At 53.7% G+C, this 57,671-nt stretch carries 49 protein-coding genes and 2 pseudogenes (2 of these 51 cut by a window edge); 34 read left to right on the forward strand and 17 right to left on the reverse strand.

The features are described 5' to 3' along the window. From AC0IXH_RS02870 to AC0IXH_RS02895, 6 genes are all read left to right on the forward strand, one after another. Positions 1-35, forward strand: partial view of an ABC transporter permease gene (locus AC0IXH_RS02870; RefSeq protein WP_041692054.1) — the 3' end only. Its footprint begins 997 nt before the window's first position; only the last 35 of its 1,032 coding nucleotides appear in the window; its start codon lies beyond the left edge, outside the window; its stop codon occupies positions 33-35. Positions 36-370: 335 nt separating this feature from the next. Further along, positions 371-1,288, forward strand: coding sequence for a nitrogen assimilation transcriptional regulator NAC (gene nac, locus AC0IXH_RS02875; RefSeq protein WP_053142226.1), 918 nt, complete (start codon positions 371-373; stop codon positions 1,286-1,288). A gap of 139 nt (positions 1,289-1,427) precedes the next feature. Next, positions 1,428-2,384 carry an HTH-type transcriptional regulator Cbl gene (cbl, locus tag AC0IXH_RS02880; RefSeq protein WP_013202833.1) on the forward strand — a complete coding sequence of 319 codons (957 nt, stop codon included), beginning with the start codon at positions 1,428-1,430 and terminating at the stop codon, positions 2,382-2,384. A gap of 109 nt (positions 2,385-2,493) precedes the next feature. Further along, positions 2,494-3,336 (forward strand): GNAT family N-acetyltransferase, encoded by an 843-nt coding sequence (locus AC0IXH_RS02885; protein WP_471719916.1) that lies wholly within the window; start codon positions 2,494-2,496, stop codon positions 3,334-3,336. Further along, on the forward strand, positions 3,336-4,262 hold the full coding sequence (locus AC0IXH_RS02890; RefSeq protein ID WP_471719917.1) for a 2-hydroxyacid dehydrogenase: 927 nt from the start codon (positions 3,336-3,338) through the stop codon (positions 4,260-4,262). The genes AC0IXH_RS02885 and AC0IXH_RS02890 overlap by 1 nt, the downstream gene beginning before the upstream one ends. Before the next feature lie 201 nt (positions 4,263-4,463). Continuing rightward, the gene (locus AC0IXH_RS02895; RefSeq protein WP_134824505.1) at positions 4,464-5,309 is read left to right on the forward strand and encodes an oxidoreductase; all 846 of its coding nucleotides are present in this window, start codon (positions 4,464-4,466) and stop codon (positions 5,307-5,309) included. Positions 5,310-5,372: 63 nt separating this feature from the next. On the opposite strand, the gene AC0IXH_RS02900 is transcribed toward AC0IXH_RS02895, so the two are convergent. After that, a complete protein-coding gene (locus AC0IXH_RS02900; protein WP_471719918.1) occupies positions 5,373-6,554 on the reverse strand; it encodes an aminotransferase class I/II-fold pyridoxal phosphate-dependent enzyme in 1,182 nt (393 codons plus the stop codon). 240 nt (positions 6,555-6,794) lie between these two features. On the opposite strand from AC0IXH_RS02900, the gene AC0IXH_RS02905 reads away from it, so the two are divergent. From AC0IXH_RS02905 to AC0IXH_RS02955, 11 genes are all read left to right on the forward strand, one after another. Then, complete coding sequence (locus tag AC0IXH_RS02905; protein ID WP_471719919.1) at positions 6,795-7,610, forward strand: MetQ/NlpA family ABC transporter substrate-binding protein; 816 nt, start codon at positions 6,795-6,797, stop codon at positions 7,608-7,610. Next, a complete protein-coding gene (locus AC0IXH_RS02910; RefSeq protein WP_013202827.1) occupies positions 7,607-8,632 on the forward strand; it encodes a methionine ABC transporter ATP-binding protein in 1,026 nt (341 codons plus the stop codon). The genes AC0IXH_RS02905 and AC0IXH_RS02910 overlap by 4 nt, the downstream gene beginning before the upstream one ends. Beyond that, the gene (locus AC0IXH_RS02915; protein WP_013202826.1) at positions 8,625-9,293 is read left to right on the forward strand and encodes a methionine ABC transporter permease; all 669 of its coding nucleotides are present in this window, start codon (positions 8,625-8,627) and stop codon (positions 9,291-9,293) included. Before AC0IXH_RS02910 ends, AC0IXH_RS02915 begins: the two co-directional genes overlap by 8 nt. A 7-nt stretch (positions 9,294-9,300) precedes the next feature. Beyond that, positions 9,301-11,616, forward strand: coding sequence for a molybdopterin-dependent oxidoreductase (locus tag AC0IXH_RS02920; protein WP_471719920.1), 2,316 nt, complete (start codon positions 9,301-9,303; stop codon positions 11,614-11,616). Positions 11,617-11,751: 135 nt separating this feature from the next. Continuing rightward, positions 11,752-12,774, forward strand: coding sequence for an isopenicillin N synthase family dioxygenase (locus tag AC0IXH_RS02925; RefSeq protein WP_471719921.1), 1,023 nt, complete (start codon positions 11,752-11,754; stop codon positions 12,772-12,774). Between the two features lie 16 nt (positions 12,775-12,790). Then, positions 12,791-13,594, forward strand: coding sequence for a MetQ/NlpA family ABC transporter substrate-binding protein (locus tag AC0IXH_RS02930; RefSeq protein WP_471721112.1), 804 nt, complete (start codon positions 12,791-12,793; stop codon positions 13,592-13,594). After that, positions 13,587-14,375: a methionine ABC transporter ATP-binding protein gene (locus AC0IXH_RS02935; protein WP_053142250.1), complete on the forward strand. Its 789-nt coding sequence runs from the start codon at positions 13,587-13,589 to the stop codon at positions 14,373-14,375. The genes AC0IXH_RS02930 and AC0IXH_RS02935 overlap by 8 nt, the downstream gene beginning before the upstream one ends. After that, positions 14,363-15,031, forward strand: a complete 669-nt coding sequence (locus AC0IXH_RS02940; protein WP_471719922.1) for a methionine ABC transporter permease — start codon at positions 14,363-14,365, stop codon at positions 15,029-15,031. Before AC0IXH_RS02935 ends, AC0IXH_RS02940 begins: the two co-directional genes overlap by 13 nt. Positions 15,032-15,049: 18 nt before the next feature. Further along, positions 15,050-16,120 carry an iron-containing alcohol dehydrogenase family protein gene (locus AC0IXH_RS02945; RefSeq protein WP_471719923.1) on the forward strand — a complete coding sequence of 357 codons (1,071 nt, stop codon included), beginning with the start codon at positions 15,050-15,052 and terminating at the stop codon, positions 16,118-16,120. A gap of 204 nt (positions 16,121-16,324) precedes the next feature. Next, positions 16,325-16,591, forward strand: a complete 267-nt coding sequence (locus AC0IXH_RS02950; RefSeq protein WP_105759985.1) for a type II toxin-antitoxin system TacA family antitoxin — start codon at positions 16,325-16,327, stop codon at positions 16,589-16,591. Further along, positions 16,579-17,070, forward strand: coding sequence for a GNAT family N-acetyltransferase (locus AC0IXH_RS02955; protein ID WP_471719924.1), 492 nt, complete (start codon positions 16,579-16,581; stop codon positions 17,068-17,070). Before AC0IXH_RS02950 ends, AC0IXH_RS02955 begins: the two co-directional genes overlap by 13 nt. Positions 17,071-17,338: 268 nt before the next feature. Here AC0IXH_RS02955 and AC0IXH_RS02960 read toward each other — a convergent pair whose 3' ends face one another. From AC0IXH_RS02960 to AC0IXH_RS02970, 3 genes are all read right to left on the reverse strand, one after another. Further along, positions 17,339-17,956: a helix-turn-helix transcriptional regulator gene (locus AC0IXH_RS02960; protein ID WP_471719925.1), complete on the reverse strand. Its 618-nt coding sequence runs from the start codon at positions 17,954-17,956 to the stop codon at positions 17,339-17,341. A 105-nt stretch (positions 17,957-18,061) separates the two neighbouring features. After that, entirely contained in the window at positions 18,062-21,529 is a 3,468-nt protein-coding gene (locus AC0IXH_RS02965) for an ATP-binding protein (protein ID WP_471719926.1), read from the reverse strand. Next, positions 21,529-22,152, reverse strand: coding sequence for a response regulator (locus AC0IXH_RS02970; protein ID WP_471719927.1), 624 nt, complete (start codon positions 22,150-22,152; stop codon positions 21,529-21,531). The genes AC0IXH_RS02965 and AC0IXH_RS02970 overlap by 1 nt, the downstream gene beginning before the upstream one ends. A gap of 206 nt (positions 22,153-22,358) precedes the next feature. On the opposite strand from AC0IXH_RS02970, the gene AC0IXH_RS02975 reads away from it, so the two are divergent. Further along, complete coding sequence (locus AC0IXH_RS02975; protein WP_471719928.1) at positions 22,359-22,547, forward strand: hypothetical protein; 189 nt, start codon at positions 22,359-22,361, stop codon at positions 22,545-22,547. A 29-nt stretch (positions 22,548-22,576) separates the two neighbouring features. After that, entirely contained in the window at positions 22,577-29,587 is a 7,011-nt protein-coding gene (locus AC0IXH_RS02980; protein ID WP_471719929.1) for an autotransporter outer membrane beta-barrel domain-containing protein, read from the forward strand. 417 nt (positions 29,588-30,004) lie between these two features. On the opposite strand, the pseudogene AC0IXH_RS02985 reads toward AC0IXH_RS02980, so the two are convergent. Further along, positions 30,005-30,382 (reverse strand): annotated as a pseudogene (locus tag AC0IXH_RS02985) (ISNCY family transposase); the annotation flags it as partial. Positions 30,383-30,510: 128 nt separating this feature from the next. On the opposite strand from AC0IXH_RS02985, the gene AC0IXH_RS02990 reads away from it, so the two are divergent. Further along, positions 30,511-31,149 carry an NAD(P)H-dependent oxidoreductase gene (locus tag AC0IXH_RS02990; RefSeq protein ID WP_471719930.1) on the forward strand — a complete coding sequence of 213 codons (639 nt, stop codon included), beginning with the start codon at positions 30,511-30,513 and terminating at the stop codon, positions 31,147-31,149. Between the two features lie 141 nt (positions 31,150-31,290). Here AC0IXH_RS02990 and AC0IXH_RS02995 read toward each other — a convergent pair whose 3' ends face one another. Both AC0IXH_RS02995 and AC0IXH_RS03000 read right to left on the reverse strand, forming a co-directional pair. After that, positions 31,291-31,782 carry a DMT family transporter gene (locus AC0IXH_RS02995; protein WP_105759978.1) on the reverse strand — a complete coding sequence of 164 codons (492 nt, stop codon included), beginning with the start codon at positions 31,780-31,782 and terminating at the stop codon, positions 31,291-31,293. A gap of 9 nt (positions 31,783-31,791) precedes the next feature. After that, positions 31,792-32,226: a DMT family transporter gene (locus AC0IXH_RS03000; RefSeq protein ID WP_013202801.1), complete on the reverse strand. Its 435-nt coding sequence runs from the start codon at positions 32,224-32,226 to the stop codon at positions 31,792-31,794. Between the two features lie 97 nt (positions 32,227-32,323). Between AC0IXH_RS03000 and AC0IXH_RS03005 the strand changes: the two genes are divergently transcribed. Beyond that, on the forward strand, positions 32,324-33,259 hold the full coding sequence (locus tag AC0IXH_RS03005) for a LysR family transcriptional regulator (protein ID WP_471719931.1): 936 nt from the start codon (positions 32,324-32,326) through the stop codon (positions 33,257-33,259). 68 nt (positions 33,260-33,327) lie between these two features. Here AC0IXH_RS03005 and AC0IXH_RS03010 read toward each other — a convergent pair whose 3' ends face one another. Continuing rightward, on the reverse strand, positions 33,328-34,542 hold the full coding sequence (locus AC0IXH_RS03010; protein ID WP_471719932.1) for an MFS transporter: 1,215 nt from the start codon (positions 34,540-34,542) through the stop codon (positions 33,328-33,330). Between the two features lie 111 nt (positions 34,543-34,653). Between AC0IXH_RS03010 and AC0IXH_RS03015 the strand changes: the two genes are divergently transcribed. Both AC0IXH_RS03015 and AC0IXH_RS03020 read left to right on the forward strand, forming a co-directional pair. After that, positions 34,654-35,562, forward strand: a complete 909-nt coding sequence (locus AC0IXH_RS03015; protein ID WP_013202798.1) for a LysR family transcriptional regulator — start codon at positions 34,654-34,656, stop codon at positions 35,560-35,562. Positions 35,563-35,711: 149 nt separating this feature from the next. Beyond that, a complete protein-coding gene (locus AC0IXH_RS03020; protein ID WP_105759976.1) occupies positions 35,712-36,803 on the forward strand; it encodes a mechanosensitive ion channel family protein in 1,092 nt (363 codons plus the stop codon). A gap of 76 nt (positions 36,804-36,879) precedes the next feature. On the opposite strand, the gene AC0IXH_RS03025 is transcribed toward AC0IXH_RS03020, so the two are convergent. Further along, positions 36,880-37,890: an AI-2E family transporter gene (locus AC0IXH_RS03025; protein ID WP_471719933.1), complete on the reverse strand. Its 1,011-nt coding sequence runs from the start codon at positions 37,888-37,890 to the stop codon at positions 36,880-36,882. 150 nt (positions 37,891-38,040) lie between these two features. Between AC0IXH_RS03025 and pagP the strand changes: the two genes are divergently transcribed. Continuing rightward, positions 38,041-38,598 (forward strand): lipid IV(A) palmitoyltransferase PagP, encoded by a 558-nt coding sequence (gene pagP, locus AC0IXH_RS03030; protein ID WP_471719934.1) that lies wholly within the window; start codon positions 38,041-38,043, stop codon positions 38,596-38,598. A gap of 2 nt (positions 38,599-38,600) precedes the next feature. On the opposite strand, the gene AC0IXH_RS03035 is transcribed toward pagP, so the two are convergent. From AC0IXH_RS03035 to AC0IXH_RS03045, 3 genes are read right to left on the reverse strand one after another with little or no spacing between them, the layout of a single operon-like run. After that, entirely contained in the window at positions 38,601-39,566 is a 966-nt protein-coding gene (locus AC0IXH_RS03035) for an acyltransferase (RefSeq protein ID WP_471719935.1), read from the reverse strand. Further along, positions 39,563-42,625, reverse strand: a complete 3,063-nt coding sequence (locus AC0IXH_RS03040) for an efflux RND transporter permease subunit (RefSeq protein WP_471719936.1) — start codon at positions 42,623-42,625, stop codon at positions 39,563-39,565. The genes AC0IXH_RS03035 and AC0IXH_RS03040 overlap by 4 nt, the downstream gene beginning before the upstream one ends. Beyond that, positions 42,625-43,620 carry an efflux RND transporter periplasmic adaptor subunit gene (locus AC0IXH_RS03045; RefSeq protein WP_471721113.1) on the reverse strand — a complete coding sequence of 332 codons (996 nt, stop codon included), beginning with the start codon at positions 43,618-43,620 and terminating at the stop codon, positions 42,625-42,627. The genes AC0IXH_RS03040 and AC0IXH_RS03045 overlap by 1 nt, the downstream gene beginning before the upstream one ends. Before the next feature lie 831 nt (positions 43,621-44,451). Here AC0IXH_RS03045 and AC0IXH_RS03050 point away from each other — a divergent pair. From AC0IXH_RS03050 to AC0IXH_RS03065, 4 genes are all read left to right on the forward strand, one after another. Continuing rightward, entirely contained in the window at positions 44,452-47,139 is a 2,688-nt protein-coding gene (locus tag AC0IXH_RS03050) for a cation-transporting P-type ATPase (RefSeq protein ID WP_471719937.1), read from the forward strand. An 88-nt stretch (positions 47,140-47,227) separates the two neighbouring features. Next, on the forward strand, positions 47,228-47,563 hold the full coding sequence (locus AC0IXH_RS03055) for a nuclear transport factor 2 family protein (protein WP_134824457.1): 336 nt from the start codon (positions 47,228-47,230) through the stop codon (positions 47,561-47,563). A 154-nt stretch (positions 47,564-47,717) separates the two neighbouring features. Further along, positions 47,718-47,951, forward strand: coding sequence for a hypothetical protein (locus AC0IXH_RS03060; protein ID WP_053142283.1), 234 nt, complete (start codon positions 47,718-47,720; stop codon positions 47,949-47,951). A 259-nt stretch (positions 47,952-48,210) separates the two neighbouring features. Continuing rightward, on the forward strand, positions 48,211-48,414 hold the full coding sequence (locus AC0IXH_RS03065) for a hypothetical protein (protein ID WP_134824454.1): 204 nt from the start codon (positions 48,211-48,213) through the stop codon (positions 48,412-48,414). Positions 48,415-48,617: 203 nt separating this feature from the next. Here AC0IXH_RS03065 and AC0IXH_RS03070 read toward each other — a convergent pair whose 3' ends face one another. From AC0IXH_RS03070 to AC0IXH_RS03085, 4 genes are all read right to left on the reverse strand, one after another. Continuing rightward, positions 48,618-48,866, reverse strand: coding sequence for a biofilm/acid-resistance regulator YmgB/AriR (locus AC0IXH_RS03070; RefSeq protein ID WP_265910870.1), 249 nt, complete (start codon positions 48,864-48,866; stop codon positions 48,618-48,620). 69 nt (positions 48,867-48,935) lie between these two features. Next, the gene (locus AC0IXH_RS03075; protein WP_053142285.1) at positions 48,936-49,232 is read right to left on the reverse strand and encodes a hypothetical protein; all 297 of its coding nucleotides are present in this window, start codon (positions 49,230-49,232) and stop codon (positions 48,936-48,938) included. A gap of 180 nt (positions 49,233-49,412) precedes the next feature. Beyond that, the gene (gene ycgZ, locus AC0IXH_RS03080) at positions 49,413-49,658 is read right to left on the reverse strand and encodes a regulatory protein YcgZ (RefSeq protein ID WP_346566698.1); all 246 of its coding nucleotides are present in this window, start codon (positions 49,656-49,658) and stop codon (positions 49,413-49,415) included. Between the two features lie 276 nt (positions 49,659-49,934). Continuing rightward, positions 49,935-50,249, reverse strand: a complete 315-nt coding sequence (locus AC0IXH_RS03085; protein WP_105759972.1) for a hypothetical protein — start codon at positions 50,247-50,249, stop codon at positions 49,935-49,937. Between the two features lie 488 nt (positions 50,250-50,737). On the opposite strand from AC0IXH_RS03085, the gene AC0IXH_RS03090 reads away from it, so the two are divergent. Further along, on the forward strand, positions 50,738-50,944 hold the full coding sequence (locus tag AC0IXH_RS03090; protein ID WP_141653762.1) for a hypothetical protein: 207 nt from the start codon (positions 50,738-50,740) through the stop codon (positions 50,942-50,944). Between the two features lie 256 nt (positions 50,945-51,200). Then, positions 51,201-51,800 carry a hypothetical protein gene (locus tag AC0IXH_RS03095; RefSeq protein WP_346594217.1) on the forward strand — a complete coding sequence of 200 codons (600 nt, stop codon included), beginning with the start codon at positions 51,201-51,203 and terminating at the stop codon, positions 51,798-51,800. A gap of 134 nt (positions 51,801-51,934) precedes the next feature. On the opposite strand, the gene AC0IXH_RS03100 is transcribed toward AC0IXH_RS03095, so the two are convergent. Next, entirely contained in the window at positions 51,935-52,411 is a 477-nt protein-coding gene (locus AC0IXH_RS03100; RefSeq protein WP_134824934.1) for a YciE/YciF ferroxidase family protein, read from the reverse strand. A gap of 436 nt (positions 52,412-52,847) precedes the next feature. Between AC0IXH_RS03100 and AC0IXH_RS03105 the strand changes: the two are divergent. From AC0IXH_RS03105 to AC0IXH_RS03120, 4 genes and pseudogenes are all read left to right on the forward strand, one after another. Next, positions 52,848-52,940: pseudogene (locus AC0IXH_RS03105) on the forward strand (ESPR domain-containing protein); the annotation flags it as partial. Between the two features lie 63 nt (positions 52,941-53,003). Beyond that, complete coding sequence (locus AC0IXH_RS03110; protein ID WP_471721114.1) at positions 53,004-55,907, forward strand: autotransporter outer membrane beta-barrel domain-containing protein; 2,904 nt, start codon at positions 53,004-53,006, stop codon at positions 55,905-55,907. A 184-nt stretch (positions 55,908-56,091) separates the two neighbouring features. Beyond that, positions 56,092-56,739, forward strand: coding sequence for a response regulator transcription factor (locus tag AC0IXH_RS03115; RefSeq protein ID WP_346566701.1), 648 nt, complete (start codon positions 56,092-56,094; stop codon positions 56,737-56,739). 35 nt (positions 56,740-56,774) lie between these two features. After that, a protein-coding gene (locus AC0IXH_RS03120) for a transporter substrate-binding domain-containing protein (RefSeq protein WP_471719938.1) crosses the window boundary here: on the forward strand, positions 56,775-57,671 show its 5' end (the start). 2,685 nt of this gene lie beyond the right edge of the window; the window shows 897 of its 3,582 coding nt (coding positions 1-897); it begins with the start codon at positions 56,775-56,777; its stop codon lies beyond the right edge, outside the window.

Here is a 57,671-nt window from a genome sequence, read left to right on the forward strand (position 1 = left end):
CCATCGATATGTACCGCAACCGCAAGAAACGTTAAGTCCTTCTGCAACACACGCTCAGGGCCAGAACATTACTGTTCTGGCCCTTTCGACGACGTGGTAACGGTTACATGCACGCCTGGACAGCAATTTTTGCACCAATGCAGTGCGCCAATCCTGTCTGTCTCCCCCACCAAGGTATAAATAATTATGATTAACCCTAAAGGGGTAATCAGATTCTCTTATTTTACCGCCTGTTAGCCATAAGCTGGCCCTGAACTCTCCCCTTAAGAAAATTCTGGCACGGTGATTGCAATTATCTCAGTGCACCAGAGTGAAAACTTATTTCTTACGCCAGTGAAAATGGCATTCGGGGATCCGTGACGGAGGCAACATGAACTTACGACGACTCAAATATTTCGTAAAAATCGTCGACATCGGCAGCCTGACTCAGGCCGCAGAAGTCCTGCATATTGCACAGCCTGCCCTCAGCCAGCAGGTCGCGACGCTTGAGAATGAACTGGACCAGCAATTGTTGATCCGCACCAAGCGTGGCGTGACGCCAACCGAAGCGGGCAAGATCCTGTATTCCCATGCCCGGACCATTTTGCGCCAGTGTGAGCAGGCGCAGACCGCGGTGATCAATGCCGGTCAGTCACTGAATGGTCAGGTCTCTATCGGACTTGCACCGGGCACCGCAGCGTCATCGCTGACCATGCCGTTACTGCAAACCGTGCGTGAGCAATTCCCGGATGTGCTGGTCTATCTGCATGAGAACAGCGGCTCGTCATTAAACGAAAAAGTGATGAATGGGCAGCTTGACATGGCGGTGCTCTACGATCGTGCGCCTACGGCTGGCATCACCAGCATGCCGCTGATGAAAGAAGAATTGTATCTGGTTGGCGCAACGGACTGTCCAGGACAGACCATTGACCTGGCCGACGTGGCGCTGATGAACCTGTTCCTGCCGCGTGATTACAGCGCCGTGCGTAAACGCGTTGATGAAGCCTTCTCACTGCGTCGCCTCAGCGCCCGCATTATCGGTGAAATCGAATCTATCGCCACGCTGACCGCCGCCGTTTCCAGCGGAATGGGTGTCACCGTGCTGCCAGAATCTGCTGCCCGTGCGCTGGTCAGTTCGACCAATGCGTGGATGGCGCGAATTAACAGCCCAACGCTGAATCTGCCGCTGTCGCTGAACGTCTCTGCCCGCGTGCCGCTGTCGCCATCGGCGCAGGCGGTGAAAAATATTCTGTTATCGCTGCTGAACAAGCCGGTGGTCGAAGACCGCGAACTGATGTTAGTGAGCTAATCCCCTCTGTCGGGCGCGCGGTTGCGCGCCTCACTTCTTAGCACTAAAAAGCATATAAAACCTTTTTTTATTATTTGTTGATATCGATTAGCCTCCTTAACATGTCGTTATCCAACAGAAAACAGAAAGGGGCGCGCGCGTGAATTTTCAACAGCTTAAAATCATCAGGGAAGCCGCACGCTGCGACTTTAATCTTACCGAAGTTGCCAATACGTTATTCACTTCGCAATCGGGCGTCAGTCGCCATATCCGGGATCTGGAAGATGAACTGGGCGTGGAGCTGTTTATCCGTCGTGGCAAACGTCTGCTCGGCATGACCGAACCCGGTAAAGCGCTGTTGACCATTGCTGAACGCATCCTCGATGAAGCGGGCAAGGTGCGCCGCCTGGCGGACGTCTTCACCAATGAATCCAGCGGCGTGCTGACCATCGCCACCACCCACACTCAGGCACGCTATTCTCTGCCGAAGGTGATCAAAGCCTTCCGTGCGCTCTATCCTAATGTCCGCGTTGAACTGAACCAGGGATCTCCGCAGGAGATCGTTACCATGCTGGCTGCAGGCGAAGCCGATGTCGGGATCGCCAGCGAGCAGGTAGTGAATAACCCGGCGCTGGCCGCTTTCCCGTGGTTTAACTGGCATCATGCGCTGCTGGTGCCGAAAGGGCATGAGCTGGAGCAGCAGCAGCCGGTCTCGCTGGAAGCGCTGAGCCGCTATCCGTTAATCACCTACCGCCAGGGCATCACCGGACGTTCGCGCGTTGACCGCGCCTTCCATTCTGCCAGCCTGAAGCCGGACATCGTGTTAAGCGCGCAGGATTCCGACGTGGTGAAAACCTACGTCGAATTAGGCTTAGGCGTCGGCGTGCTGGCCGACCAGGCCTGCCAGCTTGATGAGCATTCGTCGCTGACCCGACTGGAAGCCAAGCATCTGTTCGAGTCCAATACCGTCTGGCTGGGGCTGAAGCGCGGCCAGCTGCAGCGTAACTTTGTCTGGCAATTCCTTGAGTTGTGCAACGCCAATCTGTCGCTGGAAGAGATTAAGCGCCAGGCGCTGGCAGTCACCACCGAGGAGCCGGTTCTCGACTTCCAGATCTGACCGTTCAGGCTCGCCTGAAGCAAAAATAGTTGAAAAAGAAGCGCAAATACGCCCATTCTCATCACCCGAGATGGGCGTTTTTTTTGCCTTCAGCCGTAGAGGAAAAAGCATGAGTTACCCGATTTGCGCACTGCAGGACCGGCATCTTCGACAGGCCTTTGCTCTGACCCAACACCTCAAGTGGCCGCACCGGCTGGCCGACTGGCAACAGGCGCTGCAGCTGGGCGAGGGGATCGCCGTGGAACAGGACGGTGAACTGCTGGGCACGACAATTTTCTGGCGCTGGGGTGAGGATTACGCCTCGATTGGACTGGTGATTGTCGCCGACCAGGCGCAGGGCAAAGGGATTGGCAAGCAGCTGATGCAAACCGCGCTGCACAAGCTGGAAGGGCGCAACGCGCGCCTGCACGCCACGGAAATGGGGCTACCGCTGTACGAGAAGCTGGGGTTTGTCGCCTGTGGGCACATTGAACAGCATCAGTGCCGTGAACTGGCCGAAGTGATCCCGCTGTTACCTGAACAGGGGCAGCTGCTGCGGCCTGCCTGCCGTGATGATATGACGCTGATGACGGCATTAGATCGTCAGGCGCACGGCCAATACCGCCCGCAGCTTATCGAAAACCTGTTCGACAGCGCAGAGCGAATTTTACTGCTGGAAGAGCAGGGCACGGTGCAAGGTTTTGCCTGCCTGCGGCGTTTTGGTCACGGCTATAGCGTTGGCCCGGTTATCTGCCGCGATCTTCCGCGTGCAAAGGTGCTGATTAGCGCGCTGCTGGCGGGATTGCAGGGGCAGTTTGTTCGCCTGGATACCAGCAGCGAAACCGGCCTCGGCGACTGGCTGAATACGCTGGGTTTGCTGGAAGTTGACCGTCCGGTGGCGATGATCCACGGCAAGCCCTGGCAGCCGCAAGGAATGCTGGCGTTTGGCTTAATGTCGCAGGCGATGGCCTGATGAATATCCTCTATAAATCCGCCTCTGAACGCGGCGATCTGTGGGCGGATTTGCTGGCGCAACTGGCCCCGGACGCCAGCTTCCGCCAGTGGCCAGACATCGGCGATCCTGCAAGCATCGACTATCTGGTGGCCTGGCAGCCGCCGGAGGAGATCTTGCAGCAGTTCCCGAATCTGAAGGTGCTGTTCTCGGTGGGTGCCGGGGCCGACCAGTTTGATTATTCCCGCCTGCCGCCGGAACTGCCGGTGGTGCGGATGATCGAACCGGGCCTGACCCAGGGGATGGTGGAATACGTCACCTTCGCCGTGCTCGGTTTGCACCGCAATATGCCGCGCTATCTGCATCAGCAGCGTCAGCAGCTGTGGCTCGGCCATGGCAGCAAACCCGCGGCAGACTGTCGGGTGGGGGTGATGGGCGTGGGTGAACTGGGCGAGGCGGCCTTAGCGCCGCTGGTGCAACTGGGCTTCGACTGCGCCGGCTGGAGCCGCTCGGCCAAAGCCATCCCCGGCGTCAGCAGCTTTGTCGGTGACGCCGAGCTTGGCGCGTTTCTGGCACGCAGCGATATCCTGATTTGCCTGCTGCCGCTGACGCCCGCCACCGAAGGCATCCTGAATGCTTCGCTGTTCAGCCAGCTGCCGCCGGGCGCGTCGCTGGTGCAGGTGGGGCGCGGCAAGCACCTTCATCATCAACACCTGCTGGACGCGCTGGAAAGTGGTCAGCTGCAGGCGGCGGTGATTGACGTCTCTTCGCCAGAACCGCTGCTGCAAGATCATCCGTTCTGGACCCATCCGGCCATCTGGCTGACGCCGCATATCGCCAGCCAGACCCAGCCCGAAAGTGCGGTGCGTGCGCTGCTGGAGAATATTCGCCGCTTTGAACGAGGCGAAACGATGATCGGCCTGGTCGACCGATCGCGGGGTTATTAAGCACAACAAAGACCGCCACGGAATCTTCGCTAAATCCTTCATCAGCCCGGCTGCCGCGGCTCCGCGCCGGTCGGGACATACTTTCGCACAAAGCAACCAGGCAGCGAGGCGTTTCAGCAACTACGCTTTGGGTCATGCTTTTCCCCACTGCGTTCGTGGTGGGGTTCTCATTTTCAACACTGCAGAACTGAGGATAACAACATGGCTACTGACAAGAATCCCGTCTGGTTTATTACCGGCTGCTCAACAGGTTTTGGGCGCGAACTGGTAAAAGAGCTGTTGAAACAGAATTACCGCGTAGTGGTCACCGCGCGGGATAAATCAAAAATTGAGGATTTGGTGACCGGCGTGGAAGATCGCGCGCTGGCACTGGCGCTGGACGTGACCGACAGCAGCACCATTAAAAAAGGGGTTGAGGCGGCGCTGGCGAAATTCGGCACCATCGATGTGCTGGTCAATAACGCCGGCTATGGCTATCAGACCTCGGTGGAAGAGGGTGAAGAGCAGGAAATTCGCGCCCAGTTTGATGCCAACGTCTTTGGCCTGTTTGCCATGACCCGCGAAGTGCTGCCGACCATGCGTAAAGCGGGCAGCGGACACATTATCAATATCACCTCGGTGGCGGGCATTATTGGCTTCCCAGGCTCGGGCTATTACTCTGCCAGCAAACATGCGGTAGAAGGCTGGTCAGATTCCCTGCTGGCGGAAGTCGGGCCGTTAGGCATTCACGTCACCTGTGTCGAGCCGGGACCGTTCCGCACCGACTGGGCCGGACGTTCACTGCATCAGACGCCAAGCAAAATTAATGATTACGAGGAAACCGCCGCCGCCAGGATGAAAGGCACCTCCGAAAACAGCGGCAAGCAGGCGGGCGATCCGGTGCGCGCCGCGCAGGCCATGATTGCCATCACCCACACCGACGATGCGCCACGGCATCTGGTGATGGGTGCCTGGGGTCACGATGCGGTGACAGCGAAACTCAAAGCGCGTCTTTCCCAGGTTGAAGCCTGGAAAGATACCTCGGTCGGCACTGATTTTCCGAAATGATTAACGCGCGGCGGGTTCGCTAGCAGCTTGCCGCACTGCTGAGGAGTCAACTCCTCAGCACCTTCATCCCGCAAACAATTCCAACGCCGCAATGCGATCCAGCGCGGCCATCAGCAGCTCAGTCTGCACCGTCAGGCTGATGCGAATATACTGACCGGCGTGCTCACCAAATCCATCACCCGGTGCAACCAGCACATGGGCCTCGTGCAGCAGCTTGCCGACAAAATCCTCGCCGCTAAAGCCGTCCGGCACCGGCAGCCACAGGAAGAAGGTGCCTTGCTGTTTCCTTACCGGCCAGTTCATCTCTGCCAGCTTGATAAAAACCTGCTCGCGTCGCTGATGATAGATATCGGCCAGCGCATCAATGCGTTCGCTCGGCAGTTCCAGCGCGGTGACCGCGGCATCCTGAACGGCGCCATAAACCGTGCTGTAACTGTGGGTGTGCAGCTTCTTAAAGGCGCTGATAATCGAGGCATTGCCCACCGCAAAGCCAAAGCGCCAGCCGGCCATCAGGAAGCTTTTCGACATGGTATACACCTCGACGCCCCACTGTTTAGCGCCGGGCTGCGACAGCAGGCTGATCGGCCGATCCTGGCGGTGGCTGCCAATCGAGGCGTAGGCAAAGTCATGCAGTAGCGGCAGGTGATAGTTTTCGGCAAATTCCAGCGCGGCCTGGAACAGGGCCGGCGTCGCCATCGCGCCGGTAGGATTGTGCGGATAGTTAAGCACCAGCAGGCCGCCGCGACGGGCGATATCCTCGGGAACCCGGCTGAAGTCCGGCAGGAAACCGGTGCTTGCATCCAGTGGAATGCCGTAAAAATCGGCCTGCGACTGCCTGGCCGCCGAGCGGTAAAGGGGATAGCAGGGATCGGTGGAAATCAGCACCTGGCCGGGATTGAGCAACGCGCGCGGTATGCCGCTGACCGCAATATGCGATCCCTGAAAAACGGCGATCTCGCGGTCAGGATCGAGTTCCACGCCGTATTCGCGCAGATAAAATGCGGCGATGGCCGTGCGGATCTGCGGTTTTCCCCAGAATGAGGAATATTCGTGATTGCCGGGGTTTTCCGCCGCGCTCTGCAGGCTGGCGATGATTTCCGGCGGCGTCGGCTGACGCGGGCTGCCGGATGACAGGTCGATCAGCGGCAGCTGCGTGCCGTCGACGTTTGCCGCCAGCTTTTCCAGCACGCCAAATAAATTTTCTTCTAAGTCTTCCACTAATTGCGATGCGGCAAAGTCAGGCATATTCCCCCCGGAAATAAAACGGTTAAGCGGGAAATAATGGCATATCGCCTGAACAGTGAATACGGAAAACCCACGCGGACGTTAGCAGAAATAACGCTATCCATTGCCGGAAAGCGTTAATTCAAATGATGACTATCTTTAGCAGAATTAAGCCCAACGGCAACGGCTTTTTACCTTCAGGATCAAACTTTAGCTGTGATTTAATGATTTTCTTTCATTATCCGCATTAAGGATTTACTGATGAGCAAGTTTGTATTGCAAGGGATCGTCTTTAGCCTGTTATCTTCCGCCGCCGTTCTGGCCACCGCCCATGCTGACGACAATAAACTGATCCGGGTGGGCTTTAATCCGGGCCCGTATAAAGAGCAGTTTGAGAAAGGCGTCGCGCCCTTGTTAATTAAAAAGGGCTATAAGGTCGAATATAAAGATTTCAGTGACGGCATTCAGGTTAACGATGCGGTCAGCCGTGGCAATATCGAAGCCAATATTATGCAGCACCCGGTCTATCTGAAGTCGGTCAACGATCGCTTAGGCATTGATAACGTCGGCATTGTGCAGGTGCCAACCCCACCAATGGGACTGTATTCCGGCAAAATCACCTCGCTGACTAAGCCGGCTGAAGGCGCAACGGTGTCGGTGCCGAATCAGGCGTCCAATGAGTATCGCGCGGCGCTATTATTGCAAAGCATCGGCTGGCTGAAAATCAGCCCGAAAAGCGATCCCGCTACTTTTTCGCAGAAAAACGTCACCGAAAATCCGTACAAAATTGTGCTGAAAGAGATGGATAACGCCCAGCAGGTCCGGGCACTGCCTGATGTCGATTACGGCGTGATCCAGGGCAACTTTGCGGTGTCCAGCGGCATAAAGCTCAGTTCGGCGCTGAAGCTGGAAGATCCCACCAGCAACTTTATCAACATCGTCACCGTGGCGGGCAAAAACAAAGACGCGCCGTTCGCCAAAGATATTATTGCCGGCTATCACTCTGCCGAATTCAAACAGTACATCCAGAGCCACGCTGAGTATCAGGGCTACCTGCTGCCAGACTATTTCAAATGAGTCAGCCAACCATCGCGTTTCGCAACGTCAGCAAAACGTTTTCACGTAACAACGTGGCGTTTCTGGCCCTCGACCGTATCGATCTCACCATCGAAAAGGGCGATATCTTTGGCGTGATTGGCACCAGCGGCGCGGGTAAAAGCACGCTGCTGCGGCTGATCAATCATCTGGAAACGCCAAGCCAGGGCGAGGTGCGGGTCAATGGCGAATCCCTGCAGGGAGTCAGCAAGCCACGACTCAATGAGGTGAAGAAAGACATCGGCATGATCTTTCAGCACTTCAACCTGCTGAATGCCAAAACCGTGTTTCATAACGTGGCGATCCCGCTGATTTTGCAGGGGCGGGATAAGGCGTTTATCCGCACGCGGGTGGAAGAACTGCTGGCGTTTGTCAGTCTGAGCGACAAGGCCAACAGCTTTCCCAACGAACTCTCCGGCGGTCAGAAGCAACGGGTCGGCATTGCCCGCGCGCTGGCAACCAATCCCTCGGTGTTGCTGTGTGACGAGGCGACCTCCGCGCTGGATCCGCAAACCACGGTGCAAATTCTGCTGCTGTTAAAAGAGATCAATCAGCGTTATGGCATCACCATCGTGCTGATTACCCACGAAATGTCGGTGGTGCAGAAGATCTGCAACCGGGTGGCGGTGATGGCACAGGGGCGCATTGTCGAGCAGGGCGATGTGCTGAGCCTGTTCGGTAATCCGCAGCACGCGGTCAGCGCCAGCTTTGTGCAGTCGGTGATCCACGATCGCCTGCCGGAACAAACGCTGGCGTTGCTGGCGGAACAGGAAACCGCGCGCTCGTTACGGCTGGAATTTATCGGCGTCACCGCGCAGCAGCCGATCATTAACCGCTTGATCCGCGACTTTCCGGTGGAGGTCAATATTCTGTTTGCCAATATGTCGGAAGTGCAGAGCACCATTCTCGGTTTTATGATCGTGCAGCTCAAAGGCGACGCGGCACACACCGAGGCGGCTATTCATTTTCTTCGCCAGTCAGGAGTGAAAATCACCGATGTTTGATCTCTTTGATACCGCCATTACCGGCGATCAGTTTCTGCTGGCGCTGCATGATACGGCGGTGATGATTGCCGTTTCTCTGGGGTTTGGCTCGCTGCTCGGCATCCCGTTGGGGATCGTGCTGGTGATCTGCCGTCCGGGCGGCATTCTGCCCAACCGCTTTGTGCATCAGGTGCTGAACCCGATTGTTAACGTCATCCGCTCGCTGCCCTTTATCATTTTGCTGATCACCATCCTGCCGTTTACCCGCCTGCTGGTGCATACCACCATCGGGACGCCGGGCGCGATTGTGCCGCTGGTGATCTTTATCGCGCCGTACATTTCCCGACTGGTCGAGAGCGCGCTGCTGGAAGTGGATGAAGGTATCCTCGAGTCCGCCAACGCGATGGGGGCCACCACCTTCCAGACCATCTGGTACTTTATGCTGCCGGAAGTCGCGTCCTCGCTGGTGCTGGCGCTGACCACCGCCACCATCGGCCTGCTGGGGGCAACCGCAATGGCGGGCACGGTGGGCGGCGGCGGCATCGGCGATTTAGCCATTACCTACGGCTATCAACGCTTTGACGTCTTTGCCACCCTGTCTACCGCGCTGGTGCTGATTGTTATCGTCCAGTTATTACAGACCTTTGGCACGCGTCTGGCGCGCCGACTTCGCCGCGAGTAACCGCCTGATGAACAATAAAGATTTGGCTGTGATGCACTGGGGCACCTATCGGGTGACCACGCAGCAGGGCGTGCTTACAAAGGTTGCGCCGGTGGCCTGGGATCGTCAGCCGTCAAAGATAGGCGAATCGCTGCCTGGCGCGGTGCAGGGAAATACCCGCGTTCAACGCCCGGCGGTGCGGCTGGGCTATCTTCAGGGCAAGGCGGCATCACGTAGCGCGCGCGGCAAAGAGCCGTTTGTCGAAGTCAGCTGGGACGTGGCGTTAACGCTGGTGGCGGATGAACTGGCGCGGGTGAAGCAGCAGCACGGCAATCAGGCGATTTACGGCGGCTCCTATGGCTGGTCCAGCGCCGGGCGCTTTCACCATGCGCAAAGCCAGCTGCACCGTTTTCTGAACCAGTTTGGCGGCTATACCGCCAGTACCAACACCTACAGCATCGCCGCCGGTGAGCGCACGTTACCGCATATTCTCGGCGATCTGGATGAGCTGCAACGCCGCCACACGCACTGGCCGGTCCTGGCGGAACACACCGAGCTGTTTGTGGCGATTGGCGGCCTGCCGCTGCGTAACGCCCAGGTGAACGGCGGCGGAGCCAACGACCATGCGCTGGCGTTCTGGCTGGATAAAATGCGCGACAACGGCACCGAATTTATCAACGTCAGCCCGGTAAAAAACGATCTCTCTGCGGTGCCCGATGCCCGGTGGCTGGCGATCCAGCCCGGCACGGATACCGCCTTGCTGCTGGCGGTGTGTCAGGTACTGATTGCTGAACAGTTGGTCGATCGCGCGTTCGTGGCACGCTACACCACCGGCTTTGCCCCGTATTCAGCCTATTTGTTGGGTGAAAGCGACGGCGTGGTGAAAAGCCCGGAATGGGCGGCTGAGATTACCGGGCTGGCGGCCGACGATATTCGTCAGCTGGCGCGGCGGATGGCCAGCCGCAAAACGATGATCAATATTGCCTGGTCCGTGCAGCGCGCGCGGCAGGGCGAACAGGCGTTCTGGGCAGTGGTCGCCACCACCGCCTTACTGGGGCAGATCGGCACCGCCGGCGGCGGACTGGGCTTCGGCTATGCCTCGACCAATCTGGCCGGTGCCGATCGGCGGATGTTCTCCGGGCCGCGCCTGCCGGTCGGAAAGAACCCGGTCAGCCGTCGCATCCCGGTGGCGCGCATTGCCGACATGCTGTTGCAGCCGGGTGAACCCTTCGAGTTTGACGGCCAGTCGCTGAGCTATCCCGACATCCGGCTGATCTACTGGGCCGGCGGCAACACCTTCCACCATCATCAGGACCTCAACAAGCTGGTCAGCGCCTGGCAGCGCCCGGATACCATTATCGTGCATGAGCAGTTCTGGACCGCGCAGGCGAAATTCGCCGATATCGTGTTACCCGCCAGCACCTCGCTGGAGCGGGAAGATATCGGCAGCGCCAGCAATGACGGCTTTATGATCGCTATGCAGCAGCATATTGCGCCGTTTGCCGAAGCGAAGTCTGACTACGCGATTTTCGCCGCGCTTGCGGAACGGCTCGGTTTTGCCCCCGCGTTCACCGAAGGTCGCAACGAGCGCGAATGGCTGCAGGCCATTTACGAGGGATCGCGGCCGCGTGCGGAAGAGCAGGGGATCACGCTGCCTTCATTCAGCGCGTTCTGGGAAACCGGCAAGCTGGAATACGCCCGACCGGCGCAGCCGCAGATCATGTTGAAGGATTTTCGGGACGATCCCGACGCGGCACCGCTTTCGACGCCGTCCGGCAAGATTGAACTGTTTTCCGCCACGGTCGCCGGCTTCGATTATCAGGAAGCGCCGGGCCATGCTTACTGGCATCAGCCGGAGTACGAGGCTCAGCAGGCGGTGAAGCAGCACTGGCCGCTGCATTTGCTCTCCAGCCAGCCGCGCACGCGTCTGCACAGCCAGTACGATCACGGCAAAGTCAGCCAGCAGACCAAAATCGCCGGGCGCGAACCGCTCTGGATGCATCCGGACGATGCGCAGCCGCGCGGCATCGGCGAAAACAGCATCGTCAAAGTGTTCAATTCACGCGGGGCCCTGCTGGCGGGCGTCCATCTGACGCGGGATATTCTGCCGGGCGTGGTGCAGATGTCGACGGGCGCCTGGTACGATCCGCTGGATACGCATCAGGCCGCGCCCATGGACAAGCACGGCAATCCCAACGTGCTGACCGAGGATCGCGGCAGTTCACGGTTGGGCCAGGGCTGCAGTGCGCAAACCTGCTTTGTCGATATTCAGCTATTTGACCAGCCGCTGCCGGAAATTACCGCCTATAACCCACCGCAATTTGTGCAATATCCCGGCGATTAATCCGCTGTTATTTCAGCCGTTTCACTGTTGGTCATGAAATGCTGCCGATTGCATATTGATTGCAGGATTACTTCGTAGTTAAGTCCCGGCGGAAATGGCATTGTTGTTCTATGACATGCCAACGGGATAAGACTTATGAGCCAGACAGAAACGCTCGCGCTGCCGGTAATTGATTTCGCCCAGTTAACCGGCGATGAGCAGCTAAGAAAACAGACCATTGAGAAACTCGGCCAGGCCGCGCGCGACGTCGGCTTCTTTTATCTGATTAATCACGGCGTTGAAAAAACCGTATTAGATAACGTGCAGAACGTGGCCCGTTCTTTTTTTTCGCTTTCACAAGAAGAAAAGCTGAAAGTTAAAATGGAGAACTCGCCGCATTTTCGCGGATATAACCTGGCCGGCGTGGAAATAACCCGCAGCCAGCCGGATTACCGCGAACAATTCGATATTGGTGCCGATCGTGACGCGGTAGTAAACACCCCGGAAGTACCCACCTGGCAGCGGATGCAGGGACCGAATCAGTGGCCTGAGGCGCTGCCCGAATTAAAAACCGTGCTGACCGGCTGGCAGCAGGATATGACCCAGGTGGCGCTTGAGCTGCTGCGCGGCTTTGCCGAAGCGCTGCAACTGCCGCGCAACGCCTTCGATAACCTGTATGGCGAGTATCCGAACGAACATATCAAGCTGATCCGCTATCCTGGCCGCAGTGAGTCCGAGTCTTCGCAGGGCGTCGGCGCGCATAAAGATTCCGGTTTCCTGACGCTGCTGTTGCAGGACGATCAGCCGGGTTTGCAGGTTGAGGTCACGCCCGATAACTGGATCGCCGCCTCGCCACTGCCGGGCTCGTTTGTGGTCAATATTGGTGAACTGCTGGAACTCGCCAGCAATGGCTACCTGCGCGCCACCATCCATCGCGTGGTGTCACCGAAGGCCGAAAAGGAACGCCTGTCGGTGGCGTTTTTCCTCGGTGCCCAGCTCGATGCGGTGGTGCCGGTCTATCAGCTGCCGGACTCGCTTGCCCGTCTGGCGCTGGGTCCGGCCAGCGATCCGCTCAATCCCTTATTACGCGAAGTGGGCTGGAATTACCTGAAAGGCCGCCTGCGCTCCCATCCCGAAGTGGCCCGACGCTTCTATCCCGAACATACCAACAGTCAATAACAACAAGAGAATGATGATGATTAAAAAGACCGTATTTACCCTGGCAGGGCTGTCATTACTGGTTGCACAGAGCTTATATGCGGCGCCGTTACGCGTGGCAGCGGATCCGGTGCCGCATGCCGAGATCCTGGAGTATGTGAAGAAAATCGATCCGAAGCTGGATCTGAATATTGTCGAACTGAACGGTGGGGTGAATGCGAACGAACTGCTGTCGGCGGGGGATGTGGATGCCAACTACTTCCAGCATCTGCCGTATCTGAAGGATCAGGAAAAAGCGCTGGGGAAAACCTTCAGCGTGGTGGCCAGCGTGCATATTGAGCCGCTGGGGATTTATTCCCGCAAGGTGAAAAGCCTGCAGGCGCTGCCGCAGGGCGCAACCATAGCGGTGCCAAATAACACCACCAACCTGAGCCGTGCGCTGTGGTTGCTGCAGCAGAAAGGGGTGATCAAGCTGAATGCGCAGGGCGACGCCGGATCGACGCTGGTGACGCCGAAAGACATCAGCGACAACCCGAAAAAAATCAAAATCATCGAAATTGAATCGCCGCAGCTGCCGCGCTCGCTGGATGACGTCGATGCTGCGATTATCAACGGTAACTACGCGCTGGAAGCGGGCTTAACCCCGGCGAAGGATGCGTTGGGGCTGGAATCCGCCGAGCATAATCCGTATGCCAACCTGCTGGTGACCACGCCTGAACTGGCGAAAGATCCGCGCGTATTGCAACTGGCAAAAGACCTGACTTCACCGCAGGTTGCCGAGTTTATCCGCAAGAACTACAACGGTTCGGTGATCCCGGTTGCGGACGAGAAGCATGATTAAACTCAGCCAAATCACTAAACACTATGCCGGCACGGAGGTGCCGGCGTTAGATCAGGTCTCGCTGACCATTGAGGACGGTTCGATCTTCGGCATTCTCGGGCGCAGCGGCGCGGGAAAAAGCACCCTGTTACGCTGCCTGAACCTGCTTGAACAGCCCAGCGCCGGGCAGATTGAGATTGATGGCGAAGACATTGGCAAGCTCAGCCTGCCGCAGCTTCGCCGTCAGCGGCAGCAGATGGGCATGATATTCCAGCACTTCAATCTGCTGCATTCCCGCACCGTTCACGACAACATCGATTTGCCGCTGGAAATTGCCGGTGTTCCCGCGAAGCAGCGGCGCGAGCGCGTCAATGCCTTGCTACAGCTGGTTGGTCTGGAAAACTTTGCCAACGCCTGGCCATCACAACTTTCCGGTGGGCAAAAACAGCGGGTCGGCATCGCCCGGGCGCTGGCCGCCAAACCGCGTTACCTGCTGTGCGATGAAGCCACCAGCGCGCTGGACCCCGAAACCACCGCCTCGATCCTCGATCTGCTGGCCGATATTCAGCAGCAGCTCAACATTACCATCGTGCTGATCACCCATGAAATGGGCGTGGTGAAGCGTATCTGTGACGGCGCGGCGCTGCTGGAAAATGGCCGACTGGTGGAGAGCGGCAGCGTGACGGAAATTATGGCGCGCGCCGACGGCCGCCTGCGCCAGATGCTGCTGAAAGATGGCGAAGCCGATCGGGCCTTTATTGCCCGCTACCAGCGTGAGGAGCAGGCCAGATGCGTAGCGTAAACTGGGACCGCTTTCAGGATCTGCTGCTGAATGCCACCTGTGAAACCGCCTATATGGTGCTGCTGGCGGCGGTGTTTACCGTGGCGCTGGGCCTGCCGGTGGGCGTGTTGCTGTTTTTAACCCGTAAGGACGGGATTTTGCCCAACCGCACGCTTGCCACCGTGCTGAATACCGTCGTCAACGTCGGCCGCGCCTTACCTTTCGTGGTGCTGCTGATCGCGCTGATCCCGTTCACCCGTTTGCTGGTCGGCACCACGCTGGGCAGTACGGCGGCCATCGTGCCGATCACGCTGGGCGCCTTTCCGTTTTTTGCCCGTATTGTCGAGAACGCGCTGGATGAGGTCGATCGTGGCCGCATTGAAGCGGTGGTGTCGATGGGCGGCAATCTGTGGCACATCGTCAGCCGGGTGTTACTGCCCGAGGCGCTGCCCGCGCTGATCGCCGGCATTACCCTGACCATCGTGATGCTGATTGGCTTTTCCGCCATGGCCGGTGTGGTCGGCGGCGGTGGGTTAGGGGATCTGGCGATCCGCTACGGCTATCAACGTTTTGACAATCAGATTATGGCGGCAACGATTGTGGTGCTGCTGGTGATGGTGCAGGTCATTCAAAAGATCGGCGACCGCATTGTCCGATCGCTCGCCTACCGTCGCTAACCGAAAAGAGGACCTTCCATGTTTGCCATTAAATCGCCGAAAGCCTACCTGCAAAAGGCGGGGCTGCGGGCCGAAGTGGGCGAGATTGTTGCGCCGTTTGGCCTGCGTATTCATATCCTCACCTCGCCGCAGGCCTGGGAAGCGGTTAACCCGCAGCTGAGCGAAAGCCTGGAACGCGCGGGTATCCGCTGGCAGCTCAATTTTCTGCACGGCGAGTGCACCGATGCGGCGATAGAAACGCTGCAAAACAGCGTGCAGGAGCAGGACATCAAAGTGGTGCTGGCGATTGGCGGCGGAAGGGTGCTGGACACCGCCAAGGCGGTCAACGACGCGCTGCCGGATCTGAAGCTGATCAATTTCTCTACGCTGGCCGCCACCTGTGCCGCCTGGTCGCCGCTGGCGATTGTTTATAATCAGCAGGGCGGGCATCTGCGCAGCGATCCGCTCAATAAAATGCCGGCGCTGGTGCTGGTGGACAGCGAGGTTATTGCCCGCAGCGATGTGCGTTATCTGAAGTCCGGCATCGTCGATGCGCTGGCAAAATGGTACGAGTTTGAGCCCTATCAGCGGCAGAACCCCGATCGTCTGGCGCTGGATCTGAAAGTCTCTGCGGCCTGGCAGGCGATGGCCGCGTTTGAGAAGTGGGGCGAGCAGGCCGTTGCCGACAATGCGCAACAGCGGGTGACGCCGGCGCTGGAAAAGGTGATTGAGGCCAATATTGTGCTGGCCGGGCTGGCAAACAGCATTCAGGATCGGCTGGCCACGCCGGGATTTGCCCACGTGATCCACGATCGCCTGACCCATCAGCCCGAATTACATCACTGGCTGCACGGCGAGAAGGTTGGTTTCAGCCTGCGGGTGCAATCGATTATCGAGCAGAACAGCGATCGGGCGGACAGCCGGTTGATGGGGCTGTTGCAGCGCTTCAATACGCCGCTGACCCTGCCGTTTGTCGGTGATGATCGCAAAGCGCGGGTCAGAGCGCTGGCTGAATCCATCCGCTTCCCGGCGGACAGCCTGCAGCATCTGCCGTTTACGATTACCGCCGATAAGCTGGAGCAGGCGTTGTTGAGTACCCTGGCTGACTAAGGAAATATGCCTCGATGTGCTCTTGTCAACGCAAAGCAAAAAAGGCCTTTTTGTTGCAAGACACAAGTGTCCTTTCCTCAGGCTAAGGTAGAGGTTGATTGTTTCAACGCTATCCCGTCACAAAAAATTCGCTGTCAATGTGTATAGCATTCTCTATACGGCAGATGTAAGCTATGTATATCATTTGCTATACAGGAGCTCATCATGAAATCTGATGTTCAGCTTAACATTCGGGCTAAAGAAGCCCAGCGCGCGTTGATCGATACCGCTGCCGCTATTCTTCATAAATCACGCACCGACTTTATACTAGACATCGCTTGCCAGGCTGCTGAAAACGTTATCCTTGATCGTCGGATGTTTAATCTCGATGATGAACAGTACGCCGAGTTTATCAATATGCTGGATGCACCCGTTACAGCGAATCCGGCACTGGATACGCTGCTGGCGAGAAAACCTCAGTGGGAAAAGTAACCGCTCCAGCACCGCTAAATACGACTCACATTCTTTCAGAGTTTCACTCCGGGGAAGTTGCACTGGATGAATGGATCAGGCTCAGGGGGTTAAAAAACCAGTCGACCGGCGCCGCCAGAACGTTTGTGGTGTGCCGGGAAGATTCTTCACACGTGGTTGGTTTTTACTCTCTGGCCACCGGCAGTGTCACTCATGCCATTGCACCCGGTGGGCTCAGACGAAACATGCCTGACCCCCTTCCCATCATAATTTTGGCCCGGCTGGCAGTTGATTCGAGTTGCCAGGGCCAGGGTCTTGGTGCGGATTTACTGCACGATGCAGTACTCCGTATTTGCCGGGTTGCGGAGAATATTGGCGTCCGGGCCATTATGGTGCATGCCTTGTCTGATGCGGCAAAACAGTTTTACCTGCATCATGGATTCCAGCCCTCAATGACACAGGAAAAAACACTTTTTCTCCGGCTACCTACTGCCATTTAACCGCACGTCAGCCCTAATTTCCTCTGGGTCAACTCACAGCCAGAAGCGGATATTTTTAACAACACGTTGTGTTAATCAATGGGGATCAAGCCATTGCGGCTGTAGCCATTCTTGTGACCAATCATGTGAGAGAGTTTGCGCGGATGCCGTGTCTGGTGCAGTAAGACTGGGTTCGCTGACCGCGGACAGTACGCCAGATGATGAAGGTCCGATTTGTGCCAAAAGCGGAAGTTGCTAACATCAGTCGTAGTTGGGCAACAGGAGCCAATCAGGATGATTTGTTGTTCCCAAATCCCATACCAGCAAGACGAGGCGAAAGCTCATGAGCTGTACGGCAATTTAGTTTTCGCATGATGTTTTTTCTGTGATGGCTTATTGTTTTGACGCTGAGCTGAAGCTTAAATCCTATGTCTGTCAGACTTTTGTTAGTCGCTAAAAACCGAAGCAGGCTGAACTCTTTAGCGGTTAGAGCCCCGCTTTTACGCTTGACGGTTAAGGAAATAATCTCTTCATTCGACTGCGAAGCGCAACTAAATACTTCACTAGCAAGGCGGTGTATATCACAGCTTTTGGGAAGCACACTGGCATTTGGAAGAAGCGCTGTAACGTACCTGATAACTGCTTTTTCCTTGAGGTCTGTAAGAAAAATTACTCGAGTAGATGGTGATATCATACGGAGCATAACAAAAAGTTCGGAAACCGCCTGCACGTCACGTCCAGATGTGTAAAGCTCACTTATGACAATGTTCGATTCCGCCGCAAGTTTGAGTGCTTCTCTATCCTTAGCGTCAGTCATCACTGTGACTTTGATGTGTCTGTCGTTAAAATACTGATAAATTCCAGCAGCAATCCACCTGTCGCTGTCCATAACTGTTAATGAGAACATAGCACCTCCCGTTTGCTGACAGCATTTAACGGGATTTATTGCGCTCAGGACATCGGACAGAAACAGCTATACCTGTAGGAACTGTCCTAGTTTAAGACGTTGAGATTACGAACGCATAAAGACATTTTCAAATTCATCAACTAAGGCTAGTGCCTTTCCAATATGATGAATGATTATCGAAGTATCTTCATCCACCTCAGCCAGCTCTTCGAGCATTGCACACTGCTCCCCGATTTCCTTGATTCCGCTAACCCTGAGTGTTCCGGCGATACGATGGAAAATACGGCGTGCAGAAGATAAATCGTTTTGCATTAGCGCATCTCGCGCGTGTCGGAGGTCTTGCCGGGTTTCTCTGATGGAAAGAGTAATAAACTCTCTCACGGCCTGGGGGCTGTCAGGTAAAAAAGCTGCCAGAGCCTCAAGATCAATCCACTCGCTCAGGTCCGTAACTTCATGGAGAGCATGTGGCTCAAAAGCAGCGATCGTTTCAGCCAGTAGGGAAAGTTCTACCGGCCTGAACAGGCAGGCATTCATGCCAGCAGCCAGGCAACGTTCTCTTTCCGTTTCCTGGGCATCCGCAGTGATGCCAATGATGAGTACATCCGGATCTTGCTTTCTGATGCTACGTGTCATTTCAAGACCATCCATCTCCGGCATATTGCAGTCTGTAAGGATGACATCGGGCCTGTCTTTTAGCCATGCCTCAAGTCCAGACCGCCCATTGTCTGCCAGGCTTGCGCTGTGTCCCATCAGGGCCACCTGCCGTGAAACGAGCAGGCGATTTGCTGGATGATCGTCAACGACCAGAATTCTGAGCGATGAATGCAGCCCAGGTAGAAAAACTGGTACCGAATCAATAACGCTGAGGGGCCTTGTTTCTACAGGAATATCCAGTTTAAAAACCGAGCCTTTTCCGGGTGCACTTTCAAGACTCAGTGTTCCGTTCATCAGCGCCGTGAGTTCTCGGCAGATAGCCAGTCCCAGTCCGCTTCCCCCTGAAGCCGAGTCGCCTGCCTGTTCAAAGGGCATAAACATACGCTTCTGGTCATTTTCGGGTATGCCCGGACCGGTATCCCGCACCAGGATTTGCATTCTGCCTCTGCTCTCTGATGGGAGCGTAACAGATATACTAATCTCTCCCTGCTGAGTGAATTTGACAGCATTCCCCGTAAGATTTCCTATTATTTGCCTGAGCCGATTGTCATCAGAAAATACTTCTCTGTCATGTTCTGGAAGGGCAAGGCTCATGAGCAATCCTTTTTGATGAGCCAGCCCACTGAAAGTTTCAACGACCGCGTTAGCGATAGTTGAAACGCGACACCAGCGCGGCTGAAGCGTCACTTTGTCTGATTCGATGCGTGCAATATCAAGAATATCACCAATTAACGCCAGAAGGCTCTGGGACGATTCGTGCGCAACACGAATGAGTTCTGCATCGACGCGTTTTTCCTGCACCTGCAACTCAAGCAGGCCGATAATTGCGCTCAGAGGCGTACGAATCTCGTGACTCATCGTCGCCAGAAATCGGCTCTTTGTCTGGCTGGCACGTTCAGCCTCTGCCCGGGCGGTGCTTAACTGAGCCTGCATGCTGAGATAGTCAGTGACGTCCTGCCACCCACCAATAAAACCGCCAGTTGTCCCGTCGTCTTCCTGGAAACTGGTCATCCAGTGGCGGATTTGCCTCACGCACCCGGATGAATCTTTAAGAGTAAACTCAGACTCCAGTGGCTCGCCCCCGGTGGGCGGCATTATCATGCATTCCTTCCAGACCGCATAAAGTGGGTGTCGACTGTCAAATAAAGATAACGCCCGATTTGAGGAGGGGTAGTCGCTCAGATGTTTTTCGAATGCAGGATTGTAATGGATGATTTGTCCATCAGGGGTGGCCACATAGACTGGGCGGGGCGGGCCATTTATCAGCCTGTCTCGAAACAGGATTTCCTGACGTAATAAAGTCTGAGCCCGCTGAGTTCGTTTAACCTGCCGCCGCAGAACGCCGGCCCATACTGCGGCAATAAGGATAAGCGCGACTGCGCCAGCTGCCCCACTGTAAAACTCACTGCGATAAACCTTCCAGGTATCGAAGCGCGCTGCAGGCGTAGCCTGCCAGTGAGACAGTATACTAGTCACCATCTCTGCTGGAACTGAGCCAAGCGTTTTGTTGAGTATACTCTGTAATTCCGGATCAACCCTTCTGACCCCAAAGACAATTGCCGCCTCCGGTAGAGGTAAATCCTGCTGCAGTTTCAGCCTGTCCTGATAAAGACCCTGCTGAAGATATCGGGCACTGATAAGCGTGTTCAGCGTGGCGTCTACTTTTCCTTCAGCGACCCACTGCATTGCAAGTCCTGGATTACCGGTCAGCGTTACCTTAGCTTCGGGAAAGGTATTTCTGAACCACTCTGTTGCCTGCTGAGTAGGAATAAGTGCCACGTTAAGGATGTCATTTTGTGACTCTTTACTGCTGCGGGTCACCATCACCATAGGCGTAAACATAAAGGGAGTCGTCAGCAGGATGTCCCGGCTTCTTTCCGGGCTCCATATCAGCGGCGCGGTCATGGCTGCATTTTCGCTGTTAAGTGCGTCCGGAAGTTTCGAACTGTCGCCAATATCAGAATAGCGAAACCGCATGCCTGTTTTAAGACTCACGAGCGAAAGCAATTCGGGTCCAATCCCCGTATATTGCCCACCCGGACCCTTCATGAAGAACGGTGGGTTAAAACTTGAGGCCACGACGGTGACGGTGGGGTGATTTTCAAGCCAGATGCGTTCATCAGACGTCAGATTTAAAGGTTCAGATATGAAGCGAATGAGATTGCCCTGATCCCAGCGAGAGGCAATGATCTCACCAGCCTGACTTGAGCGCAGATTAGAGGTGGCTTTCTGAAGCACCTCATCTAAAACAGACTTAGGTCCACTCGTAACAAATTTATAAGCTGTCATCGGCTGAGATGAAAGACGTTTTATCTCAAGGGAATTAACGTAGTTACGTTCTTTAATATAATACGCTTCACCAGCCGGCAATGTGACCGACTGAACCTTACCCTGATCAAGCGCAGCAAGCAATCTGCCAGGCGAGTCACTGGAGACAGTACTTGTATTACTCACCGGGGATAACTCATTGGTGCTTCGTCGTATGACCTCAATGGGGTACGCTTCTGCCACATTGACGCTAGTAACTGACGGATAGTGCGATGGAAGTTCATCTCCGGCAGGGCTGAATACAACGTCAGTGGCGTCCTCACCAAGAGAGAAATAGGCTTGCTCTGCATTATCAAAATGAACGATGCGAAGCGTAAGGCCTAGGCTACGTGCCAGAGCCGATGAGAAATCAGGGATATACCCGGTAACGCGTCCTCCAGCATCAACCCGCGTCAATGGCGGTCTGGAACGACCGTAAAGCGCCAGCGTGAGTTCGCGCTTTTGTCCTAACCAGCGCCATTGAGAATCTGTGAGTGTGGGAGCATTCACCCCGGGAAGAGCATCAGGGACGTAACTGAGATTTTCAGGGGCGGAAATGCCACTTAGCGGATATAAGAATGCAGCGAATATCCATAACCGTTTTGGACGCATCAGGAGATATTATTCCTGCGGGTAAAGTCGAGTAATTCACGTTGATTCTTCAGTCCCAGCTTGTCCATCAGGCGAGCCTTGTAGGTGCTGACGGTCTTATTGCTGATTTGCATACGTGATGCAATGGAAATGATCTCTATCCCCTCCGCCAGAAGCTTCAGCACTTCAAATTCGCGTTTCGACAAGAGCCGCAGTTGCTCAGAGTCTGAGGCTGTGAGCGTTTGTTCGTAAGGCTCGTGCATACGCAAAGGAAAATAACCGTAGCCAGAAAATACGGCGCTGACAGCATTGGAAAGATCAGACAGATTATTCTGTTTACTGATAAAACCGTTTGCACCCGCCTTCATGCTGAGCTGCGTGTAGTAATCGGGATTTTTGCCGCTCATGACGATGACGGGGATTTTTACACCCGCAGAGCGCAGTAAGGTAATCGCCTCGATACCATTGATGCCGGGCAGATCAATGTCCATCACCAGTGCTTCTGCACGGTGATTCCTGACCAGAGCCACTACCTCTGAACCGTTATCGGTTTCTGCTACAACGAGGTGGCCTTCTTTTTCTAGAAGCATACGAATGGCCAGTCTGGCAAGTGGATGGTCGTCAACAACAATAAACGCAGCCATATGAACCCTGAGTATTCAGATAATAGTTAATAATATGTTGCTACGAAAAAGGTTGCAAAATTATTTTGTAGTCCCGATCCTACATTGTTACTCCATTTATCCTGACTCTAATTCCTGAAGAAAAATAAATAAGAATAAAAATATGAGAATGTAGTCCCTGGCTTACAGCATGTCTCTTTCTGTCTGATATTTGCAATGATTAAAAAATGACACACTTACTGTCAGATGTGCTCACACCTGCGCTGAGCCACAAAGACAGTGAGAAAATCATGAAGGCAATTACTAGTTTCATTGAAAGTAATCATCTCCTCAGGCCTGCCGCCTGGCTTTTTGTAACTGCATTTTCCCTCGGTGCCTGGTTTATGGCTGGCGTAATCATTCAGATCATATTCTGATTTCAATCTAATATCGCGAATCAAACATTATGAATAAGATATTTAAAGTAAAGTGGAATTCTTCCCTGCAACGTTTTGATGTCACCTCGGAATTAACCAAGGGAAAAAGAAAGTCATCTAAAAGCGGAACTAAGTATTCAAGTTTTATGCTCAGAAACACAGGCGTGTTATCGCTGACCGCACTGGCAATGGCAATGGCATTTTTCATGCCGTCCCAGGCTGCGGATATTTCTCTGGACGTTTTTGACTCTAAAGATGGCGGCCATATTCAGACCATTTTCGGGAATGACAATCTGCTGTCGGCAGACTGGAGTAAAATTGCCAGTGGAGATAGGGGATTTAACATCCTAAAACTGTCGGTACTGGCCGGAATGGGAAAACTATCTGGTAGTGGTGCCAGCTATGTTAACAATGGTGGCTACATCGGTTTAGGCCAGCAGGCAGGGTATGACTATATCGACCCTGTAACGGGTAATAGCGCTACTTTTTCGGCGTATCAAAATGACCAGGTACGGATGGTCGATCTGGCAAATCAGTATTACAGCTATCATTATGCCGTGGGTGCAGACGGGCAATACGTTGACCGCAACCTGATTCAAATCGGTACCGGTTCGAGTCTGGATGTAAGCGTCGGTAATAGCTCAGACAGTGACTGGTTCAACAATAAAGATAATCAGATCACCTTGTTTATGAAAGGTAAAAACAGCACGTCATCCGTATTTTTAGCAAATGGAGGGACGCTGAATTACAAAAGCAAGACGGTAGCACACCTTGGGAATATAAGCAGTTATGCCAAAAACAACTCCGACCCCGCCTTGGCATTTCTGGCAGGATTCACTGGAACTTTCGATAGTGCCATTGGTGTGCAAACCGTTGAAAATATTGAGGATCTGAAAAGCTATAATTCTGCGTTAATTCAGGCAGTAAAAGACGGATTATTATCTCCGGGATCGTATGATTCGGAATTTAAGAAAGCTTATGACTCATCAGGTGTTAAACATATTTACGTTGACGAAACAGTGCCAGATGATGATGCAACACGCTTTGTCATTGACCCAACCCGAGTAGCTTACATTTTAGGCAGTGCTGGCACTATTAATATCGATTCTGATGCATCCATTCAGGCATATAACACCGATATATCGGTTGTTAGGCTGACTAACGCGTCAACACTGAATAACTATGGCAATCTGGGGACATTTGCAAACTCCAGTGCGGGTTCGTTGGTCGTGTCTGCACGCGAGAACTCTGTAGTCAATAATTATGGGGTTATTGATGCAGGGACAAACGCTGAAATGAGTGCTTATAAGAATAGCTCTGGCAATCCGATTGGCACTCCTTTTACAGGACATAATAATGCCGTTGCCGCCAGTACAGGTAGTACAATTAATAATGACGGGGTGATTAATCTAGCGCCCAGCGGAGCCTATGTGAGTAACATAGGTGTGCAGCTATTCAATGATGCGATTTTGAATAACAGTGGCAGCATCAATATTTCAGCTGTTGAGCGTAAAGTAACAACAACTTACCCAACTTACAGTATGGGTGTTTTGCTTGAAGACAGCTCTGCGTTCAGTAACAGTGGAGAGGTTTATCTTGGCCGTCAGGCACAACACAGTACCGGCGACGCGACGACAGATATCGTGGCTAACTCACCAAATAATCAGCTGGTACTGGCGCGTGGATTTTCAACATTCACCAATCAGAACGGCGGTACGCTGACACTGGGCAGTAAAACACAGGGGGCCTTTGGTGTCATTGTTCAGGGGCCCGCTGCTCGTGCTATCAACCACGGTGAAATTCTCATCAAAGGCGCAGCAGACGGCGTGGCCGGACAGCCTCCCCTGCAAAATGTTGGCATGAAAGGTTTCGCCAGCGCGGGCGCCGCAGGCGGCTCAGTACTGAATGCCGCTGACGGTAACATCACCCTGGACGGTATTAACGCTGTCGCCATGATGGCGAGTTCTGTCAGCACAGACAGTGGAACGACCACGGTGCGCAACGACGGATTGATTAATATTCTGCGGGGAATAGATGCTGTTACCAAAACCGCAAACTACGGTTTATGGGCTGACGGCGCGAGGGCAGTAGCCACCAATGCCGGTACCATTGAGCTGAAGGGTGATGGTGCCATCGGCGCCCATGCGCGTAATGGTGGAACCATTGAAGTAGACAATGCCGGCGTAATTAATTTTGATGGCGTGAGTCAGACCGGCTATTACGTACTGGGTGCGGGCTCTAAAGTGGTCGATAACAGCACCGGTACGCAAAATGTTACGACCGATGGATCGACGCTGTATCGTATCGACGGCGGTGCAAGCTTTAATGGCACCGGTAGCGCATCCGCTGTAGAAAGCAGCGGTAAAAATTCGACGGCTCTGCTGGTAACCAGTAATGCCCAGGCAAGTGAGCTTAACACCGGTAATATGTCCATCGCAGCCAGCGGTGAAGGCGCAACGGGTATCAAGGTGATGGGCAATGCCCAGGGCACACTGGCTAAGGAAACTACACTTTCAATAAGCGGTGCCAGCAGCACGGCAGGTATTGTAGACGGCAGTTATTCAGATATTACCGGCAACGGCGATCCCGCTTATCGCGGCAATGCAAGGCTGACCAGCTATGCGACGCTCGATAGCACCGTAGCCACAGCGCCAAATGCTATCGGCTATATTGCCCGCAATGGCGGCACCCTAGATCACCGTGGTGACATTAACTTCGCCACGGCGAATACCACGGGCGTCCTGGTGGATGGCGGCACGCTGGTTAACAGCGGCGATATCAAGGTAAATGGAGTTGCCGTTAATATTCAGGGGCCGGCTTCAACCATTTCTAATACTGGCAATATCGAAGCCTCAAATGGCGAAGCTGCGATTAAGGTCGGTAACGGTGCGAATCTGGCCCTTGATGGCCGAGGGGTGGTGAAAGCCAGCGGCAGCGCTCATGGCATTCTGCTGGACACCGGTGCTACTGGCCTGAGGGTGAAAGATGCCAGCATTGAGATGAACCCGGTAGGCAATGGTAATGCCATCGAAAACAAAGCAGAAATTGCGGGCATCAAACTTGATAACACGCAGATAACCGTTGATAACGGGGCAGGCGTTCGCACGGCCGCCAGCATGGCCAGTGAAAACAGTGGAAAGATTACCGTTGACGGTAGCGGCTCTGGCTTGCTGATCCAGAATGCTGATGGTTCAACAGCTGACAGTGCCCTTGATATGTCAAACTCACGTAACCTAGTCATTGATGTCAACCATGCGGACGGCAGCGGTATCGCCACGAATATTAAAGGCGACGTGAAGTCCGGTGCAAGCGTCAACATCAATGATGCTGCTGGCGGACCTGCTCTGAAAGTTGGCGGAACGAGTGCTGTGGTTGAGCAGAGCGGACGCCTAGTGTCAAAATCCACCACTAACCCGGTAGTCGACGTGAATAATGATTACGTGGGTAGCTTTATTAACCGTGGGGACATTATCGCCAACTCAGCTGCACAGGTTGCGCTGGAAATTACCAGCGGTCTGTCAGGCGTTCACTTTGTGAATGCTCAAGGCGGCAACATTGTTGGTCAGGTAAATCTTACTACCGCACACGACCACACTGTGGATTTACAGCATGGCAGTACCGCTACGGATATCACCAGCTCGAGCGGTAATGACAGCTATAACCTGGTCAACATTGATGTCACCGACGGCAATTTGTTTGACTCTCTGGATGCAGGCGCGGGCGATGACAAACTCAATCTGCGTAACAGTCAACTGACACTGGCGCAAACAGGGAAAACAATCACAGGCTTTGAACAGGTCAATCTGGAAAACAGCTCAATTCTGACGCTGAATGATACTCTTGTGCCCTTAGGCGATTCCGCTGATGACGCCTCAGGTACCGGTTTTAATATTGCTCATGGCAGCACTCTGATACTGAAGCAAAGCGCTGGCACACGATTTAACAGTCACATCAACGGCGCAGGGACGATTGCAGCCAGCACGGCGGGTAACGCTTTTGATTTTACCGCCAATAATTCCAGCAACACCTTTACCGGTACGCTGGCTCTGACCGACAGCACTTTTGCACTTGATGGACTGAATACTCAGGCCCTTGCTCAGGCTACCCTGCTGGCAGGCGCGGACAGCCGTGTGACAGTAGCAGACGGCGTGCAACAGATTGGTGGTCTGAATTTTGACGGTGGCACAGTAGTATTCAATACCGGTACACCTGGCGATACCGTGGCAAAAGGCGTGGTGCAAACCTCAGTATTAATGGATATTAGCGGGCGCGGTACCGTAGAAATTAATTCTGGTTCGGTCACCAACCACCACGTGTTGCCACCTCAAACCGTTTCATTACTGGAACAGGATGAAGGTGATCAGGCCATCAAACTGGCAGGTAGCGCGCTTCCGGTGCAGGGCTCTGGCGGTAACCTGGAACTGCGCGATATCAGCGGAAATCTGATTACCGACCAACTGAATACCAACATTCTGCAAGATGGAAACGTGGTAGCCAATGCCACTTACGACTATCGTCTGACCAGCGGGCAGGCCGATGACGGATTGTATGTTACCTATGGCCTGACCCAGTTGGAGTTGTTGACTCAGGGGAATGATGCGCTGGTGCTTAATGCCTTCGGTAAAAGCAGTAATTCAGCTGACATGAGCGCGAAACTGACAGGCTCGGGCGACCTGGCAATTGACACAGGAGCAAAGCAAACCGTCTCACTGTCGAACATGGATAACAGTTACAGCGGCAAAACCGATGTCCGTAGCGGCACTCTGCTGATGAACAATGACAATGTGCTGGGGCAAACGTCAGAGCTGGCATTGGCAGCCAACACAAGCTTTGATATGAACGGCTACAGCCAGACCGTCGGCGCGTTAAACACGTCGGAAGGGGCTGTCGCGAATCTAAACGGCGGGATGCTGAGCATCACTCACGGCGGTTCAGTTAATGGCAACCTGCAAGGCAGTGGTGCTTTGAATGTGAATGGTGGCACGTTAACAGTCAATGGCAATAATGCCGGTCTTGCAGCAACGACCTCGATTGCCTCTGGTGCGGACGTGCAGTTGAACAATACCAGCGGTCTGGGTAGTGGCAATATTGTTAACGAAGGATTGTTGGCCCTTAAAAACGCGGCGGGCGCGCTGTTAAACAACCTGAGCGGTTCAGGTGAGACCGATATCGCGCAAAACAGCGATGTTGTGCTTCTGGGCGAAAACAGTAATTTCACGGGTAAATTCAACGTTGAAAACGGTTCCGAACTGACGGCTTCCGCTCAAACGAGTCTGGGTTCCGCTAACATCGCCAATGAAGGATCGCTGAATCTTATCAGCAGCGACAGTTGGTTGCTAAACAACACCATTACCGGCAGCGGTCAGTTAAACCAGAATGGTGCAGGTGTGGTGACACTCAGCCAGCAGGCGGCGCAGTACACTGGTGATACGCAAGTAAATGCGGGCGGCTTGCAGCTTGGTAGCGCAAATAATAACGTCACGCTGGCTTCAGCCAACCTGAACATTGCCAGAGGGGCAGTTGCCGGTGGTTTTGGGGGTACATCAGGCAATGTTAGCAACAGCGGCACGCTGCAGTTAGGTGAAATCAACCCCGTCACGAAGGCAGTCAAAGATACAGTGCGTTTCAACGTCGGCGGCAATCTTGCCAACAGCGGAAACATCATTGTAGGTGGTGCAGGCGCAGCGGCAGGCAATAAGTTGCATATTGCAGGCAATTATAGCGGTCATGACGGTCACATTACTCTGAACACCGCCTTAGGTGATGATAATTCGGTCACCGATAAAATGATCGTTGCAGGTGATACCAGTGGTACAACCCGCGTAAGCGTCAATAATGCCGGAGGGAGCGGTGCCAAAACCATCAACGGTATTGAAGTTATCAGTGTTGGTGGCAAATCGGACGGTGAGTTTGTGAAGGACGGCCGTATCGTCGCTGGGGCCTATGATTACAACCTGGTACGTGGCGAAAGTTCCAACAGCAACAACTGGTATCTGACGAACGTGCTCAGTGGTGTGGTTGACCCTGGTGAAGGTGGTGGTGATGGCAATAAAGAGGAAGTTATCAAAATTTATCGCCCGGAATCTGCCGCCTACTCAGCTAATATGGCTGCGGCAAATAACCTGTTCAACACGCGTTTGCATGATCGTTTGGGTGAGACTCACTATGTTGATGCGCTGACTGGCGAAGAGAAAGTGACCAGCATGTGGCTGCGTAACGTCGGTGGCCACACCCGTTCCAGTGACAGTAGCGGTCAGATGAAAACGCAGGCCAATCGCTATGTGATGCAGATAGGCGGTGATATTGCGCAATGGACAACGGATGGTGCCAACCGTTATCACCTCGGTGTAATGGCCGGTTATGCTAACCAGCAGAGCAATAGCCGTAACCATCTTTCTGTTCAGAAAGCGGATAGCAGCATCAATGGTTACAGCACAGGTATCTACGCGACCTGGTTACAGGACAACGAGGAGAAATCCGGTGCTTACCTTGACAGCTGGGCGCAGTACAGCTGGTTTAACAACACCGTGAAAGGCGATTCACTGGCAGCGGAGTCTTACAAATCGAAAGGGATTACCGCGTCGCTTGAGACCGGATATACCTGGAAAATTGGCGAGAAGAACGAGCGTGAAAGCTACTTTGTGCAGCCTCAGGCGCAGATCACCTGGATGGGCGTGCAGGCGGATGAGATTCGCGAGCAGAATGGCACTCGCGTGAAAGGAACCGGCGATGGCAACATTCAAACCCGCTTGGGTGCGCGTGCCTTTATCAAAGGCCATAGCATTATTGATAACGGCAAAGATCGTATATTCCAGCCGTTTATCGAGGCGAACTGGATTTATAATACACAGGAATTTGGCAGCGAACTCAACGGTGTTAAAGTCACCCAGAAAGGCACGCGCAACCTGGGCGAAGTGAAAGTCGGTGTTGAGGGTCAGATCACAAAAAATGTTAACCTGTGGGGCAATATCGGTCAGCAGATGGGTGACAAAGGTTACTCCGATACCAGCGCCTTGTTGGGGGTAAAAGTAAACTTCTGATTTGAATGACCATAATGTATAAGTAGGTTTAAATGCTGGTTACTAAGGTAACCAGTATTTTTTTTGGATTTTACTGGGCTTTTATCCGCAACTTTCGCATCTTATAAAAAAAGTCGCAACACGCGATTAGCCGGACGCTGCCTCATGCTTCTGCCGCTTTAAGGCGGCTATGACATCACCTTGTTAACGAATATGCGACGGAAAAAGTTTATACGCATTAGCTAACTGCGAACGTCCGTTGTTCGCTCTTAGCAGCCATCGGCCATTACAAATGAGATATACCCATAACGTTCTAATTGTACGCACCGCTAAAACAAGCTGGCGGTTTTTCTGACGAATAACCGGTAAAAAGGGTAACAAACCACCCGAAAACCCGCCAGAAACGCACAGGCAGAATTTTACGCCACTGCATGACAAATCAGCCTTCTTTCTGGGTGACTTCGGTGGTTTAACAGGGGTCATACTTTGCGTTCTGCGTGTATTCCACGGATGATCGGCTGCCGGTTTAGCATATAACTTCGAACGCAGGTCGAAACGCGCATTCTCAACCCGCCCATGAACACTCTTCTCGTCATCAAGAGGTAAGGGCTCAGGCCCATCGACATATTTCTCACAGCCAGGTTCCCGGCTGTCGTGCAACACCGTAATCTCTCCCTGAAAATTCTCTCAAACCGTGACGAGCGGATTCCTGAGTCGGTAACCCAGCCCTTCTGCGCGGATTTGATACACGCACGTTTTGTACTGGAACGTCAGATTCCTGGACAACATAAGGCGGGCCTGACAGGAGAGAATGTAATTCCGCATAGTCTTAATATGCCTCGATTTGCTCTACGCCTTCCGCCTGAATTGTCGTTAGACTGGGGGCGATACAAAGGCTTATAAGCTGCACACCACCCTCAACTCTTTCGCGATGGATAAGATTAATGACCAAGATCACTGAGTTTCTTAACTGGCGTTACGCAACCAAAAAATACGATCCGGCGAAGAAAATCCCGGCCGACAACCTGGAACATATCCTTGAAGCCGTGCGCTTAACCGCGACCTCCAGCGGCCTGCAACCTTTTGAATTGCTGGTGGTGACCAACGCGGAAATTCGCGAAAAAATCAAAGCGGTCAGCTGGAATCAGGCGCAGGTCACCGACTGCTCTCATCTGCTGGTCTTCGCTGCCTGGGACGACATCACCGCCGATCGCGTCAATATGATGTTCGATCTCACCAATGACGTGCGCAACTCGACCAACGAAGGCTGGGAAAACTATCGTCAGATGCTGCTGGGCATTGTGGCGGAACGCGGTCAGGAAGCCAACTATCAGGCCGCAGCCCGCCAGGCCTATATTGGTCTGGGTTCCGCACTGATTGCCGCCGCTGAACAGCAGGTTGATGCCACCCCGATGGAAGGATTTGATCCGGCGGCAGTGGATGAGATTTTGGGCCTGAGCGCCAAAAATCTGCGCAGCGTAATTATTTTACCGCTGGGCTACCGTTCCGACGAAGGTGACTGGCTGGTTAACCTGAAGAAAGTGCGCCGTGCTCGCGAGAACTTTATTACCGAGATTAAGTAGGTTTAACAGCGATTGCGCTGGACTGACTAAGGCTCCGAAAGGAGCCTTTTTGTTTTTCGACCGATGTGGATTGAGCCGGTTTAACCTTGGCCAGCCAGCCAGCCAGCCAGCCAGCCAGCCAGCCAGCCAGCCAGCCAGCATTCAGCTGCGCGCCGAGGCCTGCTTGACGTTTTTTTCCGCCGGTGTGGTTTTGGTCTTACTGCTGGAATAAATAAAGAACAGCGCGATCCCCAGGCAAACCACCGCGCCAAGACGCGTCACCGAGAAGTGAATCGCCTCATTGCCTAACCAGCCGAAGTTATCAATCAGCATGCTCATCGCCAGCTGACCAAAGATCACCGCCACTGTGGCAACCGCCGAACCAATTCGCTGCACTGCCAGCACCATAATCACGATGTACGGAACGCCACAGAGTGCGCCCAGCAGCTGCCATTTCGGCACGTCCATCAAGGTCAGGGCTTGTTTAGGTTCGAAGAAGAAAATCAGCAGGGCGGTGACCAGTGCGCCAATCGAGAAGGTCAGAAACGCGCTGCGAAATACGCCGACGTTGCTGCCCAGCTTGCCGCCAATCGCCGCCTGCATGCTGAGGACTGCGCCACCGACGACCGCCAGAATAATCATTAAAATGTTCATAAAATCACCTTAGCCTTTTGCCACAAGGAACAATGCCGCAACAATAAAAATCAGCGCGATAATGCGCTTGCTGTCAATTTTACGGTGGGCGGTGCCAAACAGACCGTAATGGTCAATCACCAGGCTTTTGAACACCTGTCCGGCGAGGATGCCAATCATGGTCATCGCAATGCCGATAATGGGCACGGCAACCGTCAGAATGACCACATAGATCGGCCCGAGGATACCCCCCACCAGCGTCCATGATGGCTGAGTAAAGAATGACGGGCTGTTGCGGGGACTAAAGAACAGCATCAACAGGAAGGTCAGCGCCGCACCGACGCCAAAAATGCTGAAGGTGGCCCATAAGTCACCGACTTCGCTCCCCAGCGGCCCTAATAAGCCGGCCTCAACGGATAATCCCATCCCGCCAGCGACGACGAGTAATATAAATAAAAGCGGCATTGAACAGTCTCCAGTGGTGTAGGGGGAGCATCCTATAGCAGCGCGGCATAATGAAAAACGGTATAATTCAGGAAACACCTTTGCAGGAATCAGGATAATGTACGACCCAGGCGCGATAAATTTCCGCACGCTGCTCTTTTTTATCGGTGTGTTCGATGAGCAGAGTTTTTCGGCTGTCGCCAGGCGGGAAGGAGTCTCTGCATCGATGATCTCCCGTGTGATCCTGCAACTGGAGGACACGCTCGGGCAGCAGCTTTTCTATCGCAATACCCGCGCGGTGATCCCCACCGAAGCGGGAAGGCTGTTCATTGACTATGCCAGGGCGATGACCGAGCAGCTGAGTGAAGCCCGTACCGAGATGCTCGATCGTTCGTTGGAACCTTCCGGCCTGATCAGGATTAATGCGCCGGTATTTTTTGGCCAGCGTCATATCGCGCCCTGGCTGACAGAACTGTCGAACCGCTATCCGCGCCTGCAAATTGAGCTGACCCAGACCGATGACTATATCGATCCTCACCGGGATGCGGCGGACGTGATTTTCAGGATTGGCACCCTGACCGATTCCTCTTTCCATGCGCGCGTGTTTGGCACCCAGCATTATCATCTGGTTGCCTCGCCGGAGTATGTAGAAAAGCACGGACAGCCGGCTTCGCCTGCGGAGTTGAGTGAGCACAAATGCCTTGTGTACCGCGGCTTCTCTGGCCCCAATCGCTGGTTATTCAGAAAACCCGGAGGCCGCTGGACGCACTTTCCCGTTAACGGCTTGCTGACGTCCAATAACGCCGAATCCTTGCTGACCAGCGCGCTTGCCGGGATGGGGATGGTGCTGTTTCCCGACTGGCTCATCGGTGACAGCCTGAAAAAAGGGGCGCTGGTCCGGGTGATGGAAAAATATCAGGGCGCGAGTAAAACCGAGCCGCAGCATGTTGCCGCCATCTATCCCAACGTGCGGCATCCACCGTTAAATGTGCGGGCGGTGATTGATTACTACGTTGAGGTTTTCGGCACGCCGCTTTACTGGCAGTTTGAATGAGGCGGATAACATGTCAACTTCTGCCCGGATTCAGATCACGGTCGGAATTTTCAGCCTGCAAACGGCGTTCACCCCGTTTTTTTTGCGCGCAATTCGGTCAAAAACACCAGAAGCATCACCAGGGCTAATCCGGCTCCCACCGTGGCGGTGGTGACCCATCCGCCATGAAAATAGGTCAATGAACCCAACGCCGAACCCGCCGCACCGCAGATAAAGATAACCGTCATATAGACCGCGTTTAACCGACCCCGCGCTTCGGCATCCAGGCTCTGGATGGCGCGCTGACCGAAAACCTGATTGGCCTGGGTGGCAGCGTCAAGAATAATCGCGGCGAAGACCAGGATCATCAATGACGCTATCGCCTGTCCCCAACCGCTGATAAGCAGCGCCAACCCTGCGCAGCCAATCACCACGCCGGTGCCGATTTTTGAACCGCCCCGGTCGGCGATTTTACCGGCTACCGGTGCCGAAAGTGCACCTGCTGCGCCGGCCAGGGCAAAGGCGGCAATCCCCGACTGTCCAAGACCAAAACGCAGGTGCAGCATCGCCGGCGCGGCGGTCCAGAACATATTAAATATGCCGAACATCGTCCCCTGATAGGCTGCCCGACGTTGCAGCGTTCGCGACGTTGCCAGCAGGGTAAGCATCGAACGCAGCGTGGACATATAATTCCGCTTCGGTTGAGGATGCCACTGCGGTAATGCGCGCGCCATAAGGATAAAGGTGCTCAGCATCACCGCCGCCGAGAAGATAAATATCGCCCGCCATCCCCAATGTCCGGCCAAAAAGCTGGCCAGCGGACGAGAGAGCATAATGCCGGACACCAGCCCGAACATGATGTTACCGATGATTTTACCGCGCTGACCTTCAGGCGAAAGATGAACGGCAAGCGGCACCAGAACCTGGCTGCCTACGGTAGAAATTCCCAGTAAGAATGAGGCGATCACCAACGCAGTGGCGCTTGAACTGGCCGCAACGCCAATCAGGCTCAGAATGGTGCCCGCCGTGGTGATCAATACCAGTCGGCGGTTTTCCACCAGGTCGGCCAGGCAAACCAAAAAAAACAGGCCGATGCCATAACCCAACTGGGTGGTGGTGACAATCAGCCCGGCCAGGCTTGCCGGCAGATGCAGGCTGCTGGCTATCAGACCCGCAATCGACTGCGAATAGTACACATTGGCCGTGGTGGCACCGCAGGCAAAAGCAAACAGGATAACGTTGGCTGTCGTCAGGCTGGCTATCTCAGGCGCGGCGTTTCGGTTCTGCGGCGGTTGTGTGGTCAAAATGTATCCCTGGTTCAGCGAAGATGTTTAGCGAGAAGGGGGAGTTTACGCCTTGTGGAAATTATTGATAAGTGATGCAATAACGAATATATCTTTCGGGAATGTCGAAGAATGCTAGAAAACCTTAAATTGTTTTTGATGATCCTGGAAAAGGGCAGTTTGTCAGCCGCCGGTCGTGAGCTGGGACTTTCACCGGCATCCGTTTCTGAACGTCTGATGATGCTCGAGTCGTATTACAAGGCCACTTTTCTGACGCGTACCACACGCTCACTGAGTCTGACTGACGAAGGAAGGATGTTTGCCGAGGGGGCACGACGGCTGCTGGCCGAAGCTGATGAGCTTGAAAGCCGCATCAGATCGGGCACGCAAAAAATATCCGGGCCGATCAAAATTACGGCACCGGTGGATCTGGGGCAAACCCGCGTAGTGCCGATCCTCGACCGTTTCCTTGTTCAGCATCCCGCTGTCACCATCGATCTGAATCTCACCGATAGCTTTGTCGATCTGGCGAGTCAGGGAATAGATTTTGCCATCCGCTATGGTAAGTTTTCTAACTCCACGCTGAAGGCCAGAGCGATTGGTGATAACCGACGTCTGGTCTGTGGTTCACCTGAGTATTTGCAGCGGCGGGGAACCCCACTGCATCCCGACGACCTGAACCAGCATGACTGCATCATGATGCGCTTTATGCAGGGGATTGATCGGGTCTGGTCTTTTCAGGTCGATGGCGCGCCCTATGCCGTTTCGGTCAACGGGCAGCGCACCACCAATAATGGCCAGTTAATTAAACAGTGGGCGCTACAGGGGCAGGGGCTGTGCAAAAAGTCCATCTGGGATGTTGAGGCCGACCTTGTCGCAGGTCGACTGGTCGAGGTGCTGGCCGATTACGCGCTTCCGCCGACTGCATTGCATATCGTTTATCCTCCCTCCCGCGTGCAGCCGCGCCGGGTGACAAAGCTGATTGATGTTATCGCTGAGGAATTAGCGATGGCTCCGGCGGCGGACGCCAGCGTGACCTGAGCATCGTCACCCCGCTGGTGAACTAATCCGATTAAACGTCATCTTAAATTTCAGTGATTTGCATTTATGCTAACCTTAAATTATCGGTTACTTTTGGCTTTTTTTGAAAAGCCCGTTAACGACATTTTTTCACAGGGTAAGGGAACTGAATGCTAACGATTTTCGGTGAGTTATCGGGTGCGCCAGTATGGGTGCCTGCGGTATTGCTCGTCATTCTTTCACTCGCGCTGGGATTTCTGGCCCGCTTTATCCTTCTCCGGTTCATCCGCTACTGGCAAAGCCGCGACCGGAAACTGTTCAAATCACTGGAAAAGCATCTTCGTGGATCGATGTTTCTGTTTATTCCCCTGCTGATGATCAACGTCGGGGTGAATTACATTACCATCCAGCCGGAATCACTGGGCTTTATCACCGCCACCCTTAACGTCTTCATTATCCTGTCTTTTTGTTCCATTTTAATTCGACTGACCAACGTGGCGCAGGACATGCTGTTTATCCGCTACGACATTAATCTTTCGAATAATCTTCGTGCGCGTAAAATTCGCACGCAGATTATGTATGTCAAAAAAGTGGCGATGGTCCTGCTGGTGTCATTCTGCCTGACCCTGATTTTACTCAGTTTCCCTGCCGTGCGAAAATTCGGCACCACCATCCTGGCCGGTGCCGGAGTCGCGGGTATCATCATTGGTTTTGCCCTGCAAAAGTCGCTGATCAATCTGTTTGCCGGCATTCAGATCGCCTTTACCCAACCGATTAAAATTGATGATGCGGTGGTGGTTGAAAATGAATGGGGCTGGATCGAAGAGATAAACCTGACCTATGTGGTGGTGCGTATCTGGGATTTGCGCCGCCTGGTGTTGCCGATTACCTACTTTACCGAAAATCCTTTCCAGAACTGGACGCGTAATAACGCCCAGATATTAGGCTCGGTGTTCCTGTATCTCGACTATTCCATGCCCTTAGAGCCACTGCGCCAGCATTTTGAAAAAATCCTCGGCGAAACCAAACTGTGGGATCAGGAAACCAAGGTGCTGCAGGTGACCGATACTACCGACAAAACCATGACCATCAGAATGTTGATGACCGCACAGAATTCTCCCACGGCCTTCGATCTTCGCTGCTACGTGCGGGAAAGAATGATTGAGTTTGTGCAGCAGAATTATCCGCAAAGCCTGCCGCAGGTGAGAGCAACGCTGACCGATTCGGGGATTGAGAAGCCGAAGGATCAGCCGTCACTCTGAAAATTAACCGGGTGACAGACCGGGCGGTAAGCGGGTTCAGAAGCCATCAGCTGAGGACGCCATCACGCTCCGGCAATCAGGCGCTGTCAGGCGCTTGTCGCAACGCCAGCCAAACTCTGGTCAGCAAAAAGGTCAGGGGGATCGCCAGAATCGCCCCGGTGATCCCGAGCAACGACTGCCAGAATAAAAATGACAGCAGTTGAACGGTGAGTGACAAATTCAGCCGCCTGCCGAGCATCAGCGGCTCCAGGACAGAACTCAAAAACAGATTCAACACCACAAAGAATCCCACGGTGAGCAGGCTGGTTTGCGTATCGGACAGGATAAAGATCTGCACTACCGGCGGGATGGCGGCGAGAAACGAGCCGAGGACCGGCACGTAGTTGAAGATAAACATCAGCAGACCCCACAGGAAGGCTAGCTTCAACCCCAGCAAATGGGCGGCGGCCCAGACAATCAATCCGCCGAGCAGGCCGGTCAGGGTTTTCACCTGCGCGTAAACAATCACGCTTTGAATGCCTTCTTCCAGCGCGGTAAACAGGCGCGAATGACGTTCTTTGGCGCGCAGGAAGGTTTTAAACATCGGCAGCTCATACAGCATAAACAGCAGCATCAGAAAGACCATCAGCCACCATGAAAGCATGCCGGGGATCAGCGAAAGCTGGGTAGCGATAAAACGCACAATGGCGCTGCCATCAATCAAATTCAGCATTTCTTCGTAGGTAAACACAATGCCCATCTGGCCAGGCAAATGCGCCAGCGTTTGTAACCTTTCCGCCGCCAGAGCGGGCATCTGGCGGCTGAGCTGCAGCAAATCTGGCGTGGCGGCACTCAGTGACATAATGATAATCACGATCAGCAGCAGCAGGATCATAATCACCAGCAGGGAGGAGATAATACGCGGAACCCGGCGCTTTTCGAGGCGGCTAATAAGCGGATCCAGCATGATTGCCAGAAACATCGCCAGCAGCACCTGATTGATCAGCGGTGCGGCGAGATGCAAGCCAATTAATACCAGCGTCAGGCAAGCCAGCAGAAATAATCCCCGGGCAAAGGGCGTGAAAGAGTCTAACCAACCTGTGAACATCGGTACCCATTCTCCTCGACACAAATGGAACAGGGCAGGCCAGAAATGCCGCCCCGGATAAACAACTATAATACTTACCAGCGGCTCACGGACGGTCAACTCTCGCGTTACACCTGTTTATGCATCAGTTAATTTAACAGAGGAAAAACTATGCGCAGTCTTACTGTGGCGTTGTCTGTGTGCCTGATGTTATTTATCGATCCCGCCTTCGCCAGTAATAGCGTCAGCGACGGCTGGGAATGGTTGAAAGATGATGTTTCCCAGACATGGGAACAGCCTGAATACCACGATCTCTATTTGCCTTTTATTAGCTGGCACGCCCGGTTTGCTTACGACAAAGACAAAACTGACAACTATAACGAAACGCCATGGGGCGGCGGCATCGGCGTATCGCGCTTTACCGCAGAAGGTAACTGGAGTGCGCTCTATGCCATGGCGTTTAAGGATTCCCATAATGAATGGCAACCGATGGTGGGTTACGGCTGGGAAAAGGGCTGGTATCTGGATCAGCAGCACGATTTTCGGCTGGGTTTAGGCTTAACCGCCGGGATCACCGCGCGCGATGATTTCGCCAATTATGTGCCGCTGCCGCTGGTTCTTCCGCTTTTCTCCGCCGGCTATAAACGGTTAACCCTGCAATTCACCTACATTCCCGGCACCTATAATAATGGCAACGTGCTTTTCGCCTGGCTGCGTTATGGCTTCTGACCTTACAGCGTGATGACGTTTTTCACCCACGCGATAGAGAGCATTAACCTCGACAGTAGGACCGAGGCGATAAAGGTCACCACCATAAGCATCAGTTTGGTGGCCAGTGAGGTAATCGGAATAAGCACGCTTAACAGATGGAAGACGGAGTAGTGCAGGATATACACCCCGGTCATGGTTTTGCTGATCGCCGCCAGAAAGGATTCTTTTACCGCGGCATTGCGCTGAAAACGCACCTGACTGGCGGCGATGACCAGTACCACCACCAGCAGATAAATTTGTGAACCGGTGAGAATAAAGGCATTGCGGTCGGCTTTAAATAAGGCAAAGAAAAAGTGCTGCTCATAGAACCAAGTAAAGAGGTAAACAAAGGGCAAGGCGATTGCCGCACTCCGCGCCACCTTTTTACGTTCCATCCAGTTAGCAATGAACGGATCGCACAATAGCTGGCCGGTTAAATAAAACAGCAGCCAGGTCCAGAGCCGGTATTGCGGTTCCAGACTGAAGAATCGCGGGTCAGGCGTCAGAACATACATCAGGTCATAGCCATACGAAAACAGCAGCAGCGCCATTACCAGCGCCAGGAATATTAACCGGTGCTGGCTGAGCCAGTTTAACAGCGGGTGGAAACTGTAGATGATAATAAAAGAGCAGATAAACCACGGCTGAATAAGGTAACCCCGCTGATAGGGCTCCCACAGATAGTAAACCGTCATCCAGAACAGAAACACGATCACCACATTTCGAATCTTGCCCAATTGCCAGCGTAAATCCTGCTTTGATTGCGCATCCATAATGCCGGCAACCACAAAAAATAACGGTGTGGCGATGGTGGATATAAACGTCAGAAAGGGCAGGATCCAGTGGTAATCATAATCGTAACGGTCCCAGGTGTTATACAGGGTGAAAAAGGTCACCGCCGTCATACATCCCAGCGTTTTAATCACGTTCAGCCCGGTGATATTCATGGGGCGTTCGCGGCACGCTGGCGATGGAAGCAGGCGTAAATCACCGGCAGTACCAACAGGGTCAGTATGGTCGCAAAGCCCAGACCAAACATAATCACCACCGCCATGCTCTGGAAAAAGACATCGCGCAGCAGCGGAGCCAGCCCCAGCACGGTGGTGAAGGCCGTCAGCAATATCGGGCGCAGACGCGAGGTGGCCGCGCTGATAATCGCCTCCTCCTGCGCTTTTAGTTGCTTCTGCTGTTCAATCTCGTCGATAAGCACAATGCCGTTGCGGATCAACATCCCGCTCAGGCTGAGCAGGCCAATTAGGGCCATAAAGCCGAATGGGATACCGGTGATTAAGAATCCCGGCGTCACGCCGATCAGCGCCAGCGGCACCGTCAGCCAGATGGCAATGGCGTTTTTCAACGAACTGAACATCAGCACGGTAATCACGAACATCACCAGATAACCCAGCGGCAATGAGGTAAACACCCCTTGCTGCGCTTCACTGGAGCTTTCGGCATCGCCACCCCATTCAATCTGGTAGCCCTGCGGCAGCGCGATGCGATCGATTTTCGGCTTCACGCGCGCCAGGATATCACCGGACGTGTCCTGACTGAGCGGATTCGGGTCGGTCTGGACGGTGAGCACCCGGCTGCGATCGCGCCGCAAAATCAGCGGATCTTCCCATTCAAGCCTGAACGCGCTAACCACGTTACTGAGCGGAATATAGTGTTGCTGGCTTTGGCTCCAGACCAGCACATTGTTGAGATGGTTCGCGTCCTGACGTTCGTGGGTGGGCGGGCGGACAATCACCGGCAGCAGATCCGCCCCTTCACGATACAGCCCGACGCGACTGCCGGAAAAATTCATCTGCAGTGCGCTATCAATTTCCTGTTTGTCCACGCCCAGCTCGCGCCCGAGCGCCGGATTATATTGCGGGCGAATAACTTTGCTGCGGTTCTGCCAGTCATTGCGCACGCTGTCGGTTGCCGGGTCGTTGGCCAGGACGTCGCTCACCTGGCTGGCAATCAGGCGCATTTTGTCGGGATCGGTGCCTTTGATTCGCACTTCAATGGCGCTGCCACCGGACGGACCAAACATCACCCGTTTGGTGCTGGCATTGACCTGCGGATACTGTTGGGCGATATAGGCATCAATACGCCGCGACAGGGTGGAAATACTGCGTTGATCGTCCATGCGCACCATAATCTGCGCATAGTTGCTGTACTGACGCTGCCCATTGTAGGTAAGGATAAAGCGCATACTGCCCTGACCAATGGTAGTTACCGTTGAGATCACGCCTTTCTGTCCGGCGATCGATTTTTCAATATCGCCGGTTATGTTCTCAGTCGCGTTGATGTCAGTGCCGTAGGGCATCCACAGATCGACAAAGAAAATGGGCGTATTCGCCGACGGAAAGAAGTTCTGTCGTACGGAACCGAATCCCCAAACCGCGCCCGCCAGCAGCACCACCATCAGCGACAGCGTGAGCGTCTTTTGCGTTAACAGAGCGCGCAGGGCGCGCTGATAAAGACGGTAAAAACCGCCAGTATGGGGAGTAACCTCTGCTGATGCCTTTGCCGTCGCCTTCGCGCTAAACAACCACCACTTGATCAGCACGGGCGTAATGGTCAGGGCAGAAACCCAGCTTAGCAGCAGGGAAATTAACAGCACCTGGAACAGCGATTTGCAGTATTCGCCGGTGGAATCCTGCGATAGCCCGATAGGGGCAAAAGCCAGAATGGCGATAATGGTGGCGCCCAACAGCGGGAAAGCCGTGCGGCGGATAACGAAATTCAGGGTCGATGCGAGCGACGTATTTTGCTGGCGGGCGAGCAGCACACCTTCGACAATCACAATGGCATTATCGACCAGCATGCTGAGGGCGATGATCAGCGCGCCCAGCGAGATACGCTGCAACTCAATACCGCACAGATACATGATTAGCAGCGTACCGAGCACATTTAGCGCCAGTGAAAGCGCGATGATAATGCCGCTGCGCATGCCCATAAAAATCAGCAGCACGCCGACCACAATCGCCAGCGCCATCAGGAAATTGGTAATGAAGCCATTGACCGAATGCGCCACTTCCGCCGCCTGGTCATAAAACACGTTAAGCTGAATGCCCGCCGGTTTTTCCGCAGACATTTGCTGCAGCCGGGCTTCCAGCGCTTTGCCCACATCGATGACGTTGACGCCGGGGATAAACGACACCCCCATAGTCACCGCCTGGCGTCCGTTAGTGTGATAAATGCTGGAGGGCGATTCACTGAGTCCGCGCGACAGCGTGGCGATATCGCGCAATCGGGTGGTGGCCGGCGCACCGACCGGACTGACCAGCAACTCGCCCAATTCGTCGATATTCTGAAACTCGCCGGTCGGATGCAGGCGAATGCTTTCCGTTCCGGAGGTGATTTCACCTGCGCTGGAGACCACATTCAGGCGGCTGAGCACGCCCGAAAGCTGAGTGAGGGTGATGCCGCGTGCGGCCATCATCGTCAGGGAAACATCGACATTAATTTGCTGCGGGATCGCTCCGCCAATCGCCACTTTGCCAACCCCCGGCACCAGCACCAGCTCGCGGCGTAACTGTTCGGCGTACTGAACCAGCTCCGGATTACTGAAGCTGTCGCCAGAAATGGCAAAGAAAAAACCAAACACGTCCCCAAAATCATCATTTACAAAAGGCGGGGCGACGCCGGAAGGAAAGAAGCGCGATGCATCACCGACCCGGCGGCGCATTTCATCCCAGATTTGGGGCAATTCATTCGAGTGATAGCGCGAGGCAATATTCACCGTAATTTGCGACAGGCCGTTGGAGGAGATCGAACTGACATTGTCCAGATAGGGAAGTTGCTGTAGCGCATTCTCCAGCGGCAAGGTGACTTCCTCTTCCACCTGCTGGGCGGAGGCACCGGGGTATTGCGTCAGGACAACCGCGGTTTTAATGGTAAAGGCGGGATCCTCAAGACGGCCAATATTGAGCAGGGCGAAAATGCCGCCGATTCCCAATAACAGAATGGCCAGCCAGACGCGAATGGGGTTATCGATAAACTGCCGGGAGAGATCCATTACAGCCCCCGCTCACGCGTCCAGATACGCACCGGCTGGCGGGCATGCAACTCATTTACTCCGGCGGCGACCACACGTTCTCCCGCATGGAGTCCGGCGGTGATCACCACACCCTGAGTGGTAACCTCACCGACGCTGACTTTACGATCTTCCAGCACCAGCTGGTTATCGGCTTCCAGTACCACCCAGACATGGGCGTCATTACGCTGGCTGTTATCCGGATTGAATACCGCTTCGACCGGCACCACTAACGATGCCTGACCGACGTTGGCCGGCAGATTGGAGAGATTAATGCTGACCGTGCCACTGACGCCGCCCACCGCAGGGAAATCAGCGGGGCGTGGCATCGTCAAAATAACCTGCCAGGTCAGGGAACCGCTGCTACTGCTGCCGGTGTGTTCTTTATAATCGGCCTGAAACTCCCGGTCGGGCAGGCTATTGATGCGCACCCGCGGGCGATAAGCCATATTGCGCATATCCAGCGCGGTAAACAGGTTTTCAGGAACGTTAAACACCACGTCGAGCAGGTCGCTGCGGGTCAGAATAGCTACCACCTGACCCGCAGCGACGACCTGATGATTTCGCACGTTTACCAAGGCTGCCACTCCACTAAACGGTGCGGTCAGCGTCATCTGACTTAACTCTTCACGGGCGATCTTCAACGCGGCATTCGCCGCATCCCGGTTTGCACGCTGAATGTCCATATCCGCCTGGGAAACCGCCTGTCGGCCAGAAAGCATTTGGTAACGGGCAAACTGGCGCTGAGCAAGGGTTGCGGCAGTTTGCCGTTCATTGACGCGCTGCTGCGCTTCGCGCGCGGTCAGCCTCGCAAGTGTCTGGCCCTGCTCAACGCGAGCTCCCTGACGAAGTTCGAGTGATTCAATCTGCCCGGCGCGTTTAAACGACAGTTCGGTCGAGTCGCCGGACTCGATCCGCGCCGGAAAGAGGCGTTGTTGCGTTTCGCCGGACGCAATAACCTCGACAACTTTAACCATGCGTGGCAGTGGGGCAGGTTGCGGTTTTTTCTGATCGCAAGCGGTTGTTATAAAAATAATAATGGCAACCACGAAAAAATATTTAGTCACTGTTTCACCCTCAGCAACAACGATTTAATCGCAAACGCGTCGAATTATTTAATTGCCAAGCATAGAAACCACCACGAAAGTGAATAGTCCTACGGCCGAGCAGGTGATGATCGCAAAGATAACATACAGGCTGAGGCGGAACAGGCTTAAGCCATACATCATTACCTCCATTAATCATGGCTATATGAAAATTACGGCATAGCGAAAAATATGAGTGCGGCTAATAAGCCTGTTGGGTCTGAGATGAGACTAGGTGGGTAAATCAAAAAAGTAAAGATTTGTAGTTTGTAATATTTTTGATGCAATTATCGATACATAAATCCTTAAAAGATTCAATATTCAGCGTTAAAGCCTGCTATTGCAGTGTAATGCACGGTGTGGATTTTAATTAAACGGCAGGGGAAATAATGGCAGCCTTATGAATTTTATCTGGAATTTATATTTGGCTGAATGAGACGGCGTGAAGGGTGAGAGATTCAGGCTCGGGCGAATACCCAATATGGCGAGTTGAGTGAAATTATTTTCGCTGTGCTACGTTTAAAGCGTTAATTTCCCGAATTATCTGTGAAACATTAAGGTTTTTCACTAATCAGCTCCCTGTGAGTAGCCATTAATGACATATATCGTCATCTGACGCGAACCTGTTCACGGCCAGAGGCCTTAGCATTTGCGTAAATGCCGATCTGTTAATAAACGGATATCACCGCCTTGATTTCCGAAACAGGACTTGAGGAGAAAGCGATGAAAACAGCTAAACCGGAAAGTGCGTACTATCAGCTTTCTGTTGATGAAACGCTGGCCAGTACCCGCAGTTCACCCGATGGGATAAGCAGCTCTGAAGCGTCAGAGCGGTTAAAACAATACGGGGAAAATGCCCTTCCGCAAAAGCCCGGTAAACCTGTTTGGCTGCGCTTTCTGGCCCACTTCAACGATGTTTTAATCTACGTCTTGCTGGCTGCTGCCCTGCTGACTGCGGTGATGGGACACTGGATCGATACCCTGGTAATCCTCGGCGTGGCGGTGATCAATGCGCTGATCGGTCATATTCAGGAAAGTAACGCGGAGAAATCGCTGCAAAGTATCCGTAATATGCTCTCCAGTGAAACGGTGGTGATCCGCGGCGGCAATCACGAAACGCTTCCCACCACCGCTCTGGTCCCGGGCGATGTGGTGGTTATCCGCGCCGGGGACCGCATCCCGGCCGATCTGCGGGTAATCGAAGCCCATAACCTGCGTGTTGAAGAAGCGATCCTGACCGGGGAATCCACCGTGGTGGAAAAGGGGACCGACGCGCTGACCGGCGACCTGCCGCTGGGCGACCGGACGAATCTGCTGTTTTCCGGCACCACCGTCAGTTCTGGCGGAGGGAAAGGGCTGGTGGTGGCGACCGGCGGTGCCACCGAATTGGGGCACATCAACCAGATGATGTCCGATATTGAACCCCAGCGCACCCCGTTGCTGGTGCAGATGGACAAGCTGGGCAAAGCCATTTTCCTGATCATTCTGGCGATGATGGCCGCGCTGTTTGTCTTCAGTTTGCTGTTCCGCGATATGGCGCTCTCTGAGCTGATGCTGTCACTGATCAGCCTCGCCGTGGCCTCGGTCCCGGAAGGGCTACCCGCAATCATCTCGATCATTCTTTCTTTGGGCGTACAGACCATGGCCAGGCAGAAGGCGATTATCCGCAAACTGCCGACGGTTGAAACGCTCGGGGCGATGACTGTTATCTGCTCGGATAAAACCGGCACCCTGACCATGAATGAGATGACGGTGAAAGCCATTATTACCGCCGATCAAATCTACCGCATCGATGGCGCCAGCTATGAGCCGGTGGGCACATTCCACCGTGCCGATGACGCGTCGCCCGTCGCCATCACGCCGGGTTCGCTGCTGGAACGTTATCTGCGAACCATTGATTTGTGTAATGACAGCCAGCTGATCAAAGATGAGAGCGGCCTGTGGAAAATCACCGGCGGACCGACTGAAGGAGCGCTGAAGGTGCTCGCCGCGAAAGGGAAACTTCCGACAGTTACTACCGAACTGCGCAATAAAATTCCGTTTGATTCGCAATATAAATACATGTCGACCCACTATCTGATTGGTGAAGAGGAGTGCGTACTGCTTACCGGTGCGCCTGATGTGTTGTTCAGGCATTGCCAGCAGCAGCAAACGGAAAGCGGACTGCAGCCGCTCGACGTGGCCTGGTGGGAAGCGAAGATAGAAGAGTATGCGAAGGAAGGGCTGCGCATGGTCGCGGCGGCATGGAAACCGGCCTCGCCGGGCCAGAGCGAATTAACGCATCAGGATCTGCAGCAGGGGATGATCCTGTTAGGCATCGCCGGAATGATGGATCCGCCGCGACCGGAAGCCATCACCGCCATCCGCGACTGTCTGCAGGCAGGGATCCGCGTCAAGATGATTACCGGTGACCATCCGCAAACCGCGATGAGCATCGGTCAGATGCTGGGTATCAGTAATGCCAGTGTCGCCATTACCGGCGGTGAGCTGGAGGTAATGGATGACCGGCAGCTGAGTGAAGCGGCGCAAGCGTACGACATTTTTGCGCGAACCAGCCCGGAGGATAAATTCCGTCTGGTGCAGGCGTTGCAGAGCAAAAAAGAAGTGGTCGGGATGACCGGAGACGGCGTGAATGACGCCCCGGCGTTGAAGCAGGCCGATGTCGGCATCGCGATGGGCATTAAAGGCACCGAGGTGACCAAAGAAGCGGCAGACATGGTGCTGACGGATGATAACTTTGCCACCATTGCCAGCGCAGTGAGGGAAGGGCGTCGGGTTTACGACAATCTGAAAAAAACCATTCTGTTTATCATGCCGACCAACCTGGCTCAGGGGTTATTAATCATTATTGCGCTGTTGGCGGGGAATTTAATTCCGCTGACGCCGGTATTGATCCTGTGGATGAATATGGCCACCTCCGCAACCCTCTCTTTCGGTCTGGCGTTTGAAGAAGGCGAGAAAAACATTATGCGACGACCGCCGCGCGATCCGAAGCTGCATGTGATGGATGGTTTTGCCATCTGGCGGGTGATCTTTGTCGGATCGATGATTGCCATCAGCGCGTTTGTACTGGAATCCTGGCTGCAACCGCGCGGCTATTCTGCCGAATTCATTCGTACCGTCTTACTGCAAACACTGGTGACCGCGCAATGGTTCTATATGCTCAACTGTCGCGTCTCGAACGGTTTCTCATTGAGTAAAGGGTTGCTGCTGAACAAGGGAATCTGGGTGGTGAGTGCGGTGCTGCTGGTCCTGCAACTACTGATTATCTATGCGCCCTTTATGCAGGTGCTGTTTGGCACAGCGGCACTGCCATTCCGCTACTGGGTGATCACCCTGATTATCGGTTTTGTGATGTTCCTGATTGTGGAGATAGAAAAGCCGCTTACCCGTAAGTTCAGAACAGCCTGAACGTCACGGTCAGGGCTTTCTTGCTTTCAATGTGTGAATTTATATGTTAATAATTTGCATAATTATCTGAAATGAAAGCGAGGTTAACATGTCGGCAGAGTCACCCGTTCAGGCGCAGTTTGAAGCGTATAATTCCCACGATATCGACGCGTTCATGGCGTGTTTTTCCGATGAGTTCAAAGGCTACCGGATGCCAACCGAGAGCCCTTCAACTCAGGGAAAACACGCATTACGCGAGTTTTACGTTAACCATCGTTTCAACAATCCCGATCTCCGCGCTGAACTTATCTCACGGGTGGTAATAGGCGATAAGGTATTTGACCACGAATTAATTTATGGCCTGTCTCCAACCCCGTTGGAAAGCATGGCTGTTTTTCATGTCCAAAATGACCTTATTGCCACTGCCTGGTTCTATTTCGCCTGAGGCTTCAGGGTAATTCCCGCGTATCCAGATGAGACAAGGAGAGAAAAGTGTCATTTTGGAACATCATTTTACAATAATTAACAACGGGTTATACAGGAGTTACTATGCTTTCATCGGACGCAAAGCGTTATTTTAATAATAAAGGATGAATTCAATGTTTAAACTTTCTACGTTTGTTGTCATTGCCGGGCTGTTACTGTCTGTGACTTCTCAGGCTGAAGCGAAGGGATGTATCAAAGGTGCTGTGGTTGGTGGCGTTGCAGGTCATGTTGCCCATCATGGCGTAGCGGGCGCTGCAGCCGGTTGTGCCGTTGGCCATCATATGGCGAACAAAAAAGACAAAGAGGCTGACAAGCAGCAGCAACAGCAGCAGCAACAGACTAAATAATATCACCAGGTGGTGCAGCCCGTCGGGGCTGTGCTGCTTCCCCGCCAGACCTCTCCCCCAAATCTGAAACTGATCGCGGTATCCTGCCTCACATATTTGCACTACAAGCGCTAGCGATCTGTGCAGTCCTGCGCCCGGATGGCCTGCAGGGTTGGGCTTTTTCAACGCTCCAGCAAGGGGATAGGAGCATTAACGGAGATGCATTGCGCTTTTCCAGATGGTAAACTGTATGCATATCCAGAACTATTCAGGGGTGAACGTGCCCGACAAAGACTCAGAATATCCATCAGACATCTGTGCAGTGGTTGGCAGAGCAGTGGCCCAGCTCATCAGCACCAACGAAGCCATCAATAAGCACAGCGTACTTCTGGTCCTCCATGAACACAGCGAGCAGACCAACGATGAAGCGCTTAAATCGGTTTACCTGCTGGCTTTCCGTGCCATCCTCGAACGCTTCCATTAAATCCGCGATCGTATCCTCTGTAGAGGTGCGCCGGCTTATCTTCACAGGCAATTCATCCCCAGCTTACAGACAACGTATGGCCTGATATGGCTGGAAAATTCACTGTATTACATGCAGATTTCGTAACGGTAAGGGAATGGCGGGAGGGGGTAGGAAAGGGAAGGCAAGACGGCCCACAGCGGAGCCGCCTGAGTACCACAGGCTCAGACGTCGTCTGGCGTGCGGCCAACCACAACTTCAAGCGCCTGGCGATAGATATCCAGCTGCGTCACGTCGGTGGTGGATTCCAGCCGGTTAATCAGGCTAAGAATGATGTCTTTATTGCTGACCGTACCTTTCATCGCGACAACTTCGCGGATGACGGTGCCAATAACCGCGGTTTCATCAGAAAGCAGGTCGCCCTCGTTTTGAAAATACGCCAGGATGGCATTTTCGGTGGACTGCTGGTTCATGCGGTTACCTCACAGGAATGACGGCCTTAAGCCGCCCGGATTAATGGCTTCAGTGTGTGAACTTTGCACTCAGTGTTTTTTAGAATCGTCCGACGGACCGTCATTATTAAACATATGCATGACGTTCTCATGGTCACGGACTTCCTGGGTAACGCTGTTGTTATCGCTCTGACGACTTGCTCTGACCTCACTGATAGCACGTCGGCAAGCGCGTTGCCTGAGCGTGTCATGCTCACCTGAAGCCATAGCCTGCAGTCGGTCGATAAGCGCCGACGTATTCATTACCGCATCCTGCCGGAGGAGCGTTAACACCGCTTCGCCAATCAGGATATCTGTCAGTTTTTGTTCTTCATCATCTTTTTGCATACAACTTCTCTGAGACAGCGATACGGGGGAAAGCGTATCGATCCGGACATTAACGCTGTGGGACCGTCTTACGCGACCGCCACCTCTTGTTATCATTCCCTGTCAGCGGCTTACGCGCCGCGCTGATAATAAAAGAACCGGGCGAAATCTAAAAGCTTCCGCCGGCCTCATCACTGAATTTTAATCATTGCGGCCAAACAGCAGGCCAATCAGTTCATGGTAGTGCTTTTCCTGCTCCGCACCGGAAGCCAGCTCAAGGCGTCTTAACAGCTTTGAGCAGATCGCTTTGCGATTTAACGTTGCGCCTGCGCGAAGGATCTCCACGACGACCTGTCCGAGGGTCTCCTGCTGTGAGGGCAGCGACGCCTCGCTAAAGTAGCGGCTGATATCGGCATCATTCTGAGGATTTTGGCCGTGCTGACGCATATGAAGAGTCCTGTATCTGTTAAGTTTAAAATATGTGCAGCTTTTATGACGCTGAAGTTATACAAGTTTTCAGTATGTGTACAGCAATTGTGATAAACAGCACTTCGGTTTTTTTTGCAAAAAGTGCTAGCCTTTATTTTTCATAGGGTTGCTAGCGTTCAGCAAAGGGCATTTGAGGGCGTTTAGCGCGGTGTGGGGCTCAAACAGATTGTACAACGGGGGGAAGTTGTACCGGATGCCCGGCCAGGCGGCCGGGCGGGATTCAGCCGTCAGAAACTAGTCTTCGTCCTGATACTGCGTGAGACGGATGGCGTCTTCACGGTGCGGATGGCGAGTATTTGCCTGTCCGGTGGCCTCTGCCAGCCAGTCCTGATGATTATTGTCTGGATAACTGCTTTTCCTGCGGCTCAGCAGCCAGCGGCGGGCAGACCAGATGGCAAGTAACCGGTCATCATCCTCTTCAACGTTACCCATCACATTTAGCTCGTCGAGCAGGGCAGTGGTCGTAATATCTTTCCGGTTGAAGAGAAGGCTTACAGCAGCTTCGCCAATCATAAGTTCATGCGTTTCATCTTCATTGGAAATAGACAAAATTACCTCCGGGATAAATATAAATTGCAAGCCAACTATTTGGTCAAGCTAACTACTTAGTGAAGCAATTTAAATATAGAAGCCAGGGCCAAATAAATCCAACGCAGGGACTGTAATGCAGCCTGTTATATTGAAAGGTAAAATATATTGAACTTTATTACAGGCTTGCATGGCGATGATTTATAGCCATTTTCTATCCTGATAGCGGTTTAATGACGTTGGTGATTATTATCAGGCAAGGATTAATTAAACCTATTAAGCCGTTGTTTTAAGAATATTCTGCGCACTGTTTTTGCTCAGTTAATCGCCCGTTATGGGGGTTAATTGACCAGGTTGGCGAATATTCCCCAAAAAGGTAGTTGCCTAAGGAAACTAAATTGCTAGCAATTTCAGTCTGTTGTCTAAGTTGCAATCAAAATGCCACTTTATGCTTGAAAGAGATTAGGGTGGATTCAGTATAATTCGCACTCTTTTTTAGGGATGATTTTATGTTCACAGCCAAATATTACTATGCCAGTTCCGGGGACTTATCACAGTGGGAAATCCACCGCAGAAACTGCGAAAGGATTATGCCTAAAACCCGGATTTTCCTCGGCACCCTCTATACCGATCATCAGGCACTGATGGTGGCCAGACAACGCGTACCCGCTGCGGATTATTGCCGCCTGTGCACCGGATCTGAGACTGGCGATTAATCTTAACCTCATCAATTGATATAGCTTTTATTGACGGTCTTCTCATCCGGCTGATGCGCTTCGTAAGACGCCGCATGAGTAAGGCCCCTGTTGCAATTCACCGTTACTGCCACGTCCCGCAAAAATATTTTCCTGCCGCAATATCCAATTCCGCATCTTCATCTATTTTTAAAAAGTCAGTCTGTTCTCTGTAACAGGCACTATCAGCGGGTCTTCAGTGTTCTGTCTCCGACAGAGCGTGAATAAGGAAAATTTTATGACTACGCAGGATCTGTTAATTCTTACGGCAGTGGTAATGGCAATTCTGTTCAGCGTGAGTTTTGCCATACGCCGTCCAGGCATCAGCGAAAGTGATCGGCGCGTGGCCGAAGTTGAAAGCATGACATCAGAGTGCAGGCAAATCCTGAAGGGCGTGATCGGCTACATTGATGCGTTGATTGTCACGCTTGAGTCTCGTTGCCCGCCAGTCACGTCGCAAGGGCTGGTAAACGCCGCTGAACTGCAGCACTGGCTGAAGCGGGTGGATGAGAGCCCGGTCAAATTATCTGATGAGCAGATCGGCAGATGTGAATTCCTGCTGAGCGAGCATTTCCCGGATGAATGGCTGGCATGGCAAATTCACATCCTTTCCCTGCAGCTGGACGTGTCGACCTTCTTTCTTACGCCGGAACCCGGACGCGCGATGGAGTCATTAGCGGCTGGACGGACGGTCAGCGAAATCCGCGCCTTTACAGAGTCGCTGAGAAAACAGCGGCAACTACTGGATGCCTATCAACAGCACCTCCGGGATTCACTGGCAGAAGAAGTTGGGTTGAGCGGAAGGGTGATGCAGGCCAGCGGCAGGCCGGTCATTTAACCCGCCGGGGCGTTATATTTTCGTCAGTGTGACGCCCTGAACCTGCCTGTATATGATTGCGTGCTGGCCGAAAAACAGCTCTCCTCCTTGTTTCACTTAGTCATCTCTTATTTATCAGTCATCCCTGGCCCTAATCAGGCTTGCTGCACAGCAATCTCGGTCAGCTTTTCATCGGTAGCCCGCTCTTCTGCCAGCGTTTCACCCAACAGTTTCGCCGCCTCTTTATAGCCCAGCTTCAGGGCAAGGGCCTGCAATGTGCCATAAGCTGCCATTTCATAATGCTCAACCTTTTGAGCGGCACCAATCAGGCCGGCATCGCGAACCGGGCCGGCTTCCACGGAGTCGATAATTTCCTGAGCTTCTTCGGCCAGGCCTTCCAGGGCATGGCATTTCATCCTTTTGATATGCACGCCGTCTGTGGCCTCAACCAGCTGATCGATGCGTTCGATTTGACCGCGTGTTTCTTCCAAATGTTGTTTAAAAGCAGCAACAAGTTTCTCATCGGTGGCGGCACGCGCCATTTTTGGCAGTGCACGAGTAATCTGTTTTTCAGCACTATAAATATCCGATAAATCATGAATAAACAGATCTTCAAGCGTTTTAATTGTCATATTGATTCCAGTAATAAATAAATTAAACAGGATGTACACCTCAAGCGTAGCCGAAGAAAAAAGTTTACCCGGACGGTGACTGTTTATTTTTCATTATTGCGTCAAATAACACGGCGGGATAAAAATAATCCTGTGTGAAAATAAAAAATAAATGATGAGTAGTATGCGCGCAGAGTGATGAATTAAAGGAAGAAATATAATTATTTGATAGAAATAATATTATAAATGCGAATTTTTTCCTACCAATTTTGGGCTAAAAATCCCGGCCAAGAGCAAGATTCCCCACGAACGATGCCCAGCCAGCCGTCTCTGTAGAACGTAAAGTGCGTTAGGAAAAGTCCTACAAAACTGTAGGAAATGTATTATTTCGCCAAAGAGACCGGATCCTTACCCTTGCGCTATCAAAATCGCCGCGAATTTAGCGTGAGGGAATCTAATGAATATTATCTACCGTATTGTCTGGAATAAAGCATCTGGTCTGTTTGTTGTCGCTTCTGAGCTATCCAAAGGGAAAACAAAATCAAGCCGATCGCGAACTGAAAAAGACCGATCGTTCCGCTTAAGTTTGAAACGTTCGGGTATGCTTGCAGGCGTGAGTTTTATCACTCTCTCCAGCATGGCTCATGCAGGCTTAGTGGCCAGCGGCATCAGCCAGAGTTATACCGATGAGGATGTGGTCACCACTGCGGCGAATGATTACGGCATCTGGGGCGTAAATGCCGACGGGGTGATGAACTTTACCGGTGGCAGTATCAATACCAGCGGTGCATCGGGTTATGGCGTGGTGGCGTCTGATAATGGTCAGGTGAATATCAGCGGAACACGGATCGCGGCTACCGGGAGTGATGCCCGTGGTCTGTACGCCAACCGAAATGCCAGCATGATTGCCGATGGTGTAACGGTCACCACTGGCACCGGGTACGGTGTCTACGCAGAGGGCAACAGTAACCTGACCCTGACCAACAGCAATATAACCAGCGGAAGTCGTGGCCTGGTCGCCGGTGCCCTGTCAACGATAAACGTCAGCGATACGGATATTCAGGCCTCCAGCCAGGGGTTATATGCGAACGGCGCCACCATCAACGGTGAGCGTTTGACGGTGATGACTACTGCCCGGACTGGCTATGGTGTGTTTTCCAATGCGGCCGCAGGCAATATCAGCCTCACGGACAGCAAAATAACCACCCAGGGAGATTACGGCTACGGCCTGTATACGGTTAACGGCACGCTGAACGCGACGGATAATGAGGTGAAAACCTCAGGCATCAATGCCCATGCGGTCTTTGCCACTGGTGCGACGGGCAACCTCAGCGTGGCAGGCGGCAGTCTGACCACCACCGGTGCCGGTGCTGCGGGCATTTATGCCAGCGGCGGCGGTCGGGTAACGGCCGATAACCTGGCGATCAACAGCAGCGGCGCAGGCCTGTCTGCTACCGGCGCATCGGTGATTGACGCCAGCAACGTGAACCTGACGATTGCCGCGGGATCCTCAGCGCTTTCTGCTGACTCGGGCGCCACCCTTAATGGAACCTCGCTGTTGGGGCAGGTTGCCGACAACGGATCGCTGATTGCGCTCAGTGGGGCAGCCAGTTCTGCCAACACCGTGACGCTGACGGACTCGACTCTTAACGCGGTGGGTAGCAGCGCAGTGGGTATTAACAGCGTTAACGGTATCAACCAGGTTGCACTCACTAACAGCCATCTTGACGCAGAGCTGGGCAACGCCATTACGCTGCAGAATGGTTCTGCGCTTAATCTGACGCTTGATGGCTCGTCATTAGGCGGCCTGCAGTTGTTGGATGCGTCTGCCAGCGGAACCAGCGCGCAAATCTCTGCGCAAAATGGCTCGCGACTGAACGGAAATATTCAGGTCGATCCCGCGGCAGTAACCCACAGTCAGCTTGCGATGGATGACGCGCAATGGCGCGGAAGTGCCAACGGGTTGCAAACCCTGACGCTTGCAAACGGCAGCCTGTGGAATATGACAGACAGTTCTGATGTGCAGTCCCTGACGCTCAATAACAGCTCGGTGAACTTTGACCACAGCAACGGGCGCTCAACGACGCTGACCGTTGATGGAAACTATATCGGCACCGGCGCAACCCTGATGATGAATACCGTGCTGGCGGGCGACGATTCAGACAGCGACAGGCTGCATGTGACCGGCGATACCCGCGGCTCGACGGATGTCGTGGTGAACAACGCCGGCGGGGGAGGAGCACAAACGCTGCGCGGAATTGAATTGATCACCGTCGACGGGACATCCGACGGGATATTTAGCCAGAAGGGACGTATTACGGCCGGTGCCTATGATTATCACCTTGCCCGTGGCGAGGGAGCGGATAGCAAAAACTGGTATCTGACCAGCGACACCAATGTAATAGCGCCGGATCCGACCCCGGTAGCGCCGGATCCGACCCCGGTAGTGCCGGATCCAACCCCGGTAACACCAGAAGTACCTGGCACCCCGGACGACGGCGAAGCGATTATCACACCAGGCAAACCGACAGAAACCGTCCGGCCGGGACAGATGATCGTGCGCCCTGAAGTGGGCAACTATATTGCCAACATTGCAGCAGCCAACACGCTTTTCAACCTGCGTCTGCACGACCGTGGCGGGGAAACGCAGTATGTCGATGCCCTGACTGGTGAGAAAAAGCTGACCAGCCTGTGGATGCGTAACGTCGGTGGCCATCAGCAGGTGCGTGACGGCAGCAACCAACTGAAAACGGAAACCAACCGTTACGTACTGCAACTGGGCGGTGACCTGGCCGGCGGCAGCAGCAATGGTACCGACAGCCTGCATTTTGGCGCGATGGCGGGCTACGGCAACGCACGCAGCAACACGGATTCGAACGTGACTGGCTACCGCTCTCAGGGCCATACCACCGGCTACAACCTCGGTATCTACGGGACCTGGTATCAGCAATCTGATCAACAGACCGGCGCGTATCTGGATAGCTGGCTGCAGTATGGCTGGTTTAACAACAGTGTTAACGGTGACCATCTACAGGCCGAGCAGTACAAGTCCAGCGGCTTTACCGCCTCAATTGAAAGCGGCTACAGCTGGACAGTGGGCGAGGACGGCTTAAAGAACAGCTACTTTATTGCGCCCAGCGCCCAGTTTATCTGGATGGGCGTGAAGGCAGACGACTTTAACGAAGCGAACGGCACCCGTGTTAGCAGCAAGGGAGACGGAAACGTCCAGTCGCGCCTTGGCGTTCGTGCCTCGCTGAAGACGCCGGGTGAGACTGGCCAGACCGTGCTGACACCTTATGTGGAAGCTAACTGGATCAACAACAGTAAAGCGTTTGGCAGCACGTTTAACGGCGTGAACATGCGTACTCAGGGCGAAAAAAATATTGGCGAACTGCGGGTGGGCCTGGACAGCCAGCTGAACTCAGATCTCAACCTGTGGGGCAGCGTCGGTCAGCAGGCCGGAAGCAATCAGTATCGCGATACCAGCGCGGCAGTAGGGGTAAAAATCAGTTTCTGATGTCTGCAGGTGCCACACCTGACCTTAGCCACGATGGCAAAGCCGGGCAGAGATTTCTGTCCGGTTCATTTTTTTCTGGCTGAAAAGCGCTAAAAAAATCAGCCGAAGACGCTTAAAACCCGATACTCTTCAGGAACAGGTAAGGCGCGCTTTTCAGCGAACATACGGAAATTACAGGTCATTTATGCAAAACAGTAAACCCTATACCGCCCTGATTGTTGACGATCACCCCGTGGTCAGAATGGCGGTGGAAATGCTGCTGAAGGGGGAAAACATTAGCGTGGTCGGTAAGACCGACAATGGCGCTGATGCCGTGCAGATGCTGAAAAATCTCACCCCGGATATTGTGGTGCTGGATATCGCCATTCCGTTAATTAACGGGCTGGAGGTTATTACGCGCGCACGTGCCATGGGGCTTCCGGTTAAAATCCTGATCTTCACTTCACAATCTGCCTCATCCTTTGTCCGTCGCTGCCGCCTTGCGGGCGCATCTGGTTTTGTCGAAAAAAATGAGGATCTGGATGACCTGCTGGCGGCGATCCGTGCAATCCGTGCAGGCTATACCTTTTTCCCTGCGGAAGGAGCATTCGATAACGGTGCCACCGGGGGACCAGGTGACCCGGAAGCAGGCAGAATTGCCTCGCTGTCCGATCGGGAAATGATGGTGCTTGTATATCTGGCCAAAGGCTTCAGCAATGCGGAAATTGCTACCGAGCTGACGCTGAGCAACAAGACTATCAGTACCTATAAAACGCGTCTGCTTGAAAAGCTGGGCGTAAAAACGCTGGTCGATCTTATCGGCGTGGCGCATCGAAATAATCTGATTGAGTGATGATGAAGCGCAACGCGGTTAAACGAGCCGGATTAGTGATACTGCTCTTTGTTTTCTGTTTTATCCTGCCCGACTTCTCCAGCCCGGCGGCGATGCGTTCGCTGGATCTCAAGCTTCTCAGCCGTTCGCCTCAGCTGACGCATACCCTGTCGGAACGCTTTAACGCGGAACAGCAGCAATGGCTGGCAACGAAAAAAGAGCTGGTGGTGGGTATTTCGCGGCCGCAGTATCCGCCTTTTACAGTGATCAATAATAAGGCGGAATTCGAGGGCATTACTGCGGACTATACCGGCCTGTTGGCGGTGGTTACCGGTAAAGCCGTGCAGATCCAGCTGTTTCCCTCGCAGCAGGCCGCAAACCAGGCACTGCGTGAAGGCAAAATCGATCTGCTTGGTGCGGTAACCCAGTTTGAGGGCGGTGAACACGTGCCAGCCCGCAGCGAGCCCTATGCCAGTGAACAGGCCATTCTGGCGACCCGTAACGATCAGAAACGCTCGCTGAACCCGGATCTGGCGGGCGAACATATCGCGATGGCTAATGGCTATCTGCCGCCTGAGTGGGTGCAACAGCGCTATCCGCACGCCAGTATTCAAACCTATCCCAGCTATCAGCAGGCGATTGGTGCCGTCGCGTTTGGCGACGCGGACGTGTTTCTCGGCGATCTCTATCCGATTAGCCGCAACTTTTTGAATAATATTCACGTGGTGAGCTTTGCGGATTTCCCGGCTAAGGAGCTGTCGTTTGGCGTCAGGCCGGATAACGTCATCCTGCAGCAGATCATCAATATTGCGCTGGCGGACGTCAGCAATGAAGAGCGGCTGAATATTTTGCAGCGCTGGCACGTCGGGCGGAGTAACAGCCTGCTCAGCACACAGGTTTTCCAGCTGAGCTCGCAGGAGAAGCAGTGGATTAAGCAGCATCCTAAGGTCAGG

This window comes from Erwinia sp. AC075, assembly GCF_979253995.1.

Excerpts from the sequence above, each read along its gene's own strand:
- AC0IXH_RS02890 (WP_471719917.1), top strand. The coding sequence starts at position 3,336 with ATGAATATCCTCTATAAATCCGCCTCTGAACGCGGCGATCTGTGGGCG.
- AC0IXH_RS02905 (WP_471719919.1), top strand. The coding sequence starts at position 6,795 with ATGAGCAAGTTTGTATTGCAAGGGATCGTCTTTAGCCTGTTATCTTCC.
- AC0IXH_RS02950 (WP_105759985.1), top strand. The coding sequence starts at position 16,325 with ATGAAATCTGATGTTCAGCTTAACATTCGGGCTAAAGAAGCCCAGCGC.
- AC0IXH_RS02915 (WP_013202826.1), top strand. The coding sequence starts at position 8,625 with ATGTTTGATCTCTTTGATACCGCCATTACCGGCGATCAGTTTCTGCTG.
- AC0IXH_RS03075 (WP_053142285.1), bottom strand. The coding sequence starts at position 49,232 with ATGCAAAAAGATGATGAAGAACAAAAACTGACAGATATCCTGATTGGC.
- AC0IXH_RS02935 (WP_053142250.1), top strand. The coding sequence starts at position 13,587 with ATGATTAAACTCAGCCAAATCACTAAACACTATGCCGGCACGGAGGTG.
- AC0IXH_RS03025 (WP_471719933.1), bottom strand. The coding sequence starts at position 37,890 with ATGTTCACAGGTTGGTTAGACTCTTTCACGCCCTTTGCCCGGGGATTA.
- AC0IXH_RS02920 (WP_471719920.1), top strand. The coding sequence starts at position 9,301 with ATGAACAATAAAGATTTGGCTGTGATGCACTGGGGCACCTATCGGGTG.
- AC0IXH_RS02900 (WP_471719918.1), bottom strand. The coding sequence starts at position 6,554 with ATGCCTGACTTTGCCGCATCGCAATTAGTGGAAGACTTAGAAGAAAAT.
- AC0IXH_RS02895 (WP_134824505.1), top strand. The coding sequence starts at position 4,464 with ATGGCTACTGACAAGAATCCCGTCTGGTTTATTACCGGCTGCTCAACA.
- AC0IXH_RS02980 (WP_471719929.1), top strand. The coding sequence starts at position 22,577 with ATGAATAAGATATTTAAAGTAAAGTGGAATTCTTCCCTGCAACGTTTT.
- ycgZ (WP_346566698.1), bottom strand. The coding sequence starts at position 49,658 with ATGCGTCAGCACGGCCAAAATCCTCAGAATGATGCCGATATCAGCCGC.
- AC0IXH_RS02965 (WP_471719926.1), bottom strand. The coding sequence starts at position 21,529 with ATGCGTCCAAAACGGTTATGGATATTCGCTGCATTCTTATATCCGCTA.
- AC0IXH_RS03050 (WP_471719937.1), top strand. The coding sequence starts at position 44,452 with ATGAAAACAGCTAAACCGGAAAGTGCGTACTATCAGCTTTCTGTTGAT.
- AC0IXH_RS03035 (WP_471719935.1), bottom strand. The coding sequence starts at position 39,566 with ATGAATATCACCGGGCTGAACGTGATTAAAACGCTGGGATGTATGACG.
- AC0IXH_RS02885 (WP_471719916.1), top strand. The coding sequence starts at position 2,494 with ATGAGTTACCCGATTTGCGCACTGCAGGACCGGCATCTTCGACAGGCC.
- AC0IXH_RS03040 (WP_471719936.1), bottom strand. The coding sequence starts at position 42,625 with ATGGATCTCTCCCGGCAGTTTATCGATAACCCCATTCGCGTCTGGCTG.
- AC0IXH_RS02995 (WP_105759978.1), bottom strand. The coding sequence starts at position 31,782 with ATGAACATTTTAATGATTATTCTGGCGGTCGTCGGTGGCGCAGTCCTC.
- AC0IXH_RS03070 (WP_265910870.1), bottom strand. The coding sequence starts at position 48,866 with ATGAACCAGCAGTCCACCGAAAATGCCATCCTGGCGTATTTTCAAAAC.
- AC0IXH_RS03060 (WP_053142283.1), top strand. The coding sequence starts at position 47,718 with ATGTTTAAACTTTCTACGTTTGTTGTCATTGCCGGGCTGTTACTGTCT.
- AC0IXH_RS03045 (WP_471721113.1), bottom strand. The coding sequence starts at position 43,620 with ATGGTTAAAGTTGTCGAGGTTATTGCGTCCGGCGAAACGCAACAACGC.
- pagP (WP_471719934.1), top strand. The coding sequence starts at position 38,041 with ATGCGCAGTCTTACTGTGGCGTTGTCTGTGTGCCTGATGTTATTTATC.
- AC0IXH_RS03005 (WP_471719931.1), top strand. The coding sequence starts at position 32,324 with ATGTACGACCCAGGCGCGATAAATTTCCGCACGCTGCTCTTTTTTATC.
- AC0IXH_RS02990 (WP_471719930.1), top strand. The coding sequence starts at position 30,511 with ATGACCAAGATCACTGAGTTTCTTAACTGGCGTTACGCAACCAAAAAA.
- AC0IXH_RS03115 (WP_346566701.1), top strand. The coding sequence starts at position 56,092 with ATGCAAAACAGTAAACCCTATACCGCCCTGATTGTTGACGATCACCCC.
- AC0IXH_RS02930 (WP_471721112.1), top strand. The coding sequence starts at position 12,791 with ATGATTAAAAAGACCGTATTTACCCTGGCAGGGCTGTCATTACTGGTT.
- AC0IXH_RS02910 (WP_013202827.1), top strand. The coding sequence starts at position 7,607 with ATGAGTCAGCCAACCATCGCGTTTCGCAACGTCAGCAAAACGTTTTCA.
- AC0IXH_RS03055 (WP_134824457.1), top strand. The coding sequence starts at position 47,228 with ATGTCGGCAGAGTCACCCGTTCAGGCGCAGTTTGAAGCGTATAATTCC.
- AC0IXH_RS03000 (WP_013202801.1), bottom strand. The coding sequence starts at position 32,226 with ATGCCGCTTTTATTTATATTACTCGTCGTCGCTGGCGGGATGGGATTA.
- AC0IXH_RS03100 (WP_134824934.1), bottom strand. The coding sequence starts at position 52,411 with ATGACAATTAAAACGCTTGAAGATCTGTTTATTCATGATTTATCGGAT.
- AC0IXH_RS02975 (WP_471719928.1), top strand. The coding sequence starts at position 22,359 with ATGACACACTTACTGTCAGATGTGCTCACACCTGCGCTGAGCCACAAA.
- nac (WP_053142226.1), top strand. The coding sequence starts at position 371 with ATGAACTTACGACGACTCAAATATTTCGTAAAAATCGTCGACATCGGC.
- AC0IXH_RS02945 (WP_471719923.1), top strand. The coding sequence starts at position 15,050 with ATGTTTGCCATTAAATCGCCGAAAGCCTACCTGCAAAAGGCGGGGCTG.
- AC0IXH_RS03015 (WP_013202798.1), top strand. The coding sequence starts at position 34,654 with ATGCTAGAAAACCTTAAATTGTTTTTGATGATCCTGGAAAAGGGCAGT.
- AC0IXH_RS03090 (WP_141653762.1), top strand. The coding sequence starts at position 50,738 with ATGTTCACAGCCAAATATTACTATGCCAGTTCCGGGGACTTATCACAG.
- AC0IXH_RS02940 (WP_471719922.1), top strand. The coding sequence starts at position 14,363 with ATGCGTAGCGTAAACTGGGACCGCTTTCAGGATCTGCTGCTGAATGCC.
- AC0IXH_RS02970 (WP_471719927.1), bottom strand. The coding sequence starts at position 22,152 with ATGGCTGCGTTTATTGTTGTTGACGACCATCCACTTGCCAGACTGGCC.
- AC0IXH_RS03020 (WP_105759976.1), top strand. The coding sequence starts at position 35,712 with ATGCTAACGATTTTCGGTGAGTTATCGGGTGCGCCAGTATGGGTGCCT.
- AC0IXH_RS02960 (WP_471719925.1), bottom strand. The coding sequence starts at position 17,956 with ATGTTCTCATTAACAGTTATGGACAGCGACAGGTGGATTGCTGCTGGA.
- AC0IXH_RS03095 (WP_346594217.1), top strand. The coding sequence starts at position 51,201 with ATGACTACGCAGGATCTGTTAATTCTTACGGCAGTGGTAATGGCAATT.
- AC0IXH_RS02925 (WP_471719921.1), top strand. The coding sequence starts at position 11,752 with ATGAGCCAGACAGAAACGCTCGCGCTGCCGGTAATTGATTTCGCCCAG.